The sequence below is a fragment of the Streptomyces sp. NPDC020362 genome, assembly GCF_040642095.1.
In the GTDB taxonomy this organism is placed as follows: domain Bacteria; phylum Actinomycetota; class Actinomycetes; order Streptomycetales; family Streptomycetaceae; genus Streptomyces.
The window spans coordinates 1-54,812 of record NZ_JBFAET010000024.1 but is presented as its reverse complement, the minus strand read 5'-3'; the positions used below and the strand labels follow the sequence as shown (position 1 = coordinate 54,812).

At 71.6% G+C, this 54,812-nt stretch carries 54 protein-coding genes and 6 pseudogenes (1 of these 60 running past the window's edge); 34 read left to right on the top strand and 26 right to left on the bottom strand.

Annotated elements, in window-relative coordinates:
* Positions 1-29, bottom strand: a pseudogene (locus tag AB0H32_RS12870) (hypothetical protein); its annotated part reaches 155 nt to the left of the window's first position; the annotation flags it as partial.
* 90 nt (positions 30-119) lie between these two features.
* On the opposite strand from AB0H32_RS12870, the pseudogene AB0H32_RS12865 reads away from it, so the two are divergent.
* Positions 120-308, top strand: a pseudogene (locus AB0H32_RS12865) (helix-turn-helix domain-containing protein); the annotation flags it as partial.
* Positions 309-318: 10 nt separating this feature from the next.
* On the opposite strand, the gene AB0H32_RS12860 reads toward AB0H32_RS12865, so the two are convergent.
* Positions 319-714 carry a helix-turn-helix transcriptional regulator gene (locus AB0H32_RS12860; protein ID WP_067312120.1) on the bottom strand — a complete coding sequence of 132 codons (396 nt, stop codon included), beginning with the start codon at positions 712-714 and terminating at the stop codon, positions 319-321.
* Between the two features lie 123 nt (positions 715-837).
* Here AB0H32_RS12860 and AB0H32_RS12855 point away from each other — a divergent pair, with 123 nt between their 5' ends.
* A complete protein-coding gene (locus AB0H32_RS12855) occupies positions 838-1,437 on the top strand; it encodes a DUF1707 domain-containing protein (protein ID WP_361118652.1) in 600 nt (199 codons plus the stop codon).
* Positions 1,438-1,484: 47 nt separating this feature from the next.
* Here AB0H32_RS12855 and AB0H32_RS12850 read toward each other — a convergent pair whose 3' ends face one another.
* Positions 1,485-3,437 (bottom strand): APC family permease, encoded by a 1,953-nt coding sequence (locus AB0H32_RS12850; RefSeq protein WP_361118649.1) that lies wholly within the window; start codon positions 3,435-3,437, stop codon positions 1,485-1,487.
* A gap of 623 nt (positions 3,438-4,060) precedes the next feature.
* Positions 4,061-4,591 carry a universal stress protein gene (locus AB0H32_RS12845; protein WP_361118646.1) on the bottom strand — a complete coding sequence of 177 codons (531 nt, stop codon included), beginning with the start codon at positions 4,589-4,591 and terminating at the stop codon, positions 4,061-4,063.
* 318 nt (positions 4,592-4,909) lie between these two features.
* Here AB0H32_RS12845 and AB0H32_RS12840 point away from each other — a divergent pair, with 318 nt between their 5' ends.
* Together AB0H32_RS12840 and lysA are read left to right on the top strand one after the other, a co-directional pair.
* Entirely contained in the window at positions 4,910-5,260 is a 351-nt protein-coding gene (locus AB0H32_RS12840; RefSeq protein WP_361118643.1) for an SAV_915 family protein, read from the top strand.
* On the top strand, positions 5,257-6,597 hold the full coding sequence (gene lysA, locus AB0H32_RS12835) for a diaminopimelate decarboxylase (RefSeq protein WP_361118640.1): 1,341 nt from the start codon (positions 5,257-5,259) through the stop codon (positions 6,595-6,597). The genes AB0H32_RS12840 and lysA overlap by 4 nt, the downstream gene beginning before the upstream one ends.
* 378 nt (positions 6,598-6,975) lie before the next feature.
* Here lysA and AB0H32_RS12830 read toward each other — a convergent pair whose 3' ends face one another.
* Together AB0H32_RS12830 and AB0H32_RS12825 are read right to left on the bottom strand one after the other, a co-directional pair.
* Entirely contained in the window at positions 6,976-7,182 is a 207-nt protein-coding gene (locus AB0H32_RS12830) for a DUF5999 family protein (protein WP_116152356.1), read from the bottom strand.
* Between the two features lie 354 nt (positions 7,183-7,536).
* On the bottom strand, positions 7,537-8,121 hold the full coding sequence (locus AB0H32_RS12825) for a hypothetical protein (protein ID WP_361118637.1): 585 nt from the start codon (positions 8,119-8,121) through the stop codon (positions 7,537-7,539).
* A gap of 567 nt (positions 8,122-8,688) precedes the next feature.
* Here AB0H32_RS12825 and AB0H32_RS12820 point away from each other — a divergent pair.
* Both AB0H32_RS12820 and AB0H32_RS12815 read left to right on the top strand, forming a co-directional pair.
* Positions 8,689-10,206, top strand: coding sequence for a glutamate--cysteine ligase (locus AB0H32_RS12820; protein WP_361118634.1), 1,518 nt, complete (start codon positions 8,689-8,691; stop codon positions 10,204-10,206).
* Between the two features lie 177 nt (positions 10,207-10,383).
* Positions 10,384-11,163: a type II CAAX endopeptidase family protein gene (locus AB0H32_RS12815; RefSeq protein WP_361118631.1), complete on the top strand. Its 780-nt coding sequence runs from the start codon at positions 10,384-10,386 to the stop codon at positions 11,161-11,163.
* A 17-nt stretch (positions 11,164-11,180) separates the two neighbouring features.
* On the opposite strand, the gene AB0H32_RS12810 is transcribed toward AB0H32_RS12815, so the two are convergent.
* A complete protein-coding gene (locus AB0H32_RS12810; RefSeq protein ID WP_361118628.1) occupies positions 11,181-11,993 on the bottom strand; it encodes a PhzF family phenazine biosynthesis protein in 813 nt (270 codons plus the stop codon).
* Between the two features lie 215 nt (positions 11,994-12,208).
* Here AB0H32_RS12810 and AB0H32_RS12805 point away from each other — a divergent pair, with 215 nt between their 5' ends.
* Both AB0H32_RS12805 and AB0H32_RS12800 read left to right on the top strand, forming a co-directional pair.
* A complete protein-coding gene (locus AB0H32_RS12805; RefSeq protein WP_361118625.1) occupies positions 12,209-12,682 on the top strand; it encodes a GNAT family N-acetyltransferase in 474 nt (157 codons plus the stop codon).
* A gap of 428 nt (positions 12,683-13,110) precedes the next feature.
* Positions 13,111-13,746 (top strand): PadR family transcriptional regulator, encoded by a 636-nt coding sequence (locus AB0H32_RS12800; protein WP_361118622.1) that lies wholly within the window; start codon positions 13,111-13,113, stop codon positions 13,744-13,746.
* Positions 13,747-13,891: 145 nt separating this feature from the next.
* On the opposite strand, the gene AB0H32_RS12795 is transcribed toward AB0H32_RS12800, so the two are convergent.
* On the bottom strand, positions 13,892-14,320 hold the full coding sequence (locus AB0H32_RS12795; RefSeq protein ID WP_361118619.1) for an SRPBCC family protein: 429 nt from the start codon (positions 14,318-14,320) through the stop codon (positions 13,892-13,894).
* Between the two features lie 317 nt (positions 14,321-14,637).
* On the opposite strand from AB0H32_RS12795, the gene AB0H32_RS12790 reads away from it, so the two are divergent.
* Both AB0H32_RS12790 and AB0H32_RS12785 read left to right on the top strand, forming a co-directional pair.
* Positions 14,638-15,264, top strand: coding sequence for a Clp protease N-terminal domain-containing protein (locus AB0H32_RS12790; protein WP_361118616.1), 627 nt, complete (start codon positions 14,638-14,640; stop codon positions 15,262-15,264).
* 84 nt (positions 15,265-15,348) lie between these two features.
* Complete coding sequence (locus tag AB0H32_RS12785) at positions 15,349-16,359, top strand: EamA family transporter (protein WP_361118700.1); 1,011 nt, start codon at positions 15,349-15,351, stop codon at positions 16,357-16,359.
* A gap of 113 nt (positions 16,360-16,472) precedes the next feature.
* Here the strand turns inward: AB0H32_RS12785 and AB0H32_RS12780 are convergent, their stop codons facing one another.
* Positions 16,473-17,153, bottom strand: coding sequence for a pyridoxamine 5'-phosphate oxidase family protein (locus AB0H32_RS12780; protein ID WP_361118614.1), 681 nt, complete (start codon positions 17,151-17,153; stop codon positions 16,473-16,475).
* Positions 17,154-17,188: 35 nt separating this feature from the next.
* On the opposite strand from AB0H32_RS12780, the gene AB0H32_RS12775 reads away from it, so the two are divergent.
* Positions 17,189-18,520, top strand: coding sequence for an aminotransferase class I/II-fold pyridoxal phosphate-dependent enzyme (locus AB0H32_RS12775; RefSeq protein ID WP_361118611.1), 1,332 nt, complete (start codon positions 17,189-17,191; stop codon positions 18,518-18,520).
* A gap of 93 nt (positions 18,521-18,613) precedes the next feature.
* Here the strand turns inward: AB0H32_RS12775 and AB0H32_RS12770 are convergent, their stop codons facing one another.
* Positions 18,614-19,549, bottom strand: coding sequence for a DMT family transporter (locus tag AB0H32_RS12770; RefSeq protein WP_361118608.1), 936 nt, complete (start codon positions 19,547-19,549; stop codon positions 18,614-18,616).
* 74 nt (positions 19,550-19,623) lie between these two features.
* Here AB0H32_RS12770 and AB0H32_RS12765 point away from each other — a divergent pair, with 74 nt between their 5' ends.
* Entirely contained in the window at positions 19,624-20,526 is a 903-nt protein-coding gene (locus AB0H32_RS12765; protein WP_361118605.1) for a LysR family transcriptional regulator, read from the top strand.
* Positions 20,527-20,529: 3 nt separating this feature from the next.
* Here AB0H32_RS12765 and AB0H32_RS12760 read toward each other — a convergent pair whose 3' ends face one another.
* Positions 20,530-20,997, bottom strand: a complete 468-nt coding sequence (locus AB0H32_RS12760) for a pyridoxamine 5'-phosphate oxidase family protein (protein ID WP_361118602.1) — start codon at positions 20,995-20,997, stop codon at positions 20,530-20,532.
* Between the two features lie 192 nt (positions 20,998-21,189).
* On the opposite strand from AB0H32_RS12760, the gene AB0H32_RS12755 reads away from it, so the two are divergent.
* A complete protein-coding gene (locus tag AB0H32_RS12755) occupies positions 21,190-21,834 on the top strand; it encodes a cysteine hydrolase (RefSeq protein ID WP_361118599.1) in 645 nt (214 codons plus the stop codon).
* A gap of 6 nt (positions 21,835-21,840) precedes the next feature.
* Here the strand turns inward: AB0H32_RS12755 and AB0H32_RS12750 are convergent, their stop codons facing one another.
* Complete coding sequence (locus AB0H32_RS12750; protein WP_361118596.1) at positions 21,841-22,368, bottom strand: Rieske (2Fe-2S) protein; 528 nt, start codon at positions 22,366-22,368, stop codon at positions 21,841-21,843.
* A 195-nt stretch (positions 22,369-22,563) separates the two neighbouring features.
* Between AB0H32_RS12750 and AB0H32_RS12745 the strand changes: the two genes are divergently transcribed.
* The 7 genes from AB0H32_RS12745 (at position 22,564) to AB0H32_RS12715 (ending at position 28,674) form a co-directional block, all read left to right on the top strand.
* Entirely contained in the window at positions 22,564-23,328 is a 765-nt protein-coding gene (locus tag AB0H32_RS12745; protein WP_361118593.1) for a HipA family kinase, read from the top strand.
* On the top strand, positions 23,325-23,774 hold the full coding sequence (locus tag AB0H32_RS12740) for a DUF3037 domain-containing protein (protein WP_361118590.1): 450 nt from the start codon (positions 23,325-23,327) through the stop codon (positions 23,772-23,774). The genes AB0H32_RS12745 and AB0H32_RS12740 overlap by 4 nt, the downstream gene beginning before the upstream one ends.
* Positions 23,775-23,898: 124 nt before the next feature.
* Positions 23,899-24,660, top strand: coding sequence for a 3-oxoacyl-ACP reductase FabG (fabG, locus tag AB0H32_RS12735; protein ID WP_361118588.1), 762 nt, complete (start codon positions 23,899-23,901; stop codon positions 24,658-24,660).
* 28 nt (positions 24,661-24,688) lie between these two features.
* Positions 24,689-25,453: an SDR family oxidoreductase gene (locus tag AB0H32_RS12730; RefSeq protein ID WP_361118585.1), complete on the top strand. Its 765-nt coding sequence runs from the start codon at positions 24,689-24,691 to the stop codon at positions 25,451-25,453.
* Between the two features lie 202 nt (positions 25,454-25,655).
* A complete protein-coding gene (locus tag AB0H32_RS12725; protein ID WP_361118582.1) occupies positions 25,656-27,233 on the top strand; it encodes an ABC transporter substrate-binding protein in 1,578 nt (525 codons plus the stop codon).
* A gap of 81 nt (positions 27,234-27,314) precedes the next feature.
* Entirely contained in the window at positions 27,315-27,998 is a 684-nt protein-coding gene (locus tag AB0H32_RS12720; RefSeq protein WP_361118579.1) for a uracil-DNA glycosylase, read from the top strand.
* 154 nt (positions 27,999-28,152) lie between these two features.
* On the top strand, positions 28,153-28,674 hold the full coding sequence (locus AB0H32_RS12715) for a hypothetical protein (protein ID WP_361118576.1): 522 nt from the start codon (positions 28,153-28,155) through the stop codon (positions 28,672-28,674).
* Positions 28,675-28,720: 46 nt separating this feature from the next.
* Here the strand turns inward: AB0H32_RS12715 and AB0H32_RS12710 are convergent, their stop codons facing one another.
* From AB0H32_RS12710 to AB0H32_RS12700, 3 genes are all read right to left on the bottom strand, one after another.
* On the bottom strand, positions 28,721-29,221 hold the full coding sequence (locus AB0H32_RS12710; RefSeq protein WP_361118573.1) for a hypothetical protein: 501 nt from the start codon (positions 29,219-29,221) through the stop codon (positions 28,721-28,723).
* A gap of 115 nt (positions 29,222-29,336) precedes the next feature.
* Complete coding sequence (locus AB0H32_RS12705) at positions 29,337-29,852, bottom strand: DinB family protein (protein ID WP_361118570.1); 516 nt, start codon at positions 29,850-29,852, stop codon at positions 29,337-29,339.
* A gap of 44 nt (positions 29,853-29,896) precedes the next feature.
* Positions 29,897-30,523 carry a TetR/AcrR family transcriptional regulator gene (locus AB0H32_RS12700; protein ID WP_361118567.1) on the bottom strand — a complete coding sequence of 209 codons (627 nt, stop codon included), beginning with the start codon at positions 30,521-30,523 and terminating at the stop codon, positions 29,897-29,899.
* Positions 30,524-30,606: 83 nt separating this feature from the next.
* Between AB0H32_RS12700 and AB0H32_RS12695 the strand changes: the two genes are divergently transcribed.
* Positions 30,607-31,818 (top strand): FAD-dependent monooxygenase, encoded by a 1,212-nt coding sequence (locus AB0H32_RS12695; protein ID WP_361118564.1) that lies wholly within the window; start codon positions 30,607-30,609, stop codon positions 31,816-31,818.
* A gap of 10 nt (positions 31,819-31,828) precedes the next feature.
* The gene (locus AB0H32_RS12690; protein ID WP_361118561.1) at positions 31,829-32,734 is read left to right on the top strand and encodes a Gfo/Idh/MocA family oxidoreductase; all 906 of its coding nucleotides are present in this window, start codon (positions 31,829-31,831) and stop codon (positions 32,732-32,734) included.
* On the opposite strand, the gene lnt is transcribed toward AB0H32_RS12690, so the two are convergent.
* The 4 genes from lnt to AB0H32_RS12670 form a co-directional block, all read right to left on the bottom strand.
* Complete coding sequence (gene lnt, locus AB0H32_RS12685) at positions 32,658-34,226, bottom strand: apolipoprotein N-acyltransferase (RefSeq protein WP_361118558.1); 1,569 nt, start codon at positions 34,224-34,226, stop codon at positions 32,658-32,660. The two genes, AB0H32_RS12690 and lnt, sit on opposite strands and share 77 nt — an antisense overlap.
* Before the next feature lie 83 nt (positions 34,227-34,309).
* Positions 34,310-34,792 carry a nuclear transport factor 2 family protein gene (locus AB0H32_RS12680; protein WP_361118555.1) on the bottom strand — a complete coding sequence of 161 codons (483 nt, stop codon included), beginning with the start codon at positions 34,790-34,792 and terminating at the stop codon, positions 34,310-34,312.
* 231 nt (positions 34,793-35,023) lie between these two features.
* Positions 35,024-36,499, bottom strand: a complete 1,476-nt coding sequence (locus AB0H32_RS12675) for an oxidoreductase (RefSeq protein WP_361118552.1) — start codon at positions 36,497-36,499, stop codon at positions 35,024-35,026.
* A 176-nt stretch (positions 36,500-36,675) separates the two neighbouring features.
* Positions 36,676-38,736, bottom strand: coding sequence for a restriction endonuclease (locus tag AB0H32_RS12670; RefSeq protein ID WP_361118549.1), 2,061 nt, complete (start codon positions 38,734-38,736; stop codon positions 36,676-36,678).
* A 248-nt stretch (positions 38,737-38,984) separates the two neighbouring features.
* Between AB0H32_RS12670 and AB0H32_RS12665 the strand changes: the two genes are divergently transcribed.
* Positions 38,985-40,223: a PP2C family protein-serine/threonine phosphatase gene (locus AB0H32_RS12665; RefSeq protein ID WP_361118546.1), complete on the top strand. Its 1,239-nt coding sequence runs from the start codon at positions 38,985-38,987 to the stop codon at positions 40,221-40,223.
* A 503-nt stretch (positions 40,224-40,726) separates the two neighbouring features.
* Positions 40,727-41,506, top strand: coding sequence for a VTT domain-containing protein (locus AB0H32_RS12660; RefSeq protein ID WP_361118543.1), 780 nt, complete (start codon positions 40,727-40,729; stop codon positions 41,504-41,506).
* Between the two features lie 140 nt (positions 41,507-41,646).
* On the opposite strand, the gene AB0H32_RS12655 is transcribed toward AB0H32_RS12660, so the two are convergent.
* Complete coding sequence (locus tag AB0H32_RS12655; RefSeq protein WP_361118540.1) at positions 41,647-42,816, bottom strand: thiolase family protein; 1,170 nt, start codon at positions 42,814-42,816, stop codon at positions 41,647-41,649.
* A gap of 261 nt (positions 42,817-43,077) precedes the next feature.
* Here AB0H32_RS12655 and AB0H32_RS12650 point away from each other — a divergent pair, with 261 nt between their 5' ends.
* Positions 43,078-43,548 (top strand): helix-turn-helix domain-containing protein, encoded by a 471-nt coding sequence (locus AB0H32_RS12650; RefSeq protein ID WP_361118537.1) that lies wholly within the window; start codon positions 43,078-43,080, stop codon positions 43,546-43,548.
* A 129-nt stretch (positions 43,549-43,677) separates the two neighbouring features.
* Here AB0H32_RS12650 and AB0H32_RS12645 read toward each other — a convergent pair whose 3' ends face one another.
* Entirely contained in the window at positions 43,678-44,334 is a 657-nt protein-coding gene (locus tag AB0H32_RS12645) for a helix-turn-helix domain-containing protein (RefSeq protein WP_361118535.1), read from the bottom strand.
* A gap of 113 nt (positions 44,335-44,447) precedes the next feature.
* On the opposite strand from AB0H32_RS12645, the gene AB0H32_RS12640 reads away from it, so the two are divergent.
* Both AB0H32_RS12640 and AB0H32_RS12635 read left to right on the top strand, forming a co-directional pair.
* Positions 44,448-44,927 carry a cupin domain-containing protein gene (locus AB0H32_RS12640; RefSeq protein WP_361118532.1) on the top strand — a complete coding sequence of 160 codons (480 nt, stop codon included), beginning with the start codon at positions 44,448-44,450 and terminating at the stop codon, positions 44,925-44,927.
* A 52-nt stretch (positions 44,928-44,979) separates the two neighbouring features.
* Positions 44,980-45,179: pseudogene (locus AB0H32_RS12635) on the top strand (transposase); the annotation flags it as partial.
* 4 nt (positions 45,180-45,183) lie between these two features.
* On the opposite strand, the gene AB0H32_RS12630 reads toward AB0H32_RS12635, so the two are convergent.
* On the bottom strand, positions 45,184-45,570 hold the full coding sequence (locus AB0H32_RS12630; protein ID WP_361118529.1) for a hypothetical protein: 387 nt from the start codon (positions 45,568-45,570) through the stop codon (positions 45,184-45,186).
* A 126-nt stretch (positions 45,571-45,696) separates the two neighbouring features.
* Here AB0H32_RS12630 and sigJ point away from each other — a divergent pair, with 126 nt between their 5' ends.
* The 6 genes from sigJ to AB0H32_RS12600 all read left to right on the top strand — a co-directional run bounded on the left by sigJ (position 45,697) and on the right by AB0H32_RS12600 (position 51,671).
* Complete coding sequence (gene sigJ, locus AB0H32_RS12625; RefSeq protein ID WP_361118527.1) at positions 45,697-46,596, top strand: RNA polymerase sigma factor SigJ; 900 nt, start codon at positions 45,697-45,699, stop codon at positions 46,594-46,596.
* Between the two features lie 366 nt (positions 46,597-46,962).
* Complete coding sequence (locus AB0H32_RS12620; RefSeq protein WP_361118524.1) at positions 46,963-47,838, top strand: undecaprenyl-diphosphate phosphatase; 876 nt, start codon at positions 46,963-46,965, stop codon at positions 47,836-47,838.
* A gap of 383 nt (positions 47,839-48,221) precedes the next feature.
* The gene (locus AB0H32_RS12615; protein ID WP_361118521.1) at positions 48,222-48,401 is read left to right on the top strand and encodes a hypothetical protein; all 180 of its coding nucleotides are present in this window, start codon (positions 48,222-48,224) and stop codon (positions 48,399-48,401) included.
* A gap of 124 nt (positions 48,402-48,525) precedes the next feature.
* Positions 48,526-49,248, top strand: coding sequence for a DNA alkylation repair protein (locus AB0H32_RS12610; RefSeq protein WP_361118518.1), 723 nt, complete (start codon positions 48,526-48,528; stop codon positions 49,246-49,248).
* A 269-nt stretch (positions 49,249-49,517) separates the two neighbouring features.
* Positions 49,518-50,699 carry an elongation factor Tu gene (gene tuf, locus AB0H32_RS12605; RefSeq protein WP_361118515.1) on the top strand — a complete coding sequence of 394 codons (1,182 nt, stop codon included), beginning with the start codon at positions 49,518-49,520 and terminating at the stop codon, positions 50,697-50,699.
* A gap of 126 nt (positions 50,700-50,825) precedes the next feature.
* Positions 50,826-51,671: a fused MFS/spermidine synthase gene (locus AB0H32_RS12600; protein WP_361118512.1), complete on the top strand. Its 846-nt coding sequence runs from the start codon at positions 50,826-50,828 to the stop codon at positions 51,669-51,671.
* Here the strand turns inward: AB0H32_RS12600 and AB0H32_RS12595 are convergent.
* From AB0H32_RS12595 to AB0H32_RS12580, 4 genes and pseudogenes are all read right to left on the bottom strand, one after another.
* Positions 51,633-51,917 (bottom strand): annotated as a pseudogene (locus AB0H32_RS12595) (MFS transporter); the annotation flags it as partial. The gene AB0H32_RS12600 and the pseudogene AB0H32_RS12595 overlap by 39 nt on opposite strands.
* Positions 51,918-52,168: 251 nt before the next feature.
* Entirely contained in the window at positions 52,169-52,978 is an 810-nt protein-coding gene (gene snpA / locus AB0H32_RS12590) for a snapalysin (protein WP_361118509.1), read from the bottom strand.
* 506 nt (positions 52,979-53,484) lie between these two features.
* Positions 53,485-53,592: pseudogene (locus tag AB0H32_RS12585) on the bottom strand (polyphosphate kinase 2); the annotation flags it as partial.
* 310 nt (positions 53,593-53,902) lie between these two features.
* Positions 53,903-54,310 (bottom strand): annotated as a pseudogene (locus AB0H32_RS12580) (MFS transporter); the annotation flags it as partial.
* Positions 54,311-54,442: 132 nt separating this feature from the next.
* Between AB0H32_RS12580 and AB0H32_RS12575 the strand changes: the two are divergent.
* On the top strand, positions 54,443-54,748 hold the full coding sequence (locus AB0H32_RS12575) for a hypothetical protein (RefSeq protein WP_361118506.1): 306 nt from the start codon (positions 54,443-54,445) through the stop codon (positions 54,746-54,748).
* The last annotated feature ends 64 nt before the right edge of the window (positions 54,749-54,812 follow it).

The following is a 54,812-nucleotide window of genomic DNA, read 5'->3' as shown; positions in this document are numbered from 1 at the left end:
CTCATCGACTTCGCGCCCGGCGGCCCGACCCCCTGCTCACGGGCGCGCCGGCCGACGTCCGCGTCGCCTGCGGCCGCACCGTCCTCGGCCCGCTGCTGGACGCCGGCCGCGCAGGCGTCGCGGTACTCCTGGGCACGCTGGAGACGTTCCTCGCCTGCGACGGATCCGGGGCGCGCACCGCACAGGCCCTGCATCTGCACGTCAACACCGTGCACCACCGGATCCAGCGCATCGAGTACTTCACCGGGCGGGACCTGTCCCGGCTGAGCGACCGGCTCGACCTGTGGGCGGCGCTGCTGTGCCGGTGAGGGCGCGGGGTCAGACGCGGTCGATGTGCACGTTCGTGGACTTCACGCGCGCGGTGGCCTCCATGCCGACCTCCAGGCCCAGTTCCTCGACGGCCTCCCGGGTCAGCAGCGAGACCAGCCGGTGCGGGCCCGCCTGGATCTCCACCTGGGCGGCGACGTCACCGAGCTTGATGGCGGTGACGATGCCCGGGAAGGCGTTGCGGACCGAGGTGTAGGAGGCGTCCTCCTCGCCGCTGCCTCCCTTGGCCAGTTCGACCGAGAACGCGGCGAGGTCCTTGCCGTCGATGAGCCGTCGGCCGGCCTCGTCGCGGTGGGTGGCCATCCGGCCCGCGTCGGCCCAGCGACGGGCGGTGTCCGGGCTCACGCCGAGGAGCCGCGCGGCCTGGCCGATCGTGTAGGACTGCATGCCGGTCACGATAGGGCCACGACGAAGGAACCGTGGACACGGGGTTGGCCGATGGGTATAACGCGATATAGCGTTAGTGCGTGATGGAGGGTCCCGGAGGGGCGTCGAGATCGGGGTGAGGGCATGTCGGCCGAGCAGGTGCATACGTCGTTGCCGTCCGGGCTGCGGGCCTCGGACGCGGACCGGGACCGGGTACTGGACATGCTGACCGGTGCAGTGGGAGACGGCCGGCTGACCGCAGGGGAACACGAGGAGCGGGTGGCGGACGCCCTGTCTGCGCGCACGCTCGGCGACCTGGAGGTGCTGACGGCCGACCTGCCGGCCGGGACGCCCGGGCCGGCCCCGGTCAAGGGCGCCGTCCGTATCGAGCAGCAGTACTCCTCGACCGTGCGCCGCGACGAGTGGTCGGTGCCGCGCCGGATGGACATCCGGTCAGCCTGGGGCGATGTGACCCTCGACTTCACCCGGGCGGTGATCGGCCACGACAGCCTCCGCATCGACCTGGACCTGCGGGGTGGCACCCTGCGGCTGATCACCCGACCCGGCATGGTCGTGGACGGCGATTCCCTCGCGATCGAATACGGCAGGACAAAGGTGCGGCCGGCCGGGAAGCCCGGGACGCCCGTGGTGCTGCGCGTGGAGATACGCGGGCGGCTGAGCCTGGGGCGGCTGGAGGCACGGCCGCCGCGGCGGCCGTTCGGCAGGAGGACGGCGACGGCCTGAAGGCCCGTGCCGTCCTCCGGTCCGACTGGCTGGTGCCGGTCAGCCGGTCAGCCGGTATGGACGCGTGGGCGCCGGTCGCGGTTCGGCTCCGCCTCGCGGAGTACCTCGCGGGTGACCGGGGCGACCTCGCCCTGCCCGAAGAGGAAGAAGCGCAGGAAGTTGGCGAACGGGTTGCCCTCGGTCCACTCGAAGTAGATGTGGGGGGTGCAGCTCGTCATGTCCCGGACGTGGAGGAGGAGCGCGGCGAGCGCGTTCGGGATGGAGGAGGACTCCACGGTCAGCACGCGGTAGCGGTTGTGCAGGACCTCGCCGTGCACGGTCAGGCCCGCCTCGAACTCCGAGGGGTCGGTCACCGTGACCTCGACGAAGACGAAGTCCTCCTGCTCGGGCATCTCGTTGTCGGCCCGGATCTGCTCGACCTTGTCGCGGTACTCGGCCTTGTCGCGCCGGTCGGGCTCGTTGGCGATGAAGCGCATCTTGCGGCTGGCCATATCCCTGACGAATCGTTCCGCCATCGGGTCCATGGCCACGTGGGTCACGCGCAGCTCGAAGGCGCGGGCCAGCCGGGACAGCAGCGAGACCAGGATGATGCCCGCGATGAAGCAGGCACCGATCTTCACACCGTCCGGGCGCTCGATGACGTTGACGACGGTCGTGTAGAGGAACACCACCGAGATGATCGCGAACGTGACGGTCCAGCCGTGCTGGCCCGCCTTGCGGGCGGCGATGGTCACCGCGATGGCCGCGGAGCTGATCAGCACCAGCACACCGGTGGCGTAGGCGCCGCCCTGCGCGTCGACGTTGGCGTCGAAGATCCAGGTGACCAGGAAGGCCACCAGCGTGAAGACGATGACCATCGGCCGGACGGCCCGCGCCCAGTGCGGGGCCATGCCGTAGCGGGGCAGGTAGCGCGGCATCAGGTTGAGCAGACCGGCCATGGCGGAGGCGCCGGCGAACCACAGGATGGCGATGGTCGAGGCGTCGTAGACCGTGCCGAAGGCGTTGCCGAGGTACTCGTGCGCGAGGTAGGCGAGCGCGCGGCCGTTGGCCTGGCCGCCGGGCTTGAACTCGTCCGCCGGGATCAGCAGCGTGGTGATGAAGCTGGTGGTGATCAGGAAGACGCTCATGATCAGGGCGGCGGTGGTCAGCAGCTTCTTGGTGTCCCGGATCCGTCCGGTCGGACGCTCCTCGGTGTCGTCCGGGTCGCCCTTGACGTGCGGCATGACGGCGACGCCGGTCTCGAAACCGGACAGACCGAGCGCGAGCTTCGGGAAGACGATCAGGGCCACGCCGACCATGACGAACACGTTGCCGTGTTCCGCGGTCAGGGCGGTGGTCCAGTCGGTGATCACGTGCCCGGCGGTGATCACGTGCCACAGGCCGACGATCACGACGACGACGTTGAGCGCGAGGTAGATGCCGACCAGGGCGACGGCGACGCCGATGGCCTCCAGGAAGCCCTTGAGGAACACCGCGCCGAGCAGGGCCACCAGGAAGAGCGTGATCACCATCTGGTGGCTGTGGAGCGTGCTGTTGAGGTGCGGGTTCTCCACCAGGTGGGTGGAGGCGTCGGCGGCGGAGAGGGTGATGGTGATCAGGAAGTCGGTGGCCGCGAAGCCCAGCAGGGTCAGCACGAACAACTTGCCCTGCCAGAAGGAGAGCAGCCGCTCCAGCATGGCGATGGAACCCTCGCCGTGCGGGCTCTCATCGGCGACCCGGCGGTACACCGGAAGGGCGCCCGCCAGGGTGACTATGACGAGCACGATGGTCGCGATGGGCGACAGCAGACCGGCCGCCAGGGCCGCGATGCCCGGCTGATAGCCGAGGGTCGAGAAGTAGTCGACACCGGTCAGGCACATCACGCGCCACCAGCGCTGAACCGAGTGACCGGTCTCCGGCTGGGCTTCGGAACCGTTGTGGCCGCCGTGCTTGCCCATGTCGGACAGCCCCTCCAGCATCCAGGCGCGCAGGCGACTGGGGGGGTGCTCGGTCGTGACCATCGGCGTGCTCCTGGTGTGTGGCTCAGTCGTTTCCGGCCATCACGCGGACGGCGGCACCAGCGTATGCAGAGAGTTACGCCAGGGCCCACGGATCAGGTGTCCGGGGGCGTCAATCTTGCGTTAAGAATGACCCGACGGGAGAAGGCGACGCATCAAAAAACGGAGTCCCGCGAGTTCACGCGGCACTTTGGGCTGTATGGAGAAGTGTCCGGGGGAGAAACGGCCCCGGACCCGAGATCGGACACCGTGCGTCATCTCGCACGACGTCTCCATGCTGCCCCGGCCGCAGAGGATCCGCAGCCGCAGCGACACGCTCCGCGCCCGCTGCTCCGGGCGGTCGGCAGCTCGGTGGCGCAGGGCCGCGCCGCGCCTTGATCGGTGGTGCCGGGTCGGGCCGCACCTTGCTCGATGGCAGACGGCCGTGCCGCACCTTCATCGGTGGACTCCGCCGCGCCGCCCCTTGCCGGGCGGAACTCGGCCGCGGGCACCTTGGGAGGGGACCCGGCGACTTGAAGGTGTCCTGGCGTCTTGAGGATGTCCTGGCGTCCTGAGGGTGTGCGACCGACATCGCCCCGTCGACGACCCGCAGGGGCCCGGGCGCGTTCAGGCCGGCGGCGCAGCCGTCACAGTCCCCGGGTGTCCATGCGCAGATGCCATGCGTTGCGCCGGTGGACCGACACGAGGTCGGACTCCAGCGGCGACGGCGGCACCGCGAGGACCGGGCAGACGGCGTGGGCGAGACAGTGCCGGGAGACGCGGCTCGAGAAGGCGCGCTGCAGCCCGCGCCGGCCGGCGCCCACGACGAGGACGTCGTCCTCGCGGTCCGCGGTCGCCACCAGCGCCCTGCCCGGGGTGCCGCACACGATGAGGGCGTGCAGCGGCACGCCCGGGCCCTCCTCGCCGAAGATCTCGTCGAGCACGGACACCAGCCGCTGCTTGGCGAGCCGCTGCCACTCCTCGAGCAGCAGGCCGGCGGCGGGCGAACGGCGGGCGGCGGGATCGCCCCCGGGCGGCTCCCAGGCCAGCACCGGCCATAGCTCGGCTCCCAGGCGTCGCGCCAGCGCGGTGGCCCGGCGCAGGGCCCTGACGCTGCCCAGGGAGCCACTCACGCCCACCACCACACGGGCGGCCGCGGAGGCGTCGTAACCGGACATGACTTCACCGTTTCCCCGCGGGTGCCCGCGGGTCCTTCCCGCGGACGGTCCCGCGTGCGGGGCCTTTCTCTCATCCCACCCCCGTGCGAGCCGTTCGACCAGCCGGGGGACCGTATCCCTGCCAGATTTCCGACGTGCTCGGACCGCCTGGTCACGGGCTCCTGTCAGCAGCGCGTCAGCGTCGCGCCCGCTCACGTCAACATCGCGTCAGGAGGCGTCGGCGGGTCGGCCGGGGCGGGCATAGCGTCGAGGCAGCCCCGGTCCGCCTCCCCGCGTCCGGGGCACCAAGGCCCAGCCCATCCGCCCAGGAGGCGACCCATGCCCGAACTCCTCTGCGACGACGACCCGGAGCCTTCCGAACGCACCCCGGCCGGACCGCTGTACGTGCCCGTCCGGCCGGGACCCACCGGATGCGCGACGCGCCTGTTCCGCACCCCCCTGGGAGGCCGCACGGCCGTCGCCTTCACCTCCGTACGCCGACTGGCCGGCACGCTCGGCCCCGATCAGCAGTGGATCCGCCTCTCCGAGCCCGCGCTGCGTGCGCTGACGGCGCCGCTCGGCGTCACCGCCCTCACGGTCGACCCCACGTTGTCGGCCCCGGCACCCGTACCCGCCGCACGAGCGATCCCGCTTCCGGCGCTCCGCGCCACGGAGGGGAGCACCCGATGACCACCCTGCACGAAGCCACCGCCCCCGTCACCGCCGCCACCCCCGCCGACCTCTCCGTCTGGCCCGCCTCCGCCACCGAACCGAGCCCGGGCGATCCGGCCGTCGCCGGCGTGCCGCTGACCGAGATCGCGGACCGCTTCGGCACCCCTGTCTACGTCCTCGACGAGGGCGAGGTGCGCGAGCGCTGCCGCGCCTACCGGCAGGCCTTTCCCGATGCCGAAGTCCTGTACGCGGCCAAGGCGTTCCTGTGCCGGGCCATGGTCCGCTGGACGGCCGAGGAGGGCCTGGGCCTGGACGTCTGCTCGGCCGGTGAGCTGGAACTGGCGGTCACCGCCGGGTTCCCGCCCGAGCGGATCGTGCTGCACGGCAACGCCAAGTCGCCGCACGACCTGGAGACCGCGCTGCGCCTGGGCGTGGGCCGGATCGTGATCGACAGTCCCTCGGAGATCGCCCGGCTGGCCGCCGCCCTCGGGCCCGACGGCCGCCAGCGGGTGATGGTCCGGGTGGTGCCCGGGGTCGGCGCCGGCGCTCACCAGAAGATCCGCACCGGAACCGAGGACCAGAAGTTCGGCCTGTCCGTCTCCGACGGCCATGCCCAGCACGCCATCGCCCGCATACTCGACCAGCCGCAGCTCGAACTCACCGGCCTGCACTGCCACCTGGGCTCGCAGATCACCGGCGTGAAGCCGTACGTCACCGCCGTGCGCCGCATGGTCGGCCTCCTGGCCCGGCTGCGTGACCAGCACGGGCTCGCGCTGCCCGAACTCGACCTCGGCGGCGGCCACGGCATCGCCTACCGCCCCGGCGAGCCCGCCCTGGACCCGGTCGCCCTGGCCCGCAGGGTCCACGCCGAGCTCTCCGCGGCCTGCGCGGCCGCCGAACTCCCGGTGCCCCGCCTGATCATCGAACCCGGCCGGGCGATCGCCGGGCCGGCGGGTGTGGCCGTCTACCACGTGCTGGCCGTCAAACGCACCGGCGCCCGCACCTTCGTGGCCGTCGACGGCGGCATGAGCGACAACCCACGGCCCGCCCTGTACGGCGTCCGGTACGCGCCGCGCCTCATCGGCCGGCCCGCCACCGAGCCCCTGACCCCGGTGACCGTCGTGGGCCGGCACTGCGAGGCCGGTGACGTCCTCGCCGAGGCCGAACTTCCCGCCGACGTACGCCCGGGCGACCTGCTCGCCGTCCCGGTGGCCGGGGCCTACCAGCTCTCCATGGCCTCCGCCTACAACCTGGTCGGCCGCCCGCCGGTGGTCGCCGTGCACGACGGCAGGGCCCGGCTGCTGGTCCGCCGGGAGTCGCTGGCCGACCTGCGCAGCCGGGACGTGGGCGTCTGACGCTCCGTCGCACCCCGACTCCCGGGCGGGCCGGTCCTCCCTCCCTCGCCGGCCGACCCGCCCGGGCTCTGTCCCCGTTCACCCGCCCCGCTGGTTCAGCACCCGCCGGGTCCACCACGGAGCACCGCCGGGAGTCGCCGTCAGGCGCGAAACGTCCCGCAGGCGGCCGTCGACTTCCTGAGGTTCCTCGCCTCCGGGACCACCGACCGGGGGCTGGTCGAGAAGAACGGCGTCCTGCCCCGTGCGAGGCACTGCGGCAGCGTGTGACTACGGGCCGTGACCGACCCCGGACACGCGTCGGGGCCGGTGCGCACCATGGGTGTGCGGCCGGCCCCTCGGATCACCGGGCGGTGCGGCGGACCGCCCGGGTGTGACGGCTCAGGCGGCGGTCATCACATGGTCCGCACCGAGCGGACGGTGCGGGGCGATGACCCGGCCGTCGGGCAGAAGCTCACCGGTGTCCTCGAAGAGCAGAACGCCGTTGCACAGCAGACTCCATCCCTGCTCCGGGTGGTGCGCCACGAGACGGGCGGACTCCCGGTCGGCGGACTCTGCTGGCGGACACGGCGGCTGGTGCTGGCACATGGGTGGGATCTCTCGCTCTGTTGTGGTCATGTCCGTCCCCCGTGGTGATTGGTCGGTCGGAACCAGTGTTGCCCTCTGGGCGTCATTCCGCAGGGATTTCGCAGCACCGCTTCTCACAGGTTCATGACGCGTCACCCGGGCGGACGGTTCATTCCAACTGCACTGTCCCTTTGGGTGGTTCGGGGTGGCCGGATAGGGCTAGTCCGAGCGGGAGAGATCCTTTATCGGCTCGTAAGAGCAGGGAATTGCTCGTACGAGCGCATTCCCTCGAGAAAGTCGTTGCACGGGAAACGGTCGTAAGGAAAAAAGGTCGTACCCCGCTCCCTTCCGGGCAGCGGGGTACGCGGGCGTCGGTCAGGCGGGCGAGCCGAGCAGTCTGATGGGAGTCGCCCGGTGCGTCAGCACCGGCAGCAGCTCGGCGACCCGGTACGGCCGGTGGGCCGAGATGCCCGGCGGGGCCGGGGCCAGCGGGACGAGCAGGTCGGTGGCGACCGGATGGCCCTCGGCGCCGTCGGCGGCGGTGTCGCCGTGCAGCCACAGGGTGAGCATGTACAGGCCGGGCACCGACAGCAGTCGCGGCTGGTACGGCTGCGGCAGCGCCTCGGCCTGCTGCAGGGCGCGCTCGGTGGAGCCGATGTAGGGGCCCTCGAAGAAGTGCGAGAACGCCCATCCGTCCGGGGTGAGCATGGTGTCGGCCGCGGCCGCCGCGCGATCCCCGCAGCGGATCAAGAAGCGCCAGCCGGCCAGCCGGGTCGCGGACAGGCCCTGCGCGGTGATCCGGTCCAGCACGTGTACCGGAAGCGGGAGTTCGGGTATCGCGGGTCCCTGGGCGACGCGCAGGGACGGGGTTCGGGCCTCGCGGACCGCGGTGGGGGAACCGAGGGCCGTGAGGACGGAGCGCAGTGCGGGCGCAGGGGCAGGGGGCACGTGCAGCGGCATGGTGGGTCGCCTCTCGTTCGACAGGCGCGGCGGCGCGAGAAGGGTGGGGCGGACGACGCTGTCTGCTCACGGGGGTGGCCAGAGGGGAGGGGGCCCGGCGGGGTGAACGAGCGGCCGAGGCCTGCCGCCCGTCACCTTGACGGCAGGAACACGGCAGGAACCAAGACTGCGGGCGCCAACCTTCTGCCTTGTGAGCGAAGTTTATACGACGCGTGTTCAGGCCTTGTTTCGTCTATCGGTTTCCGGTGACCCGGTCAAGGCGCCATTCAGCCGCTGATTCGCGGTAAACATCCCGATTTCCCGGCCGGGCGGGCGTCGCTGACCTCGCAATACGTCGCCGCCGCGGTCGGCCGAATGTCGTCGGCGTTTTTCACGAGATGCTCGGGGCATATGAACGTGCGTGGTGCGACATGCCCCGTGAATGTGCCGCGGGGAACATTACGACAGGCTAGCGTGTGTCGGGTCCGCGCGGGACGTTATCGATCGCTTTCCCTGGGCATCATCCCACCTGACCCGGGACCCCGGCGGCCGGACATGCGGTGCGCCCATCCGAGGAGGGACACTTCGATGGGGGAAAAGGTCGTGGCAGGGCGGCTCGATCTGTCCGATCGCCAGCACTACCGCGAAAAGCTCCAGAAGTGCCTGGCGGGACTGGAGCGACTGCTGGCGGAGAAGCGCTTCGATCGCCCGAAGAACCTCATGGGAGTGGAGATCGAACTGAATCTCGCCGGTCCCGACGGCATGCCGAAAATGCTGAACGGGCAGGTGCTGGAGCGCATCGCGAGCCGCGATTTCCAGACAGAACTCGCCATGTTCAACCTGGAAGTGAACATCGCCCCGCACCGGTTGGGCGGCCGGGTATTCGACCGGCTCGCCGAAGAACTGCGCACCTCCCTGGCGTATGCCGACCGTAAAGCCGGCGAGGTGGACGCCGGGATCGTGATGATCGGCATTCTGCCCACGCTCGACCGCGACGACCTGGTCTCCGCCAACCTCTCCGATGCCGACCGCTACACCCTGCTCAACGACCAGATCGTGGCCGCCCGCGGCGAGGACTTCCGCCTCGACATCGAGGGGGTGGAGCACCTCGTCTGCACATCGAAGTCGATCGTCCCCGAAGCCGCGTGCACCTCCGTGCAGCTGCACCTCCAGGTCACCCCGGCCCGCTTCGCCGACGTGTGGAACGCGGCGCAGGTGGCGTGCGCCGCACAGATCGCCGTCGGTGCCAACTCGCCGTTCCTGTTCGGGCACGAGCTGTGGCGCGAGTCCCGGCCGCCGCTGTTCCTGCAGGCCACGGACACCCGCCCACCGGAGCTCCAGGCCCAGGGGGTGCGGCCGCGCATCTGGTTCGGTGAGCGCTGGATCTCCTCCGCGTACGACCTGTTCGAGGAGAACCTGCGGTTCTTCCCGCCCCTGCTGCCGATCTGTGACGAGGAGGATCCGCTGGCGGTCCTCGATGCCGGAGGCATACCGAGGCTCGCCGAACTCGTCCTGCACAACGGCACGGTGTACCGCTGGAACCGGCCCGTCTACGACATCGCGGACGGCGTCCCGCACCTGCGCGTGGAGAACCGGGTGCTGCCGGCCGGGCCGACCATCATCGACGTGATCGCCAACGCGGCCTTCTACTACGGCCTGGTGCGTGCCCTCGCCGAGGAGGCGCGCCCGGTGTGGACCCGGCTGCCCTTCGCCGCGGCCGAGGGCAACTTCGACGCGGCCTGCCGGTACGGCATCGACGCGCGGTTCGCCTGGCCGCGGCGGGGGCGCTACGGCGGCACCGGCGAGGTCGACGCGGTCACCCTGGTCCGCGACGAGCTGCTGCCCCTTGCCTCCGCGGGCCTGGACGCGTGGGGCGTGGAGGCCGCCGACCGGGACCTCTACCTGGGCGTCATCGAGGAGCGGTGCCGACGCCGGGTCAACGGGGCGTCCTGGCAGGCGGCCACCTTCCACCGGGCCCGGGAACAGGGCCTGAGCCGCACGGCGGCCCTCGCGGCTACGACCCGGCGCTATGCCGAGCTGATGCACATGGGGGAGCCGGTGCACACGTGGCCGGTGGGCCTGCCGGAGCCGGTACCGCTCGGCTGACACCCGCCGACGGCGGGCCGAACAGGGCGCCGAAGGGGCGGCCGGGGGATTCGGAGCCGGTCTCCGGGCGGCCCGGTGCGTGGTGGTCCGTGGGGCTTCTGCGATCCTTGCGGGACGAAGGTACGCAGGGGGCCGGTGAGCTGCCTGTCGGTCGGAGCGCAGGTGGAGGCTGACCCGGTGGCCGATGCTTTTCCGCAGGAGCGGTTCTCGCGGCGGATCTACCGGGACGAGACATTGCTCGTCCTGGCACTCTCGCTCGGGGCGAGCGGGGTGTCCGCGCTGATCAGCTTCATCGGGTCGGTCACCAAACCCGGTGGGCTCAAGGACCAGGCGGCCACCCTCAACGCCTCGGCCGCGCCCGGCCGCCCCTGGCTCGACCTCGCCTGGCAGCTGTTCGGTATCGCCTCCGCGCTGGTCCCGGTGGCCCTGGTCGCCCACCTGCTGCTGCGTGAGGGCGAGAGCCTGCGGACGATCGGCTTCGACCGCACCCGCCCCTGGCCCGACCTCGGCCGGGGCGCAGGGATCGCGGCCGTGATCGGCAGCACCGGCATCGCCTTCTACCTGGCCGCCCGCGGCCTCGGCTTCAACCTCACGGTGGTGCCCGAGGCGCTGCCCGACGTGTGGTGGAAGTACCCCGTGCTGATCCTGTCCGCGCTGCAGAACGCGATCCTCGAAGAGGTCATCGTCGTCGGCTATCTCCTGCGCAGGCTGGGACAGTTGGGCTGGACCCCGGGGACCGCGCTGGTGGCCAGCGCGGTCCTGCGCGGCTCGTACCACCTCTACCAGGGCGTCGGCGGCTTCCTCGGCAACATGGTCATGGGCGTGGTCTTCGTCTGGCTCTACCGCCGCTGGGGCCGGGTCGGCCCCCTGGTCGTCGCGCACTCCCTCCTCGACATCGGCGCGTTCGTCGGCTACGCCCTGCTTGCGGGCAAGGTGGGCTGGCTGCCGACGGCCTGAGGGCCGGGCCCGCCGGCTCAGGCGAGCAGCTCGCCGTCGATCACGGTGACCGCGCGGCCGGTGAGCAGCGTGCGCCCGCCGCGAAGTCCCGTGCGCACCAGCCCGCTGCGGCGGGAGGCCTGCAGACCGGTGAGGTCGTCCCGGCCGATCCGCGCCGACCAGTGCGGGGCGAGCGCGGTGTGGGCGCTGCCGGTGACCGGGTCCTCGTCGATGCCGACGTTCGGGAAGAAGCACCGGGAGACGAAGTCGTAGCCGAGCGACGGGTCGTCGGCGCGGGCGGTGGCGATGACGCCGCGCGCGGAGTGGGCGCCGAGCGCCTTGTGGTCGGGGGCGAGCCCGAGCACCGTCCGCTCGTCGGCCAGCTCCACCAGCAGGTCGCCGACCTGGGGGCCCGTGTCGTACGCGACGACCGGTTCGGCGCCCAGTGCCTCGGCGAGCCCGGCCGGGACCTCGGCCTCGGTGAGCGGTGCGGTCGGGAAGTCCAGGGTGATCCAGCCGTCGGCGCCGGGCGTGGCGACGAGCACACCGCTGCGGGTGGCGAACCGCACCGGCCCCTCGTGGGCACCGGTGGTGTGCAGGACATGGGCCGTGGCCAGTGTGGCGTGCCCGCACATCGCGACCTCGGCGACGGGCGTGAACCAGCGCAGCGCCCAGTCCGCCTCGCCGTCCTCGGGCAGGCGGTGCGCGAACGCCGTCTCGGCGTGGTTGACCTCCAGGGCGACGTTCTGGAGCCGGTCGTCGTCCGGGAAGACGTCGTCCAGGAGCAGGACTCCGGCGGGGTTGCCGGCGAAGGGGCGGTCGGTGAAGGCGTCGACGATTCGGATACGCATGGCGCCGACGCTAGGACTGCAGGAAGCCACGGGCCAAGGCCAATTCACGAGCCCTGGACCGATTTCGCCCCGGTGGCGCGGCCGGCTGCTGCGGCCGGCCGACATGGCCGCCGGGTCTCCGCCGTCGTGCCCGGCTCGCCGCCGTAGCGCCCGGTCGGCCGCCTCCGCGCTCGGCTCACCAGCGTCGTGCCCGGCCCGACGGCTAGGCTCACGGTATGGACGTCCGCGTGGAGATCGTCAGGGAAGCGAGCCAGGAACTCGTCGACGCCTTCGGCCGGTTGCTGCCGCAGCTGTCCTCGACGGCAAAGCCCCTCGACCACGAAGCGGTCGACCGGATGGTGACGTGTGACGCCACCACGGTGCTCGTCGCCCGGACGCCCAAGGCGATCGTCGGGACCCTGACTCTGGTGATGCTCCCCTTGCCGTCCGGATTGCGGGCCCGCGTCGAAGACGTGGTCGTCGACCGCGGGGCGCGAGGTCAGGGAGTGGCCGGCCTGCTCACCCGGGAGGCCCTGCGGATGGCCCGGGATGCGGGCGCCCGGACGGTGGATCTGACCTCCCGGCCGGATCGTGCGGCAGCGAACCGGCTCTATGAGCAGCTCGGCTTCCGGACGAGGCAGTCGACCGTCTATCGCTTCCAGCTCGACGGACTCGAGGGACTCGAGGGACTCGAGGAACTCGGCGGATAGGAGGCTCCGCCTCCGCCGAGCGGCCGGTCCTCGCGGACGTCCGTCGGCACCGTCGACCACCCGCGCGCCGATCGAAGCAGGCAGGGGTCGTGCCGACGGTCTCGCTCGCCGTCATGCCGGCGGAGCGGGAAGACCCTGAGTCACTCCCTGCCACGCCCGGGCCGAAGTTTCACCGGCGGCAGTCGGTCCCGCTCCGGCCGTGACGCGGAGCCGACGTGCCGCCCCGTTGTCGCAGCCCGGTACCGGCCCCGGAAGTGTCGCTCACCGTGCGAGCGGCGACACGGCCGCGGCGACCCATCGAGTGAGCCGGGACAGGCGACCTTCTCGGAAAGGGCTTGGCATGCGATCGGTTCCGATATATCGTTGAGGCATCGCGTAAGGAACGCGATTGATACGTGACAGATCAACGATGGAATGGAGTGATCGCGATGCGCACCCACGGATTCGAGCGTGGACATCGTGAGGGCGGCCCGGGCCGGCGCGGCCGGGGCGGCTTCGGCGGGTTCGAGGCGCGGCGGGCCGCCTTCGGGCCTTTCGGTCCGGGTGGTCCCGGCTTCGGGCCCGGCGGGCCCGGTTTCGGACCTGGGCCCTGGGGGCCGCGAGGACGTGGAGGCCCTAGGGGACGGGCGCGGCGCGGCGATGTACGCGCCTCGATCCTCGCCCTGCTCAAGGACCGGCCGATGCACGGCTACGAGATGATCCAGGAGATCGCCGAGCGCAGCGGCGGCGCGTGGAAGCCCAGCCCCGGCTCGGTCTACCCCACGCTCCAACTGCTGGAGGACGAGGGCCTGATCGCCAATGAGAGCGAGGGCGGCAAGAAGCTGTTCTCCCTGACCGAGAGCGGTCGCAGTGCTGCCGAGGAAGGACCGGACGCTCCCTGGGAGGAGGCCTCGCGCGGGGTCGACTGGGAGGCGCTCGGCGAGATCCGCCAGGCCGGCTTCGGTCTGATGGAGGCCTTCGGACAGGTCTGGAAGACCGGCACGAAGGAGCAGCGCGAGAAGGCGCTGACCGTCATCAACGACGCCCGTAAGAAGCTGTACCTCATCCTGGCCGACGAGCACTGACGAACGGCGGGACCGGTACGACGGTCGAGGCGCCCTGCGGAGTTCTCCGCAGGGCGCCTTTCCGTGTCCGTGCCGGTGCCGGTGCCGGCGTTGGCGTCCGTGTCCCTGTCGGTGGCTGTGCGCGTACCTGTTTCCGTGGTCGGGTTCAGGTCACCAGGCCGCCCAGCTTGCGCAGCGACTCGTTCAGGGCCGCCGTCGCCGAGTCCTTGAGCTTGCCTGCCATCAGCGACACCGCGGCCCCCGTGAACTCGCCGTCGATGCGGACCGTCGTCGCGTCCCCGTCGGGGGTGAGCGTGTAGCGGGTGGCGACGGTCACCGCCATCGGGCCCTTGCCGCGGATGGCGAGCGTCCGGGCCGGTTCCAGCTCCTCGATGGTCCAGTCGACCTCCGCCGGGAAGCCCATCAGCTTCATGTTCTCCTGGAACGTCCCGCCCACCGCCAGGGTCTCGGGCCCGCCCTTGGGAAAACTGGTGTGGGTCGCGTTCCACTCGCCGTACGCCGACCAGTCGGTGAGCTGGGTCCACACCTTCTCGGCCGGCGCCTGGATGCGTGCCTCCGCGCTGACTTCGGCCATGCGACCACCCCTTCGTATGCGGCTACGCTGGCGCGGAACGTAGCCGCAGGGGCTCGAACATTCAATACTGATGAACCGTCAGAAGGTGTGATGACAGCCGCCCCGGTCGTCGTCCGGCATGCGCGGCCGTCGTCCGCGGTCGCCTCAGGGGTACGTGGCAAGACGACGCGCGTGTTGTGGCTGAAATCGGCCTGATCTCCTCCGTAAGGATGAGATGTCGGCGGGCGGCGTCCACTCTGCGTGGGACGCACACATGGTTCCCCTCGTGGATGACGCGGCGCCGTGAGGCTGATGGGGTAGAGGGTGTGCAACGCCGTATGACCCGCCAGCCCGCCCATGACCTGGGCGGTCCGCGCCCGCACGACGCTGCCGGGCTCGGTGCCGAGCTGGCGGCGGTGGTCGCCGGTGCCCGCCGCAGGGCGGTGCGGGACGGGGACCGCCAGATCGACACCGCCCACCTGCTCCACTCGCTCCTGGAATCCGACCCCGAGGTCCGTGCCGCCGTCGGGGACACCCCGCAGCTCGCGCGGCTGCTCGGCTACCTCGTGCAGCGCAGCATCGGTTACGGGCTGCGCTGGCAGAGCACCGTGGAGGACTCCGGCGCCATCGCCGTCGTACCCGATCCCTCCCTGTACGCAGGGGAGTCCAAGGACGCCGGGCGCTGGTCGCCGGCCGCGGCCGCCGCCATGGAGGACGCCCGCCGACGCGCCCGCGCCCGTGAGGAGACCGGTGCCCGTGAGGAGACCGGTGCCGACGACGAGACCGGTGCCCGTTTGTGGGACGAGACCCACGCCCGCGGCACCGACCTGCTCGTCGCGCTCGTCGTGGACCCGCGTTCCCGGGCCGTCGAGGTCCTCGGGCGCGCCGGCATCTCCGTCCAGGAACTGCGCGCCCGGATCGAGGCCCGCGAAGGGGAGCACGCCGACGGTGGGTCGGCCTGCTGAAACCGGGTGCCGCGGGACCGTGCCGTTCCATCCCGTGAGACAGGTGTCATGGGGGATGACGCTCATGTCGTCCCCTGTCATCATGTGCCGGTGCATACGTCTGAGAGCAGTCAGGGCAGCCATGGCAAGGGCGTCGGGCTCGGTCTCGCGCTCGCTTCGGCGCTGGCCTTCGGCGGGTCCGGAGTGGCCGCCAAGCCGCTGATCGAGGCGGGACTGGACCCGCTCCACGTGGTGTGGCTGCGAGTGGCGGGCGCAGCCCTGGTCATGCTGCCGCTCGCCGTGCGGCACCGCGCCCTGCTGCGCCGCCGGCCCGCGCTGCTCGCCGGGTTCGGTCTGCTTGCCGTCGCAGGCGTCCAGGCCTGCTACTTCGCCGCGCTCTCGCGCATCCCGGTCGGTGTGGCGCTGCTCGTCGAGTACCTCGCGCCCGCGCTCGTGCTCGGCTGGGTGCGGTTCGTGCAGCGGCGCCCGGTGACGCGCGCGGCCGCGCTCGGGGTGGTGCTCGCGGCCGGGGGTCTCGCCTGTGTGGTGGAGGTGTGGGCAGGGCTGAGCTTCGACGCGCTCGGTCTGCTGTTCGCGCTCGGCGCCGCCTTCTGCCAGGTCGGCTATTTCGTCCTGGCCGACCAGGGCAGCGAGGCGGGCGACCGGGCGCCGGACCCCCTCGGCGTCATCGCCTACGGCCTGCTCGTCGGCGCCGCCGTGCTCACCGCCGTGGCCCGCCCCTGGACCATGCACTGGTCGGTGCTGACCGGCTCCGTGCGCATGAACGGCACCGCCGTCCCGGCCGTCGCCCTGCTCGCCTGGATCGTGCTCGTCGCCACGGTGATCGCGTACGTCACCGGTGTGTCGTCCGTGCGGCGGCTGTCCCCGCAGGTCGCGGGTGTCGTCGCCTGCCTCGAGGCGGTCATCGCGACCGTGCTGGCGTGGGTGCTGCTCGGCGAACACCTGTCGGCGCCGCAGGTGCTGGGCGGCGTGGTCGTCCTGGTCGGCGCGTTCATCGCCCAGTCCTCGACACCCGCCAAGGGCTCCGCCGAGCCGGTGGCCGCGGGGGGCGTGGAGAGGGCAGCGCCCGCAGAAGAGGCCCACGCCCCCGGCTGAGGCGCCGTGCCCGCCCGCCCCCCGCCCTCAGCACCGTCAGACAGTCCGCACCATCAGGCAGTCCGCACCATCAGGCAGTCCACACCGTCCGACACTCCACACCGTCGGACGGTTCACGCCGTCAGGTAGTCCGGGAGTCCGACGCCGGGCGCCAGGTCGGCGTTGGCGACGGGGGTGTCGTAGCCCTTGCGGAGCGGGACGACGCCGGCCCAGTGCGGCAGGGACAGGTCCTCGGGCTCGTCGTTCGCGCCGCCGGTGCGCACCTTGGCGGAGACCTCGTCGAGGTCGAGGCGGATGACCGCGGTGGCGGCCAGCTCCTTCTTGTTCGCGGGCCGGGAGTCGGCGGCCCGGCCCGGCACGACATGGTCCACCAGCGCGTCCAGGGCCAGCCGCCGCTCCTCGGGGTCGGTGACCTCGTGCGCGATGCCGTGCACCACCACGGAGCGGTAGTTGATCGAGTGGTGGAAGGCGGACCGGGCGAGCACCAGCCCGTCGACATGGGTGACCGTCAGGCACACCGCAAGGCCCGGGTCCGCCTCACCGGTCATCCGCAGCGGGCGCGAGCCGGTCGACCCGTGGACGTAGAGCCGCTCGCCGACCCGGCCGTACAGCGTCGGCAGCACCACCGGGGCGCCGTCGCGGACGAAGCCCAGGTGGCAGACGTAGCCCTCGTCGAGTATCGCGTGCACCAGCTCCTGGTCGTACGACGCCCGGTTGGCGGACCGTGTGGGCACGGTGCGGTCGGTCGGGGTGTAGGCGGCGGTCTGCGGCGATGTCTCCCGGGTCCCCTGCATGGCGTTCTCCATTGCACTAGTGCATAATTGGTTTTGTGCTAGGAGAGTATCCGATTCAGGGCAGTGGCGCAGCCGAGATTGCGGCCAGCGTCGAGCGTGCCGTCGGCGCCGGGGAGCTGGCGCCGGGCCAATCGCTGCCTCCCATGCGGGAGTTGGCCGTGCGGCTCGGGGTGAACCCGAACACGGTCGCGGCCGCCTACCGCACCCTGCGCGAGCGCGGGGTGATCGAGACCGCCGGGCGCCGGGGCAGCCGGGTGCGGCCCAAGCCGGCCACGACGGGGCGCGAGAAGATCCGCGTGGACGTACCGGAGGGCGTGCGCAACGTGGCCGACGGCAATCCGGACCCCGCGCTGCTGCCGCGCCTGGCCGAGGCGTTCGCGGCGGCCGCAGTGCAGGGCGACCGGGAACCCGTGCTGTACGGGGACGACCCGGTGGAGCCGGAGCTGGCGCGCATCGCCCGCGCCGCGCTGGACGCCGACGGAGTGCCGGACGGGCCCATCGCCGTGGCCTCCGGCTCCCTCGACGCCGTCGAGCGGGTCCTTGCGGCACATCTCAAGCCGGGTGATCAGGTGGCGGTGGAGGATCCGGGCTGGGGCAGTCTGCTGGACCTGGTCCCGGCGCTCGGGCTGCGCACGATTCCCGTCGGCGTCGACGACGAAGGGCCGTGCCCCGAGGACGTCCGCCGCGCGCTGGAGTCCGGGGCGCGTGCCGTGATCGTCACGGACCGTGCGCAGAACCCGACCGGCGCCGCGGTCGGCGCCGCGCGCGCACGTGCACTGCGGTCGGTGCTCCGGCAGCACCCGGGGGCGTTGCTGATCGAGGACGACCACGGCCACGGCATCGTCGACGTGCCGCTGCACCCCCTCGCGGGCGCCACCCGTCACTGGGTGTTCGTGCGCTCCGCCGCCAAGGCCTGGGGTCCCGACCTGCGGCTGGCGGTGTTCACCGGGGACGCCGTCACCGTCGACCGGGTGCGGGGGCGCCAGCGCCTGGGCCCCGGCTGGGTCAGCCGGATCCTCCAGCGGGCCGTGGTGCGGCTGTGGAGCGACGGGGCGGTGAACACGCACGAGGTGGCTGCCTCGTACGGAGCCCGCCGGGACGCCCTGATCAGTGCGCTGGCCGAGCGCGGGGTGGCGGCGCACGGTCGCAGCGGCATGAACGTCTGGGTGCCGGTCCCGGACGAGACGGGTGCGGTGGCCCGCCTCCTGCACGCGGGCTGGGCGGTCGCTCCGGGAGCCCGCTTCCGCCTGAACGCGCCGCCGGGGATCCGCGTCACGGTGTCGACCCTGACCGCGGAGGAGGCCGGCCCGCTGGCGGAGGCGGTGGCGGCGGCGGTGGGCCCGGCGCCGGTCAGGACCTATGTGTAGGGCGGGTGCGCGGGGCACGCCGGCCTCGAGGGGCGAGGGGAGCTGCGCGAGCAGCCGCACTGCACCCACGCATGGACCTCGCCCTCCCGGTTCTCAGGCGCTCCGCCGCACCTGGGTGAGCGCCGCCCCCGCGAGGACGATCACCGCCCCCACCGGGGTGGTCCACCGAAGCGACTCCCCGAGAATCGCCACTCCCGCAGCCGTGGCGATGACCGGAATGAAGTAGGTGACCATCTGTGCCGTGGTGGGCCCCACTTCGGCGACCAGCCCGTACTGGACGAGCACGGCCAGCCCCGTCCCCAGGGCTCCCAGCGCGGCGATCGCCAGCAACGGCACCCACGACACATGCGTCGGGAAGCCGCTGAACAGCGGTGTCACAACCGCCAGTTGGGCCGTGGCCAGGAGCAGCTGCGCACCGGTCATCGCCAGGTGCGAGTTCCCCGTCCCCGCCAGCGTCCGCCGCACATAGATCCACCCGATCGGATAGCTCAGGGAGGCCAGCAGCGCCATGGCCGTACCCGTGGCGTCAAGCCCGTGGAAGCCCTGCCACGCGCCGAGCACCGTCAGTACCCCGAGAAACCCCAGGCCGAGTCCGGCGAAGCGCACCCGTGTCGGCCGGTCCTCGGAGAGTGCGACCAGGGACAGGGCCATGCCCCACAGCGGAGAGGTGGCGTTGCAGATGCCGGCCAGGGTGGACGGGACGGTCAGCTCCGCGTAGGCGAACAGGGAGAACGGCAGGGCGTTCAGGAAGAACGCGGCCACTGCCATATGACCCCACACGCGCGCACCGCGCGGCAGCCGCTCCCGCTTCACGGCCATCGCCGCCGCCAGCACCGCCGTTCCGAAGACCAGACGGCCGAGGGTGACCTGGAAGGGTGCGTACCCCTCCGTGCCGACCTTGATCAACAGGAAGCTGAAGCCCCAGATCAACGAGAGGGCGCCGAAGCGCAGCCGCCAGTCGAGGCGGGGGCGAGGAGGGGCTTGAGTGGGGGAGGGGGACCGGGTTCCGGGTGCGGCGACCGTGCTCATGACGTCAACGATGCCGAAAGCAACCTCGTAGCACAATCGAGAATTGTCACGCGATACCTCTTAGAATCACTTACATGTTGAACCTCGAGCGCCTGCGCACCCTGGACGCCCTGGCCCGGCACGGCTCGGTCAGTGCCGCCGCCGACGCGCTGCACGTCACCACGTCCGCGGTCTCCCAGCAGCTGGGCAAGCTGGAGCGGGAGGTGGGCCAGCAGCTGCTGGCCAAGAACGGGCGGGGTGTGCGTCTCACGGACGCCGGGCGGCTGCTGTCCGAGCATGCGTCCCGGATCCTCTCGCAGGTCGAACTCGCCCAGTCGGACCTGGAGGCGCACCGTGGGCAGGTCGTCGGCGAACTGAGGCTGTCGGCGTTCCCGACCGCCGCCCGCGGTCTGTTCCCGACGGCGCTCGCCGCGCTGCGCGCCCGGCACCAGGGGCTCCGCGTGCGCTCCAGCGAGCTGGAGCCCGAGCAGGGCATCGCCGCGGTCGTCCGCGGCGACCTCGATCTCGCGGTCGTCCTCGACTGGTACAACAAGCCGATGCCCGTGCCCGACGGCCTGGTCAAGGCTCCGCTGCTGGACGATCCGGCCGAGGTCGCACTGCCCGCCGGGCACCGGCTCGCGGGCCGGGACGAGGTGGACCTCGCCGAGTTCGCCGAGGACGAGTGGATCACCTGGGGCGAGGGCGAGTTCTGCCACGAGTGGCTGATGTTCACGCTGCGCTCGAAGGGCATCGAACCGATCGTCGGCCACCGTGCCGGCGAGACCCACACGCAACTCGGCCTGGTGGCCGCCGGGTTGGGTGTCTGCATCGCGCCGCTGCTGGGCCGTCACCCGGTGCCGCCGGGCATCGTCATGATCCCGCTCAGACAGCGGGTGCGCCGGCACGTGTACGTCGTCTGGCGGGCGGACGCCGACCGCAGGCCCTCGATCCGCGCGGCGGTCGAGGCGCTGCGGGCGGCGGCCCGGCAGCTCGGCTGACCGCTACCCCCCGAGCTTGCGGAAGTCCCAGGAGACGATCTTCTCCGGGGTCAGCCGGGCCCAGGCGTGCCGGCCGTCGTGCGGCATCTCGTCCAGGCCGAAGTTCTTGCGCGCGAACAGCGTTTCGGCCGTGTCGAGTTCGGCGCACAGCTCCCCGGTCCGCGGCACCTCGCCCACGAACTCCACCCGCCCGGTCAGCTCGACACCGCGCAACTGGTCGTACTCCTCGCCCGAGTCGACCACGACCGCCACCCGTGGATCGCGGCACAGCTGGGTCCAGCGCCTGCTGCGCACCACCGAGTACAGCCACAGCGAGATGCCGTCCCAGGCGAACCACAGCGCGCTCACATGCGGTGTGCCGTCCGCCGAGACGGTCGCGACCCGGCAGGTGCGCTGGCTGGTCAGGAACTCGTCCAGCTCGCCGGGTGTCATCATGATCTTCCGGCCCCGGCGTTGCTGAGTGACGGTCATACGGCCCCCTCTTCTCCCACGTCGTGCCAGAGGAACTTCCCTGCTCCGCTGATCCTCTGACATCACGTCAGAAAAGGGAATGGCCCGTCCCGGCCCGTCCCGCCTCCTGCCGGCCCGTCCGCCTGCTCGTCTTCCGCTCGCGCCCCGGGGTGGTTACTCTCACCGCCCCGCACCTCGGCGAACGGAGGCGGCATGCCGTCGTACGAAGAGCTCGGCGACCTGCTCGACCCGGCGAGCACCGTCCTGCTGACCGTGGAGTGCCAGCAGGGCGTGGTCGGCCCGGACGGCGCGCTGCCCGAACTCGCCCGCGAGGCCCGCTCCTCCGGCGCGCTGCACAACGTGGCCCGGCTGGTCGGCGCCGCGCACGCCACCGGGGTACAGGTGATCCATGCCGTCGCCGAGCGCCGCCCCGACGGCCGCGGCGCCAGCCGCAACGCCCGCCTCTTCCGCGCCGCCGAGCGGCTCCCCGTCCAGCAGCTGACCGGCACCACCGCGGTGCGCGTCGCACCCCCGATCGAGGTCACCGAGGAGGACTTCGTCGTACGGCGGCTGCACGGCCTGTCCCCGATCCAGGGCACCGGTGTCGACGCCCTGCTGCGCAACCTCGGCTGCCGCACCCTGATCGTCACCGGCGTCTCCGCCAACGTGGCCGTCCCCAACGCGGTGTTCGACGCCGTCAACCGCGGCTACACCGCCGTCGTACCCGCCGACGCCATCGCGGGCGTGCCCGCCGACTACACGCCCGCGATGATCCGCAACACCCTTGCGCTCGTCGCGACCGTCACGACCACGGACGAGGTGATCGGCTGCCTCGCCCGGCCGCACCGGCGCACATGACGCGGCTCAGGCCAGCTTGATCTCGTCGCCGGAGACGGTGATCTTCGCGGTGGCCAGCGGCTGGGTCGCGGGACCCTGCTTCACGCTGCCGTCCTCCGCGGAGAAGTGGCTGTTGTGGCACGGGCAGACGATGACGCCGTTCGCGACGCTGCCCACCGCGCAGCCCTGGTGGGTGCACTTCGAGGAGAACGCCTTGTAGGTGCCCGCCGCCGGCTGGGTGACCACCACACCGTGGTCCTTGAAGATCTTGCCGCCGCCCTGCGGGATGTCCGAGGTCTTGGCGAGGGCCGTGCCGCCGGCCGACCCGCCCGAGGCCGAGGAACCGGTGTCCTGCGAGGACCCGGTGGACCCGGCCGACCCGGTTCCGGTGGAGCCGGTCGTGCCGGAGGAGCCGGAGCCGGCGTTGACGGTGTCGGACGAGTTGTCCCCGGAACCGCAGGCGGTCAGCGCGGCGGCGAGCCCGGCCGCTCCGGCCGCCGCCATGACGGTACGACGGGCCGGTCCTGCTTCGGGCTGGGGCGATGCGCTGGTCATGTATGCGTTCCCTTCCGCAAAGCTGTTCGTTGATCCGCCCAGGGGTACGGCCCCGGGGCACCACCTGTTCAGACGGCAACCAGATCCTTGCGTCCCGGACACGAGACGGCCGTGAGCCACGCCTGTCGGCGAGCCGTCGGCCGGGCGGTCCGCTGCCCCGCCGGTCTCCCGGCCGCTCCCCAGTAACCTGGGTCGATGCTCAAGGAAGTCACCGCGACCCGCTACATCACGCCCCTGCGGGAGGGCGGCTCGCTGCCGGGGCTCGTCGAGGCCGACGACTTCGGGACCTATGTCATGAAGTTCACCGGCGCCGGACAGGGCCGCAAGACCCTCGTCGCCGAGGTCGTCTGCGGCGAACTCGCCCGTCGGCTCGGATTCCGGATGCCCCGCCTGGTCACCCTCCGGCTGGACTCGGTCCTCGGGCTCGGCGAGCCCGAGCAGCAGGTCCAGGAGCTGCTGCGCTCCAGCGGCGGCGCCAATCTCGGCATGGACTTCCTCTCCGGAGCCCTCGGCTACGACCCGCTCGCCTTCCCGGTGAGCCCGGAGGAGGCAGGGCGCATCGTCTGGTTCGACGCACTGATCAACAACGTGGACCGCTCCTGGCGCAACCCCAACCTCCTCGTGCACCGCGGCGAGCTGTGGCTCATCGACCACGGCGCCACGATGATCTGGCACCACAACTGGCCCTCGGCCGACGCCTCCGCGGCCCGCCCCTACGACGCCTCGGACCACGCCCTCGCCCGGTTCGCCCCGGACGTGGCCGCCGCCGCGGCCGCGCTCGCGCCCCGGGTCACGGAGGACCTGCTCGCCGAGGTCGCCGCCGAGATCCCCGACGCCTGGCTGGCCGACGAGCCAGGCTTCGACACCCCGGACGATCTGCGCAGGGCCTACGCGCGGCCGCTGCTCGCCCGGGCGGCCGTCATCGCCGAGCGCATCACCGGCATCGAGGAGGGCAAGTGAGCGAGACCCACATCCACATGGCCGGCCATGTGGTCGAGCGCCACATCACCCGGGCGGGCCAGGGCGGCGACCGGGACGTGTTCGAGTACGCCCTGCTGCGGGTCGTGCCCCGTGTCGAGCGCGGCGAGTGCATCAATGCGGGCGTGGTCGTCTACTGCCGCGCCCAGGGCTACGTCGGCGCCCGCACCCACCTCGACGAGGCCCGGCTGCTCGCGCTCGACCCGGACGCCGACGTGGCCGGGGTGCGGGCCGCGCTCGGCGCGATCGAGCGCCACTGCGCGGGCGGGGAGGAGGCCGGACAGGCCGCCCGCGACGACGCCGGCCGGCGCTTCCGCTGGCTGATCGCGCCCCGTTCCACGGTCGTGCAGCCCGGGCCGGTGCACACGGGACTCACCGCCGATCCGGCGGCCGAAACGAACCGCCTGCTGGACCTCCTGGTGAGGTAATGGATCACACGGGCCCGGTGTCCCGTTGACACCGGGTGCCAGTGCTTCTAGCGTCACGTGTGCTGAAGGTACTAAGCGGTCGCTCACCGCACCACAGATTCTCTCAAGGGCGAGGAGAAGCAGCATGTCCACCACTGAACAGCGGGTCGCGGTCGTCACCGGCGCGGCGCGCGGCATCGGCGCCGCCACCGCCGTACGACTGGCCGCCGAGGGCCGCGCGGTCGCCGTGATCGACCTGGACGAGGCCGCCTGCAAGGACACCGTCGAGAAGATCACCGCGGCCGGCGGCAAGGCCATCGCCGTCGGGGCGGACGTCTCCGACGAGGCCCAGGTCGAGGCGGCCGTCGCCCGGATCGTGGCCGAGCTGGGCGCCCCGACGATCCTGGTCAACAACGCGGGCGTGCTGCGCGACAACCTGCTGTTCAAGATGAGCGTCTCGGACTGGGACACCGTCCTGAGCGTCCACCTGCGCGGCTCGTTCCTGATGACCAAGGCCGTCCAGAAGCACATGGTCGACGCGGGCTTCGGCCGGGTCGTCAACCTGTCCTCCTCCTCGGCCCTCGGCAACCGCGGCCAGGCCAACTACTCCGCCGCCAAGGCGGGCCTGCAGGGCTTCACCAAGACCCTCGCGATCGAGCTGGGCAAGTTCGGCATCACCGCCAACGCCGTCGCCCCCGGCTTCATCGCCACCGAGATGACCAAGGCCACCGCCGACCGCGTCGGCATGGGCTTCGACGACTTCAAGAAGGCCGCCGCCACGCAGATCCCGGTGCAGCGCGTCGGCGAGCCCGAGGACATCGCCAACGCCATCGCCTTCTTCACAGGCGAGGCGGCCGGCTTCGTCTCCGGCCAGGTCCTGTACGTCGCCGGCGGACCGCTGAACTAGGAACTCGGGGACATTGGGGAACACGGACATGACTGAACTTCCGGAGCTGTCCGGCAAGGTCGCACTGGTGACCGGCGCGAGCCGCGGCATCGGCTACGGCGTCGCCGAGGCACTCGTCGCCCGCGGCGACCGCGTCTGCATCACCGGCCGGGGCGAGGACGCCCTGAAGGAGGCCGTCGAGAAGCTCGGCGCCGAGCGCGTCATCGGCGTCGCCGGCAAGGCCCACGACCTCGACCACCAGACCGAGGTCGTCGAGCGCACCATGGCGGCCTTCGGCCGCGTCGACTTCCTGATCAACAACGCCGGCACCAACCCGGTCTTCGGGCCCATCGCCGACCTGGACCTGAACATCGCGCGCAAGGTGTTCGAGACGAACGTGATCTCGGCGCTCGGCTTCGCCCAGAAGACCTGGCACGCCTGGCAGAAGGAGAACGGCGGCGCGATCGTCAACATCGCCTCGATCGCGGGCCTCGCGCCCTCGCCGTTCATCGGCGCCTACGGCGTCAGCAAGGCCGCGATGATCAACCTGACCCAGCAGTTGGCGCACGAGTTCGCGCCCCGGGTCCGGGTCAACGCGATCGCCCCGGCCGTCGTGAAGACCAAGTTCGCCCAGGCCCTGTACGAGGGCCGGGAGGAGGAGGCGGCCGCCGCCTACCCGCTCGCCCGGCTCGGGGTGCCCTCCGACATCGGCGGGGCGGCTGCGTTCCTCACCTCCGAGCAGTCCGACTGGGTCACCGGCCAGACGCTCGTCGTGGACGGAGGCATCTTCCTCAACGCCGGCGTGGGCGCCTGACCACCCTGCTTTCAGGTCGTCTCTTTCGGGCGCCGTTTCCCAGCGGAACGGCGCCCGAAACGCATGACGCGGTCCGCATAGTGGAATGACAACGTCGTCATAGCACAATCGATCAAGAACGCCTGCTCCGGGGTGGTTCAGGGACCCCGACGCTGCGGTATGGTCTGCCGACCCTTGGTATGGCAGATCGAGGAGCGTGCGCGTGTTCAAGCGGAACCGATTCCTGCGGAAAGTCGCGGCGATCGCGTCCATATCCCTGGTGGCCGGCTGCGGTCTGCTGTCCGACGGCGACTCCGGCGGCAAGGGGCCGATCGTCGTGGGCACCACCAGCGCGCCGAGCACGTTGGACCCGGCCGGCGCCTGGGACGGCTCCTGGGAGCTGTTCCGCAACATCTACCAGACGCTCCTCGCCTACCCCAACGGTGCCACCACGCCCCAGCCCGACGCCGCCAAGAGCTGCTCCTTCACCGACTCCGCCAGCCGCACCTACCGCTGCAAGCTGCGCGCGGGCATGAAGTTCGCCGACGGTGACCCGCTCAACGCCAAGGCCGTCCAGTACTCCATCGACCGCATCCGGACCATCAACGCCCCCAGCGGGCCCGCCGGCCTGCTCGGCAGCCTGGACAGGGTGGACGCGGTCGGCGACAGCGAGGTGGTCTTCCACCTCAACCAGTCCGACGCCACCTTCCCGTTCGTGCTGGCCACCCCGGCCATGTCGATCGTCGACCCCGACGACTACCCGGCCAAATCCCTGCGCAAGGACGACCAGGTCTTCGGCTCCGGGCCGTACAAGCTGCAGTCCTACCAGGAGGACAAGGAAGCTGTCCTGGTCCGCAACGACCACTACGAGGGCTTCGCCCAGCGCCAGAACGACGCGGTGACCATCCGCTACTTCCAGGACTCGGCCAGCATGGTCAAGGAACTGCGGGACAAGAAGATCGACGTCACCTACCGCGGCCTGGCCGCCGACGACATTCTCGCCCTGCAGCGGCACGGCAACACGGACCTGCAGCTGGTGGACGGCGCGGGCACGGACATCAGCTACCTGGTGTTCAACCCCAAGGACCCGTGGGCCAAGCAGCCCGCCGTCCGCAAGGCCATCGCCCAGATCGTGGACCGGGGCGCGATCGCGCACAAGGTCTACAAGGACACCGTGGACCCGCTGTACTCCATGGTCCCCAAGGGCCTCACCGGCCACACCACCTCGTTCTTCGACGACTTCGGCGACCCGAGCGTCGCCAAGGCCCGCAAGATCCTCACGGACGCGGGCATCACCAAGCGCATCCCGCTCACCTTCTGGTACACCACCGACCGCTACGGCTCCGAGACGGCCCTGATGTTCCGGGAGCTGAAGCAGGAGCTGGACAGCTCCGGCCTGTTCTCGATCACCCTCAAGAGCCGCCCCTGGAAGACCTATGTGGTCGGCTACCAGAAGGGCGAGTACCCGGTGTTCGGCCGCGGCTGGTTCCCGGACTTCCCCGACGCGGACAACTTCATCGCGCCGTTCGTCGGCGAGAAGAACGCGCTCGGTACGCCGTACCCGTCCAAGGAGATCACCACGGTGCTGCTGCCCCGCTCGCGTGCCCAGAGCGACCGCGCCAAGGTGGTCAAGGACCTGGAGTCGGCCCAGCAGATCCTGGTGAACGACGCCCGGCTGCTCCCGCTGTGGCAGGGCCGGCAGTACGTGGCGGCCAGCGACGACATCTCGGGCGGCGAGCAGGCCCTCGACCCGTCGACGATCATGATGATGTGGGAGCTGCACCGCAAGACCAGTTGGTGAACGGGATCGCGGCACCGGTTGTCAGTGGTCGCCTGTAGGTTCTGAGATCTGCAAGTGACCGCACATCGTGAGGACGTTGACGTGACCGACATCGCCATGCTGCCCGAGTCCTGGCGCGGGGTTCTGGGCGACGAGCTGCAGCAGCCCTACTTCAAGGAGCTGACCGAGTTCGTCGAGGAGGAGCGGGCGAAGGGTCCCGTCTATCCGCCGCGCGAGGAGGTCTTCGCCGCCCTGGACGCGACGCCGTACGAGAAGGTCAAGGTCCTCGTCCTCGGCCAGGACCCCTATCACGGCGAGGGCCAGGGCCACGGCCTGTGCTTCTCCGTCCGCCCGGGCGTGAAGACCCCGCCCTCCCTGAGGAACATCTACAAGGAGATGCAGGAGGAGCTGGGCCTGCCCGTGCCGGACAACGGCTATCTGATGCCGTGGGCCGAGCAGGGCGTGCTGCTGCTGAACGCGGTCCTCACCGTCCGGTCCGGCGAGGCCAACTCGCACAAGGGCAAGGGCTGGGAGAAGTTCACCGACGCCGTCATCCGCGCGGTGGCGTCCAGGCCCGACCCGGCGGTCTTCGTGCTGTGGGGGAACTACGCCCAGAAGAAGCTCCCGCTGATCGACGAGAGCCGGCATGTCGTCGTCAAGGGCGCCCACCCCTCGCCGCTGTCCGCCAAGAAGTTCTTCGGCTCCCGCCCGTTCACGCAGATCAACGAGGCGATCGCCCGCCAGGGCCATGAGGCCGTCGACTGGCGGATCCCCAACCTGGGCTGATCCGGGAGCGTCCCCGGGACGCACGGCCGAATCGGCGGATCGGGTCCGCGCGCCCCCGTGTCGTACGGGGCCGCCTGCCCGGGATTGCCGGTGCGTGCGGCTAGCGTCGGGGCAGACGGCTGACGAGCAAGCCGACGACGGCCCGGAGGACGCGGTGGCGGAGCGACAGGAGCAGGCGGTGCCGGATGCCGTGCTGACGCGGATCGGGCAGGTCGTGATGCTGCATCACGGCGGTGACCGCGAGGAGGCCCGGCGCCGCTTCCTGGAGCTGTGGACCGAGATGGGCGAGGCGGGAGACCCGCTGCACCGCTGCACGCTGGCGCACTACCTGGCCGACACCCAGGACGACCCGGCGGACGAACTGGCCTGGGATCTCAGGGCGTTGTCGGCGGCGGAGGAGCTGGCGGCCGGGAGAGCCGGGGCGGACCCGTCGGCCGTCCACGGCTTCTACCCCTCCCTGCATCTCAATCTCGCCGCCGACTATCTGAAGCTGGGCCGCTCCGAGGCCGCCCGCATCCATCTGACCCGGGCCCGCCGCGCGGCCGGCGCCCTCGCCGACGACGGGTACGGCGCGGGGGTGCGGGCGGCGATCGGCCGCCTGGAGCTGCAGCTGGGGGATCAGGGGGCCGCGGACGGCGACGGGTGGGGACCGCCGCGGCAGCGGCCCACCCCGTAGCGGGCATGCGCTCCGCCCCGTAGCGGGCATGCGCTGCGCGGTCCGGTCAGTGGCCGTACGTCCGCTCGCAGATCATCGCCTCGGGGCTGCCCTTGCGCCAGCCGCCGTACGTCCTGCCGAGGGCGCACACGTCCGAGCCCTTCGCAGCCGGCGGTGACGTGCGCGCGGGCGGTACGTCGGCGCGCGGCCGCCGGGGGCGTTCCGGGGGCGGATGGGAGTGTTGGGGGACTGCGGCGGGCGGGGGCGGCGGGCGGTGCGTGGCCGGTGCGTCCGGCGGCCCCGGAGCCGCCGGAGTCGACTGGTGCGGGGCGGACGGTGCGGTGTGTCCGGGGCGCCGGGACGGGCCGACCATCTCCAGTGCCTCCTGGGCCGGGGCCTGCACCACCCGCGGCCGGGCACTGCCGTCCGGCCGGGGTGCCGTCGGCTTCGAGGCGGCGCTGTCCGGCGGGGGGCCGGAAGCCGGCGGGCGCTGTACCGTCACACAGCCTGCGAGGGCCGAGACGGCCACGGTGACCAGAAGCGCTGCGGTGGTCGTCGTTCGATACACCCGGGCAACTCTGCTGGGTCGGCAGCCGCCTTGGCACCGTACGCCGGAGACCGATGCCCCCGCACGGGTGATCTCGCGCCCCGTAAGGAGGGACTTTAGGTGCCGAAGGTGACGTTCAGTCGCCGGTGGCGCCGTCGATCCGCTCCCGGACGAGGTCGGCGTGGCCGTTGTGCCGGGCGTACTCCTCGATCATGTGGGTGTAGATCCAGCGGAGGCTGAACGGTTCCTCGGTGAACCGGCTGGTGCCCCGGGAGAGGTCGTCGAGTGCGAAGCCGGCCGCGTTGCGCCGGGCGGTCCCGATCTCCGCCTGCCAGGTGCCGTACGCCTCCTCCCAGGTGTCCGACCCGGTGAGGTGGAACTCGCCGTCCCGGTCCTCTTCGGAGGAGTAGATCGGCCCGGGGTCGTCGCCCGTCAGGACCTTGCGGAACCAGCCCCGCTCCACCTCGGCCATGTGCCGCACCAGCCCCATGAGGGACAGCTCGGAGGGCGGCACCGACGCGGTCCGCAGCTGCTCGTCGGTCAGGCCCTCGCACTTCCGGGCCAGCGTCCGGCGGTGGTAGTCCAACCAGCCCTCCAGCATGGCGCGTTCACCGGCGTTCGGGGCGGGCTCTCGGCGTTCGGTCGTCGTCATGTCCGTATCCTCGCAACACCGTGCGCGATGTCACCAGGAGGTTTTCAGGTGCCCAGCATCCCGGTCAGCAGCTCCCGCAGACCCCTGCGCACCTCCTCCAGGCTCGGCACCTCGGCGCTGAAGGAACCGGCCGCGCAGGAGAACATCAGCCCGTCCGCCCAGGCGACCAGCGACAGCACGTGCCGGGCCGGGTCCGGCGAGCCGACGGCGGTGAGCAGCGCCGCGAGCTGCTCCTTGAAGACGGTGCCGGTCGCGTCGTAGAAGGCCCGCAGCTCGGGGCGGCGGGTGGCCTCCAGGGCCAGCTCGTAGCGGGCGATCAGCAGGTCGTGCCCCCGGGTCAGGGAGCGGTGGACCGCGAGGGCCAGTCCCTCGGCCAGCGCATCGACACCGCCGTGCGCGTCGGGCATCTCCGCGGGCGCGAGCACCCGCGCCTCCCGCTCGGCGTGCCGCCGTACCGCGAGTTCCAGCAGCGCCTGCCGCGTGCGCGCCAGATTCGACGTCGAGCCCTGGGGCAGCCCGGCCGCCTCGTCCACCGCCCGGTGGGTCAGGCCGCGCATGCCGCGCTCGGCGAGCAGGGCGAGGGCGGTGTCGGCCACGAGATCGGCACGGGACGTGCCGGGCGTGCCGGGTGCGTTGGGCGTGCCGGGTGTGCCGGGCGTGCGTTCGGGCATGAACCGACCCTACCCGTCGCACTACGGCTGTAGTAATGTCGTCCGCACTACAGATGTAGTCCCGGGGGACTCCAGGAGGAGAGATGGCACAGTCGGCACGCGCGATCGTCATCGGCGGCGGGATCGGAGGCCTGACTGCGGCCGCGGCTCTGCACCAGGCCGGCTGGGACGTCACCGTCCACGAGCGGGCCCCCTCGCTGGAGCCGGTGGGCGCGGCCATCTCGCTCGCCCCGAACGCCCTGCGCGCCCTGGACGTCCTGGGCCTCGGCGACGAGATCCGCGACCTGGCCGCCTGGCAGGGGGACGGGGGCCTGCGCACCCCCGGAGGGCGCTGGCTGTCCCGCTCGAACGCCGAGGCCGCAGTCGCCCGCTTCGGCGGCCCGCTCGTCCTGCTGCCCCGCGCCACCCTCGTCGACCGCCTCGCCGCCCTGCTCCCGCCCGGCGCGATCCGCACGGCGGCCGCCGCGGCCCTCGCCGACCCCGGGGACGCCACCCGACCGGCCCGGGTGATCTGCGGCGCCGAGGAACTGGAGGCCGATCTGGTGGTCGGCGCGGACGGCGTCAACTCCCGCGTCCGCCGCGTGCTGTTCCCCGCCCACCCGGGTCCGGTCTACGCCGGATTCACCACCTGGCGGGTCCAGATCCCGGTGCCCGGTGCGCAGTTCGCCTCGCACGAGACCTGGGGCCGGGGCCGCATCTGGGGCACGCATCCGCTCGAGGACGGCCGGGTCTACGCCTACGCGGCCGCCATGACTCCGGCCGGGGAGCACGCCCCCGACGACGAGAAGGCCGAACTGCTGCGCCGGTTCGGAGACTGGCACGACCCGGTCCCCGCCGTCATCGCCGCCGCCCGCCCCGAGGACGTCCTGCGCCACGACGTCCACCACCTCGCCGAGCCGCTGCCCGCGTACCACGCCGGCCGGGTCGCCCTCCTCGGCGACGCCGCCCACGCCATGCCGCCGACCCTGGGCCAGGGCGGCAACCAGGCGATCGAGGACGCCGTCGTCCTCGCCCTCTCCCACGCTCGGCCGCGCTCGCGCGGAGGGAGTCCCGTCGCCGACGACCTCGCGGCCTACACCGCCGCCCGGCTTCCCCGGACGACCGCGATCGCCCGCCGGGCCGTCAGGGTGGCCCGCCTCAACATGGCCGGCAGCCGCACCGCCGTCGCCGTGCGCAACACCGCGGTCGCCGTGCTGTCCAAGGCCGGACCCGCGCTGTTCCTGCGGAGCTTCGACGGCATCGCCGACTGGCAGCCCCCGTATGCTTCCGGGAAGGCACCCGCAGAGAACCGGTAGGGGAGAGCACGTGAAGGTCGGCTGCATCGGACTCGGGGACATCGCGCAGAAGGCGTACCTGCCGGTCCTGGGTACGCAGCCGGAGGTCGAGCTCCACCTCCAGACCCGCACTCCCGAGACCCTCGCCCGGGTCGCGGACACGCTCCACCTGCCGGCGGAGCGGCGGCACACGAGCCTGGAATCCCTGCTCGACGCGGGACTCGACGCGGCCTTCGTGCACGCGCCCACCGCCGCCCACCCGGAGATCGTCACCCGGCTGCTCGAAGCGGGCGTCCCCACGTACGTCGACAAGCCGCTCGCCTACCGGCTCCCCGACTCCGAACGCCTCGTGGACCTCGCCGAGCGGCGCGACGTCTCGCTCTTCGTCGGCTTCAACCGGCGCTACGCCCCCTCGTACACGCAGTGCCTGGACCATCCGCGCGAGCTGATCCTCATGCAGAAGAACCGGATCGGGCTGCCCGAGGAGCCGCGCTCGATGATCCTCGACGACTTCATCCACGTCGTCGACACCCTGCGGTTCCTGGTGCCGGGCCCGGTCGAGGACGTGACCGTGCGCGCCCGCAGCGAGGGCGGGCTGCTCCATCACGTCGTGCTCCAGCTCGCCGGGGACGGCTTCACCGCGCTCGGCGTGATGAACCGGCTCAGCGGCTCGGCGGAGGAGATCCTGGAGGTCTCCGGTCAGGACACCAAGCGTCAGGTGCTCAATCTGTCCGAGGTGATCGACCACAAGGGGCAGCCGACGCTGCGCCGGCGCGGCGACTGGGTGCCGGTGGCCCGGCAGCGCGGCATCGAGCAGGCGGTCCTCGCCTTCCTCGGCGCCGTGCGCGCGGGCAAGGTGCTCAGCGCCCGGGACGCACTGGCGACCCATGAACTGTGCGAGCGGGTGGTACGAGGGGTTGCGTCCGGCGCGGCCTGATCGCCCGCACGCCCTCGGTCACCCCGAGCGCGGCCAGCACCAGCAGGGCGCCGTGCACCGGCCAGTCGCCGTAGCGGACGTACGGGGTGATGCCGTGCGCCAGCGGCACGTCGTACACGTGGGCGGTGCTCGCGCCGGTGCCCAGCCACGGGCCGAGGCGCTGCCCGCCCGGGCCGTAGACGGCGGAGACGCCGGTCAGGGTCGCGTGCACCATCGGGCGGCCGGTCTCGGCGGCGCGCAGCGCGGCCAGCGAGGCGTGCTGCTCCGGGGCCCAGCTGTGCTGGAACGTCGAGGTGGAGGACTGGCCCAGCAGCACGTCCGCGCCGTCCGCGGCGAGATGGCGGCTCATGTCGGGGAACGCGGTCTCGAAGCACACCAGCGGGCCGACGCGCAGCCCGTGCCCGACGTTCATCACGACCTGCCCCGTGCCGCGCCGCCGGTCCTCGCCGGCCGCCTTGCCGACCGAGGTGGCCCAGCCCAGCAGGGAGCGGGCCGGGATGTACTCGCCGAAGGGGATGAGCCGCATCTTGTCGTAGCGCTCGCCGGTCGGGCCGTTCGGCCCGATGAGCACCGAACTCTTGTAGATGCCCGGCCGGTCGGAGCGGTGGGCGTCCACGTTGACCAGCACGTCGGCACCGGTCTGCCGGGACAGTGCGGCGACCCGGCGGGCCAGGTCGGGCCGGTCGTTCAGGTCGAAGCCGACGCTGGACTCGCCCCACACGACCAGGTCGACGTCCTGCCCGGCGAGCTGTCGGGTCAGCTGTTCCTCGCGGTCGAACCGCCTGTCGGGGCTGTCGTGCCCGTCCACGATGCCCGGCTGGACGACGGCGATCCGTGCCCGGCCGTCGACGTCCGGGCGGGGCGCCCACGCCCAGGCCGCCGAGGTCGCCGCGGCCGTGGCGAGCAGCGAGGCCAGGGCCGGCACCCGGGCCTCGCGCACGGATATCAGCACCGCGGCGGCCACGTTGACGGCCACCACCAGGAAGCTGAGCAGCCACACCCCGCCCACCGACGCCAGCCGCAGCGCCGGGACGACCTGCCACTGGCTGGATCCGAGCATGCCCCAGGGGCCGCCGAGGCCCTGCCAGGAGCGGACCAGTTCCACCGCCAGCCACGCCGAGGGCAGCACCAGCAGCGCGGCCACGCCCCGCCCCGGCGAGGGCACTCCGCCCAGGAACCGGCGGGCCAGCCAGCCCCAGGGCGCCCAGAGCAGGCCCAGCAGCCCGGCTATCAGGAAGATGAACACATGCAGGCTGGGGAGCAGCCAGTGGTGCACCGCCACGATGAACCCGAAGCCGCCGCACCAGCCGTCGTACGCGGCCCTACGACCGGTCGGCGCCGAACGGGCCAGCAGGATCCACGGCACCAGCGCGACATAGGCGAACCACCACAGCGAGGGCGCCGGGAACGCGAGCACGGGCAGGGCGCCCGCAACGGCGACGACGCAGGAGCGCCGCCAGGTCGAGGTCAGCCAGCGGTCGATCATCCTCATACGGAGTCTCCCTACCCGGGGCTGACTCCAGTGTGCGCGCCGGAAGCGATCTCCGACAGAGGGCATCGGGCTGCCCCGCCGGGTCAGTCGGGCACGGCCGCCGGGCTGCGATCGGGCATCCGCCGCCACTTCTCGTGCACGACGACCGCGCGCAACCGCCAGCCCTCCGGCGTGCGCAGCAGCCCGAAGTCGTACCGGCCGCCGCACACCAGGTCCGGGGCACCGCGGTCGCCGGCGCCCGCGAACCGCATCGGGTTGATGTAGTCGGCCCGCACCCGGGCGGTGTCCCCGGCGTCGTGCTCCAGGGTCCCGAAACGCAGCCGTCGGTTGACGATCAGATGCTGCCGCATCGCGAACAACTCCATGCTCTCGGCGAGCCACCCGGCCACCCGGCCGGCGTCGCCCTCGATGCCGCCGGCGGAACGGTAGTCGGCCCGCCCGTCCGCCGTGAACAGCCCCCTGTACGCCGTCCAGTCACCGTCGTCCACCGCCCCGGCGTACTCGGTGACCAGCTCGTCCACGGCCAGCCGGTCCATTACGGTCGCGAGCTCCACACGCTGCGTCATCGGCACAGTGTTGGACACCGGGGGCCGGGTGCCAAGAGGCACGCCGGATATTCGGTGATGCGCGAGGTGCCGGGCTGCCGAACCCCCCGTGAACGATCAACCAGTCGGATCCGCGCGTGCCATCGAGCCGAGGTTCCGTGTCCGGGCCCGCCACAGCGAGTCCGAAGCCGTGCACGCCTCGAACAGCTCACCGGAGGCCTCGTAAGCCCGCCCAACGCGTGAGGTACGTGATCAGTTCTTGTTCAGCGTTCGCGACACTCCGGCGAGCACGGCCGTCGTCAACAGCCATCCGGCCGCGATGAATGCGTAGGCCAGCCATGCTGTCGTTCCTGTCCAGTACCAAGCGCTGCGCTGACCGAGCCCACCGACCGGGATCAAGAGGTCGAGGGTGTAGACGAAGGCGTGGAACGGGGGTGTCTGACCGGGCTGAGTCGGTCGCGGTGTACTTGCGCTGAAGACCACGGTCCCGACCACGGCCAGCGCCGCAAGCCACACGCCGGCAAGCCACGGCCGGTATCCGTAACCGACAGTGGCGTCCAGGACGTGACCCCACATGCGGGCCGGGCCGCTCAGAGTCCTCCTGCGGTGGCGTTGCCTGGCAAGCAGCACTCGCCGGGCATCGTCGTCATGGCCGATCTGCCGATACCAGGTCGCCAGTTGCTCGTACGGCTGCGAGGCGTATCCACGATCCCGGCATATCCAGGCCACCCTGTCTTTGACGGAGTTCTGCCGAGAGTCGTCCTCTTCGGTCAGGGCACCGTAGGTGAACCCTTGCAACCGCACAGTCCCCGGCCAGGCCCCCAGACGGTCGCGGACGGTCACGACCTGGGCTCCGCGCAGGTCGATCAAGCCCGACGGCGAGTCGGCCGGGGTGAAGACGAAGACCCCGGCACGCATCCGCGTGCAGTCCAGCGTGGTACCGACGGAGTCAAGGTGGGCACCGTCGAAGGTCAGTTGGTCCGATACCTGCGTGCCGCGCAGACTTATCGCCCCATGAACAGTGAATCCCTGCGACAACGCCAACGTCGTCACAACAGCGTTGTCAGCGATGAGTGCGACGGCGCCAGGACGGCCAACCCGCGCTCCTTCCATGTGGAGTCCACCGGACAGCTGCGCGCCGAGGAGCCGCATCCCCCCGTCCACAGTGGCTCCCCGGCAGAAGAGTCCCCCCTCCACGAAGAGCCCGCCGGCGAACAGAGCCCAGTCATCGGGGTGGGCAAGGGTGGCTCCGCTGAGAACCAGCTCGCCGGCTACCCGAGCGTTCAGGAGCGACAACCTGCCGCGCACAACGGTGCCCCGCAGTGAGACCCGGCCCTCGACACGAGCTGTGGTCAGGTCGACCCCGGGGATATGGCTCCCGTCCATCGAAATCGATCGGGTCGCGGCCCCGTGGAGACTCACGCCGTGCTCGAACCAGCACTCCGTGAACCACAGCCCATGCCCGATCTCGAGGTCGCCGAGATCAAGAGCTCCACTGATACGTGCCCCCCTGAGCCGCAAAGCCGGCGAAGTACCCGGTTGCCCAGGACGTGCACCGCGCAGGAGAGCGGCCACGACCGTGGCGCGGATCGTCCGGTCGGCACCCCAGCCTTCCCCGCCTTCGGGGTCGTCCTCCGATGCACCCGCTCGGAAGTCCAAAAGACGACCAGTGGGGTAGGCGTCCCACAACTGCCGCTCTGCCGTGCTCAGTTCCTCATACGAATGCACTGGGGAAGATTAACGGCTGTACGACGAACGCCAGGCCGGTGCTGTCGCGGCCCCAGTCGGCAGGTCGTCCGCGGCAACCCAGGGCTCCGACTGCAGAGCATCCGGATCGACGGATCGACGGATCGACGGGGAGACCGCGGTCTGGTGCCAAGCGTGCTGACTCACGTGCGGACGATCTACTCCACTTCCACGCCGTAGTCCATGACGAGTTCTTCCAGGCCGCCCGTGTAGCCCCTGCCGCCGAGGACGAAGTCCCAGTCGCCGTTGGACCTTCGGCGGAAGGAGCCGAGCACCAAGGCGGTCTCGCGGGGCCGGCCGTCGGAGACGTCGAGTCGTCCCAGTTCGGTCATCCCCGGGTCGAGAAGCCGGATACACGCGTCCGTGAAGCCGGAGAGGTCCGCGTCGGGGTCGGTCTCCGGGTCCGTGGCGGCCACGAGCACGAACCGGTCGGCAGCCTCTGGCAGCTCGTCGAAGGCCACACATATCGCGGCCTTGTCGGGCGCGGTCGGAGGAAGAACCCGCACGCTGCCGTCGGGCGTCCGGTGGTTGTTGAAGAAGACGAAGTGATCGTCGCTGAGGACGCGGTTGCCCCGGCAGACGAGAGCGCACACGTCCAACGCGACGCTTCCGGTCCATGACATGCCCAGAATGTTGTAGTCGGCGGGCAGCCGGGTGTCCGGACCCGACGGTGCCGTGTGCGCCGCGGTGGGGCGGCCGCCGTCGCCCAGTCGCCCACGCAGCCCATGGCGATGCAGAAGGTCGACGAGCTCCGCTCCCGAGATCAGTTCCAGGGGCTTGCCGTTGGCGAAGGTGCGTGAGCCGGAGCCGAACCCTGACGTCGTCACGAGGACGCCCTTGTTGGCGCCGGCGTCCTGCACCGTCCCGTACAGGTCGCGCACAGCGGTGGGCGGCACCGTGTTGCGGTAGCGCTTCACCTGCACGACGATCTTGCCGCCACGAATCGGTGCCGGGTCCAGTGCGTCGACGTCCACACCGCCGTCGTTGGAGCGCTGGGTGGTCACTGCCTGCATCCCCATGGCCCGGAAGAGGTCGGCCACGAGGTTCTCGAACGCGATCGGATCCATGGCGTACAGGTCCGGCTCGTCGTCGCTGCCGTGAGCGACGACGCGGTTGCCGACGTCGTGTGGCCGGCGGCTCGGTCGCACGGGGGCGAGCTGGTCCGGCCGTGCCGAAAGCTGCCCCCGGAGTCCGTCGGTCAGGCAGGTGACGGGGTCCACCTGCGCCAGGTGAAGATCACGGAACGTCGACCGCGAAGCCATGACGGTCGTGAGGAAGAGGTGGCCGCGTCGGCCGGTCGTGGGGTCGTGTTCATCCACGAACCCGTTGAAGGTCACGGACTCGAGTGCGCCCGCGTCGTCCGCGGCGAAGAGTTCGTGCACGACGAGCAGCACGGACTGCGCGATGACCTCTCTGTACAAGGCCCGACGCCGGCCCACCGGGCGAGGGGATTCCCTGTCCTGGTCGAGGGAGGACACGTACCGCACGGACTTCGCTTCGGGGACCACGCCGTACCCGGGGAGTTCCCAGTCGAGGACCAGCTGCCGCGCTGCCGGGTCGTACGCGGCAGAGATCTGCCGAGGGAAGTTCTCGGGCCATGCGGTCGACGAGTAGAGAGCGGCGGAGAAGTACTCGACCACCGATTCCGGGTCTCCGCGCCGGACTCCCTCGATGACCTCGCGTATGCCGGTGTTGTGCCGGCGAACCTCCGCCAGCCGGGCACCGGCCCACCGCTCGTACTCCCTCTGCGCAGCAGCGAGCTGCTGTCGGCGCTGGGCCTCCGCCGCCTGTGCGGCCTGCCGGTCCCGCTCGAGACGCGCCCGCGCTTCGGCCTCGGCCTGCGCGCGGCGGCTCGCGGTCCAGCCACCCTGCGCCCGGTACAGATCCGGGTTCGGCATGGGCACGGGGTGGGCCAATGCTCCTGGTGAAAAGGGCTGGACCTCCTCGGTCCGCATCAGCGCGGCCGCCCTGAAGGCCGGTGCCTGGCTGCCGGCACTGAGAAGGCCCTGGAGGGCCGCCACCTCGGCGTCCAGTTCCTCCGTACGACGCTGCGCCTCCGCCTGACGGTATTCGCGGTGGCTCTGGGCGGCTCGGCGCTGGAAGGCCCGCGCCTGCTGCTCCTCTTGTCTCCGCCGTCTGGCCTCGGCCTCCAGCCGGCGCTGCTGCTCGCGTTGCATCTCGGCCCAGACACCGACAAGACCAGTAGAGCGACGACTCATGTGCTGCAGGCCCTCCCCCGGACATGGGCAGCCGAAAGGCGCTTTGGTTGTCCCCGCAACCAGCTGTGACGAGACGACTCTATCCAGCAATGGCCGCCTCGCACATCCACTCGGCAAAGGCAGCCTGCTTGGACCATCCCCGCAGGTCAGCGCGATCGAAAGGTGGCTGTCCCGTCCCGCACGACATTGCCTCCGACCCACCGGTCGTCGCCGCGGGCATGCCTGACGTGAGGGAGGGCGGGATCGGTGTGAGACTGGGCACGGAAGGGGTGATCGCCGTGTCGGACCCACCACGCGCGTCCTCCGGTCCCGACACCGCCGTCGACGAGAATCGGCTGGAAGAGCTGGTCATCGAGGCGCAGACCGCCCTGCCGTTCGAACTGCCCGCCCTGGCGAACCGGTGCGCCTCGTCCCTCGGCCTGGACACCGCGCTGATCTACCTCGTCGACCTGCAACAGCGGCTGCTCATCCCACTCGACGAGGCCATGGAACCGCTGCCGGTGGACCACTCGTCGGCCGGCTGGGCGTACCGCACGGTCTCCCCGCGGGTGGCCGAGGCCGACGACGGCCTGATCCTCTGGATGCCGCTGGTCGACGGTGCGGAGCGGCTGGGCGTGCTGGCGTTGCGGACCAGCTTCCTCGACGGGGTGCGGATGCGCCGCAGCCGGATGCTGGCCCATCTGTTCGCCATGCTGATCACCTCCAAGCGCGCCTACAGCGACTGGCTCGCCGCCCGCACCCGCACTGCGACCATGCAGCTGCCCGCCGAGATGCTGCGGGCCTTCCTGCCACCCCACACCGTCGGCAGCAGCAGATGCGTGTCGACCGCGGTCCTGGAACCGGCGTACGACATCGCCGGTGACGCCTTCGACCACTCGGTGGTCAAGAACCTGCTGCACACCATGATCCTCGACGGCATGGGTCACGATTTGACCGCCGGACTGACCACGTCGGTCGCCATGGCGGCGGCGCGCAACGCCCGCCGCAGCGGTGGCGACCCGGCCGACGTCATCGGCTCCGTCGACCAGGCGCTCGCCCAGTGGCTGCCCGACCACTTCTGCACCGGCGTGCTGTGCCGGCTCGACGCCGAGACCGGGGTGCTGCGCTGGGTCAATTGCGGTCACCCCCCACCGCTGCTGATCCGTGCCGAGCGGGTGCTCGCCCAGGCGCTGGACAGCCCCCCACAGCCGCCGATCGGGCTGGCCGGTTTACTCGCCCCGGCAACCCGGCAGATCCACGAGACGACCCTGGAACCGGGCGACTGCGTCCTGCTCTACACCGACGGTGTCGTGGAGGCTCGCGACGCGGACGGTGCGGAGTTCGGCCTCGACCGGTTCACCGACTTCATCATCCGCTCCTCCGCCGCCGGACAGCGCCCGGCCGAGGTGCTGCGGCTGCTCATCCACGCCATCCTCGACTACCAGCGCAACCAGCTGCGGGACGACGTGACCATCCTGCTCTTCGAATGGCGCCCGCAGCACCGGTGACGCGGTATCGCCAACACCGTCGAGGAAGACGGCGAGGCGTCCTCGTCCCGACCGGAGCGCGGCTTGACGTGGGTGGTCAAGCCAGTCCGGAGAGGGCGACGTACTCGTGTACCGACCGGCCGATGCGCTCGGGTACCGGCACCACCTCCCAGGCGTGCTCGGTGTCGCCTTAGCGCCCGTCGACCCGGCCCCGGTCGGCCGTCTTCCGCGCGGCGAAGATCCGACTGCCGACACAGGTCAGGCGAATGTGAACCGTCGTGCCAAGCGTGGGGCAGTGGTGAAGACGGTCGGCGGTACGGCGAAGCCACTCAGGTGGGCCGTCTTCTGCCGGCGTCGGCGCGGGACGCCTGCGTCGTCCAGCCTGTGGAGGACGAGGTGCTCGCACACCTGCGGGGGTGGTGGACCCATGGTCGGGCATCGGGGTGCGCAAGGCGCTGTCGCCCCTGACGGCCATGAGGCGGATCATACGGCGATCACACATGTCGGTCGGCTAAGGTCGCCGGATGCTCGATGCCAACCGCTCTGGCACCGCCACGGCCCCTCCCCGGGTCGCCGCCACGGAGCTGACCGCCCCCGCGGCCGTACGGATTCCGTCCCCGCCTCGCGCAGGCCTCGCCGCTCGCTGCAGGCGCGCGGTGCTGTCGCCGTACGCCCGGCTCTCGCTGTTGCTCGCGCTTCTCGCGGGCGCGGCGACCTGTGTGCTGCTCTTCGAGCCGCAGCGGCTGCTGACGCACGGCTGGCCGCCGCAGCTCGGCGGGGCCGCGGCGGCGGTCGTGTTCGCTGTGGCGTACGGGCTGTGCACGGTGGCGTTCGTGCCGCGCCCGCTGCTGAACCTGGCGGCCGGCGCGCTGTTCGGCTCCCAGCTGGGGCTGGGGACGGCACTGGCGGGCACGGTGATCGGGGCCGCGGTGGCCTTCGGTCTCGGCCGGGTGCTCGGGCAGGACGCGTTGCGCCCGCTGCTGCGCGGGCGCTGGCTGAAGGCGGCCGACGGGCAGCTGAGCCGGCACGGGTTCCGTTCGATGCTGGTGGCCCGGCTCTTCCCGGGGGTGCCGTTCTGGGCGGCGAACTACTGCGCCGCCGTCTCCCGCATGGGCTGGCTGCCGTTCCTGCTGGCCACGGCGGTCGGCTCCATCCCGAACACGGCCGCCTACGCGGTCGCCGGCGCCCGTGCCTCGGCGCCGACCTCGCCCGCCTTCCTGATCGCGATGGCCGTCATCGCCGTACCCGCGCTGGCGGGCACGGTGGTGGCCTGGCGCAAGCGGCACCACCTGCGCGCCCGGTGACCGGCCCATCGGCCTGACCGGTCCCACCGGCCTGGCTGGCCTGACGGGCCCGATCGGTCTGACCGGTCCCATCGGTCTGACCGGCTTGATCAGCCCGATCAGCCCGATCAGCCCGATCAGCCCGATCGGGCGGTGATCCGTCAGACGCCCTCGAGGATCATCGCGTTGGCGAGCCCGCCCGCCTCGCACATGGTCTGCAGGGCGTAGCGGGCGCCGCGCTCGCGCATCGCGTGGACGAGGGTGGTGGTCAGGCGGGTGCCGCTGGCGCCCAGCGGGTGGCCGAGGGCGATGGCGCCGCCGTGCACGTTGACCTTGGAGAGATCGGCGCCGGTCTCCTGCTGCCAGGCGAGGACCACGCTGGAGAAGGCCTCGTTGATCTCGAACAGATCGATGTCGTCGAGGGCCAGTCCCGCCCGGCGCAGGACCTTCTCCGTCGCCGGGATCACGCCGGTGAGCATCAGCAGCGGGTCGGAGCCGGTGACGGCGAAGCTGTGCAGGCGGGCGAGCGGGCGCAGGCCGAGCCGGGCCGCGGTCTCGCTGGAAGTGATCAGCACGGCGGAGGCGCCGTCGTTGATCGGGCTGGCGTTGCCCGCGGTGATGTTCCACTCGATCTGCGGGAAGCGCTCGGCGAAGGCGGGGTCGTAGTAGGCGGGCTTGAGGCCGGCGAGGATCTCTGGGGTGCTGCCGGGCCGTACGCACTCGTCGCGTGCGACGCCGTCCAGCGGTGCGACCTCGGCGTCGAAGAGGCCCGCCTGCCAGGCGGCGGCGGCCTTGTGGTGCGAGGAGACGGCGAACTCGTCCATCCCCGCCCGGGTGAGGGACCACTTGGCGGCGATGAGTTCCGCGCTGATGCCCTGGGGAGTCAGGCCGTCCGGGTAGCGCTCGGCGACTCCCGGGCCGAACGGGTCCTTCCCGGCGGGCACGTTGGACCACATCGGCACCCGGCTCATCGACTCCACCCCGCAGGCGACGACCAGGTCGTACGCGCCCGAGATCACGCCCTGCGCGGCGAAGTGCACGGCCTGCTGGGAGGAGCCGCACTGGCGGTCCACCGTGGTCGCCGGGACCGTCTCGGGCAGGCCGGCCGCGAGAACGGCGTAGCGGGTGGTGTTCATGGCCTGCTCGCCGACCTGGTCGACGGTGCCGCCGATGACGTCGTCGATCAGCTCCGGGTCGACGCCCGAGCGCTCGACCAGGGTGCGCAGGGTGTGGGCGAGGAGCTGTACAGGGTGGACGTGGGCGAGGGAGCCGTTCGGCTTGCCCTTGCCGATGGGGGTGCGTACGGCTTCGACGATGACTGCGTCGCGCATGGTGCGGGCCTCCTTGGCCGCCTGGCTACCCGCGCACAGGAAGAGAGAAGTACGCAGCGAGCGGGAGCTACCAGTGAGTAGGAATTCCAAACCCACGATAACTCGGCGAGTTGGAAAATCAAACCTACTCTGGTCTCCGCCCGCACCGATCCTCGGTCCGGCCCTCGGTCCGCCCCTGGTTCCGGCCCTCGATCCGGCCCGCGATGCGCCCCACGATCCGACCCTCAACGTGCCCTCGACCCGGCCCCTAAACTGGCCGTCATGGCCGCCACGAAAGACCCGCGCCCCTGCTCCATCGCCGACGCCCTCGCCCTGGTCGGCGAGAAGTACTCCCTGCTCGTCCTGCGGGAGGTGTGCCTGGGAAACGGCCGCTTCGACCAGCTGGTGCGCAACATCGGCGCCCCGCGTGACGTCCTGGCCACCCGGCTGCGCCGGCTCGTGGACGCCGGGATCCTCGCCAAGCACGTCTACAGCGAACGCCCGCAGCGCTTCGAGTACCGGCCTACACCGGCGGGGCTGGAGCTGGAGCCGGTCCTGATGACCCTCAAGGACTGGGGCGACCGCCACCTCCGCAAGGGCGCCGACCTCCCCATGGTCATCGAGCACAGCTGCGGCAACGAACTGGTCCCGCAGGTCACCTGCCGGGCCTGCGGCGAGCCCGTCCGCCACGAGGACCTGACGGCCCACCCGCAGGCCCCGGGCTGGACGGTCGCGGGCCCGACGGCCGCATAGCCTCCGTCCGGAGGGTCCGGGTCCGCCGAGGGCCTTTCTTCTGGACCTTGTGGATCTTGCCCGGGAAAGTCGGCCTGATCCCGAAGAAAGGCCCCGGCCCGAACTCTGCCGGTACCGGGCGGCTCCGGGTCAGGGCGTTCGTCCCGGCTCGGGCCGCTCCATGGCGACGGGGCGGCCGAAGTCGCCCGGGGCGGGTGCGGGCGCGGGCAGGGGGCGGGCACCTTCGGGGCGCAGACCGTGCAGGTAGACGGCCACGTGCCGGTGGGCGAGGGCCGCGCTCACGTCGTCCGGCAGATGGGGCATGGGGCGGCAGGCCATCGCGGCTGCAGTGATCAGGTCCTCGGCCGTGACGTCGTCCCGCACGATGCCGGCCGACCGGGCGTTCGCGAGGATGTCCGCCACTGTGTCGCGGATGGCGAGCTGGAGTTCCTGGACCCGGGGGTCGCGCACCACGGGACCGCCGATCAGCGGGAGCACGAGGCGCTCGCGCTGATCGAGCACCCTCCGGAAGAGCCGCTCCAGCGCGGCGGCCGGATCGGCCGCTTCTGCGCGGGCCGCTTCCACCGCGGCCAGACAGATCTCGAAGCCGTCGACGATGACCTGCCGGATCAGCGCGTCGCGGTCGGGGAACCGGCGGTACAGGGTGCCGGCGCCCACTCCGGCACGGCGTGCGACGTCGTCGAGGGCGACCGCGGTGCCCCGCTCCCGGAAGAGCTCGCGGGCGGCGGCGAGGATCCTCTCGCGGTTGCGCAGGGCGTCGGCCCGCAGGGGCGGCTCACTGGTCACCCGACGATCGTAGACGGGAACCTGCGGGCATTAACCGGAGAATTTTCTCCACTTGAGGCGTAGGGTGGGAGCCGCGAATCGGCACCATGCGGCCGACGAGAGGGGAATCACCCATGTCCGCAGACCGCTTCATCCTGCTCCAGCCCGGAGAGTCCCGGCAGACCCGCGTTCCGCTGCCGCCCGGCTTCGGCGTCAAGGTCGCCACCGACGACAGCGAGGGCCGGCTGGCCGTCCTGGAGAACAGCCTCGACGTCGACATCCCGCCCCATGTGCACGAGCTGATGGACGAGTTCGTCTACGTACTGGAGGGCGAGATGGAGATCGACTTCCAGGGCAGGACGCACCGCTTGACGCCGGGCATGTGCGCGCTCCTGCCCCACGGCATCCCGCACGCCATGCGCAACGCCTCCCAACCCCCGGCCCGCGCGCTCCAGATCTCCACACCGGGAGGCTGGGACCAGTTCATGGAGGACCTCTTCGCCGCCGGCCCCGCCGTCCGAACCGCCGGGGGCGCCATGGACCTGGAGAAGGTGAACGTCATCGGCGAGCGGTACGGCATGCGTTACACCGAGGGCACGATGACTCTCGACTAGGCAGTTCTGTTCGGATGGGGCGTTCGTCGGCCCGGACGTGTGATCAACAGACGTGCAGTGGGCGCGGATCGAGCCGTTGCTCCCGGACCGGACACCGAAGCGGGGTGGTCGTCGGCGGGATCACCGTGAGGTGATCGAGGCGATCGCCTCCAAGTTCCAGACCGGAACGCAGTGGGTGCACCTGAACCGGCCGACCACGCCGTCGGCCGGTCCCGCGGCGGACTGGCCACGAGGATCCACCTCGCTGCCGATGCCCCTAGGCGCGCGTCGCTTCCGTGCCCTGGCGGGCCAGTGCCAGCACGCTCAGGCCGAACATCATGACGCCCAGGGGGACATGGAGCGACGGGACGGCCGCGATGCCGAGCACGACCTGGACCGAGGCCAGGGCGAGAAACCCGGACGCGTGGAGGACGGGCCGCGGCGAGCCGCCCCCAGGCCGCCACGCCAGCACCGCGGCGAGCACGTACAGCATCGACGCGCCGTACATCACCCGCGCCCCGACGCCGTGCACCACCTCGCCGTGCGACGAGGTCAGCAGCAGTCCGGCGGTGACCGCCTGGAAGAAGATGGCCAGGGTCTGCAGGGCGATCGTCACCCGCAGGAACGTGAAGCTGTGCTGTGCCGTCGTCGTCCGAATGGCCATGACGCGGTCCCCTCTCCTGCCCGGAGGCAGTAGATCGATAAGGTCTCACCCGTCCGACGACGTGGGCCCGCGAAATGTCAGGCGAGGCCGCGAACGCGGGCGCCAGGGGACCAAGGGGGAGCGGTCGTGAGCACGGGGACACCCGAGTCGGGCGCGGGCGAGCGGCGCCAACTGATCAATGTCGCCTATCGGTTGCTCGGTTCGCTGACGGAGGCCGAGGACGCCGTGCAGGAGGCCTACGCGCGCTTCTACGCGCTGCCACCGCGCCAGCAGGAGGCCATCGCGTCCCCCGGCGCGTGGCTCACGACGGTGGCCGGCCGTATCTGCCTGGACCTGCTCGGCTCGGCGCGGGCCCGGCGCGAGCGCTACGTCGGCGCGTGGCTGCCCGAGCCGATGCCCGACCGCACGGAGTGGGCCGACCTGCGCGCCGCCGACCCCGCCGACCAGATCACCCTGGACGAGTCGGTGACCATGGCCTTCCTCGTCGTTCTTGAGTCGATGACGCCCGCCGAGCGGGTGGCGTTCGTCCTGCACGACGTCTTCCGGTACCCCTTCGCCGAGATCGCCGGCATCGTCGGCCGGACCCCGGCGGCCTGCCGGCAACTGGCGTCCTCGGCCCGACGGCGGGTGGGCGCCGCGCAGGTCCCGGTGGCCCCGGCGACGGCCGGGCAGGCCGATGTGGTGCGGCACGTCAAGGAGGCGTGGGAGGCCAAGGACATCACGGCCCTCGTCGGCCTCCTCGACCCCGACGCCGTGATGACCGCCGACGGCGGCGGCCTGGTCGGCACCGTCCTGCGCCCGGTCGAGGGCGGCGCGCGCATCGCCCAGTACCTGGTCCACATCGCCGACAAGGCTCCGGGGCTGACGCTCCTGGAGCGTTCGGTCAACGGCATGCCCGGCCTCGTCGCCCAGCACGCCGACGTCACCGTGACGGTGGCCGCGTTCGGCGTCACCGGCGGCCGCGTCACCCGCATCTGGGCGGTCCGCAACCCGGAAAAGCTCCGTCCGTGGGCGCGGGACGACTAGCGCCTGTCCGGGGGATCGTCCTTCATGAGCGCGGAGTCGCCATGAGCGTGGAGTCGCCACGGATTCGGAGTCGCCATGGAATCGAGGGCATTGACTTCGCGCCGGACGGATCCCGCCGCCCCACGTGAAGCGGAGTGGGGCACGGGCGGGTTCAGCACTCCTCCGGGGACCGCAGCGGGCGCGGTGTGACGGGTGCAGAAGGTGCTTTCTCCTGCGCTGTAGCGCAGGCGCCGCACAGGGGCCGGTCAACACCCGGTGCCGGGGCGGGTGTCCGGCCCCTGCGCCCGGCCGGTCACCGGAGCCCGATACGCTGCACTCGTCACATGATCACCACGTATCCCATCAGCACTTGGACGCCGTACCTTCATGTCTTGGTTTGAATCGCTCGTCCTCGGACTCGTCCAGGGGCTGACCGAGTTCCTCCCCGTCTCCTCCAGCGCCCATCTGCGGCTGACCGCCGCCTTCTCGGGCTGGAAGGACCCCGGGGCGGCCTTCACCGCGATCACCCAGATCGGCACGGAGACGGCGGTGCTCATCTACTTCCGCAGGGACATCGGGCGGATCCTGACGGCCTGGTTCCGGTCCCTGTCCGACAAGGCGATGCGGCAGGACCGCGACGCCCGGATGGGCTGGCTGGTGATCGTCGGCTCGGTCCCGATCGGTGTGCTCGGTGTGACGCTCAAGGACCAGATCGAGGGGCCGTTCCGCGATCTGCGGATCACCGCCACGATGCTCGTCGTCGTCGGCCTGGTGATCGGCGTCGCGGACCGGCTCGCGGCCCGGGACGAGACCGGCGGCAGGCACCGCGCGCCCAAGCAGCGCAAGACACTCCAGAACCTCAGCGTGAAGGACGGCCTGATCTACGGCCTGTGCCAGGCCTGCGCCCTCGTCCCGGGCGTCTCGCGCTCCGGCGCCACCATCAGCGGCGGCCTGTTCATGGGCTACAAGCGGGAGGCCGCGGCCCGTTACTCGTTCCTGCTGGCCATTCCGGCGGTGCTGGCGTCCGGCGTGTTCGAGGTGAAGGACTCGGTGGGCAACGGCGACGTGGACTGGGGCCCGACCCTGTTCGCGACCGCGATCGCGTTCGCCTCGGGATACGCGGTGATCGCCTGGTTCATGAAGTGGATCTCCAACAAGAGCTTCATGCCGTTCGTCTGGTACCGCGTGGCCCTCGGCATCGTCATCATCGCACTGGTCACGGCGGGCGTCCTGAGCCCGCACGCGGCGGAATCGGCGAGCTGACCCGAGCGGGCCCCCGCCCCTCACCGGACGACCGTCGCCGGGAAGCCCGCCCGGTCCCCGGCTCCCGCCCCCCCCGCAGCCGTTTCGGACATCTCCCGTGCGCCGGACGCCCGGAGCTGGACGGAGTGCTCGCCGCACCGCCCGCGGACTGCGCCGAAGCGGCCGTGGCCTGCGGATTCGGTGGATCCTCGAGGCGTAACGGGCGTAATCTGCCCGGTACTTCACCGTCGGCCGCGCCTTCCTGCATCCAATTGCCCGCAGGGCATATGCACTCTGGTCTGGCCCGACCGGACACGCGACCGCCTCCGGCGGTGACCAACCCCATACGTTCTGAGTAGCCGTGCGGTAGCGCACTGTCAGTGCTTGCCCCTAGGCTGTTCGGCATGTCCCCCGAGTCCCTCCCCCCTGGTTCCGTGCGGTCTGCTGCCGAGGTGAACGAGCAGATCCGGGCGCTGTGGCTGCGTGCGGGCGGCACCCTGTCGGCCCAGGAGCGCGCGGAGTACGAGCTGTTGGTGGTCGAGTGGGCGGAGGCCATCCGCGGGACGGTCATCGAGGCTGCCTGAGAGCGCAGTTCGGCGTCCGGGCCGTGGGAGAAGCCGTGCCGCGCCCGGCGGTGGCCCCGTCCGACGGTGCGGTTCCGGTGACGTCGACGGGGCGATCGTGCGTGATCGCCTTATGGTTCGTCTCATGACCGTCACAGGTGCGGCTGCGCCGGACGTGCCGCGCAGCGCTCTCGCCGATGCCGTTCTCGAGCGGCTGACCTCCGTGTACGCAGCCGCGGCCGATCCGGAGCGTGCCGTCTCGATGCGGGCGTACATGAAGGACGTGGCGCCCTTCCTCGGCATCCCCACCCCGGACCGTCGCGTCCTGTCGCGCACGGTCCTGGCCGGCACGGCCCGCCCCGACGAGGCCGACTGCACCGCGATCGCCCTGCGCTGCTGGCGCCTGCCCCAGCGCGAGTACCACTACTTCGCGGTGGACTACCTGCGCCGACATGCGGCCCGCTGCTCCTCCGCGTTCCTGCCCGTCGTCCGGCACCTCGTCACCGCCGTGCCCTGGTGGGACACCGTCGACCTGCTTGCCGCGCACGTCGTCGGAGTGCTGGTCGCGGCAGACCCCGCGCTCACGGCCGACATGGACGCCTGGATCACGGACGACGACCTCTGGGTGGCGCGCACGGCTCTGCTGCACCAGCTCCGCTACAAGGAACGCACCGACACCGAGCGGCTGTTCGGCTACTGCCTGCTCCAGTCCGGGCACCCCGACTTCTTCATCCGCAAGGCCATCGGCTGGTCCCTGCGCGAGTACGCCAAGACCGATCCCGGGGCCGTGCGGGACTTCCTGGTGCGGGAGCGGGGCCGGTTCGCCCCGCTGACGGTCCGTGAGGCGCTGAAGAACATCGGCCCCTGACGGCCATCGCCGCACGTACCCCGAAAAACCATTCGACGCCGGACAAACGGTCGGCGATGATCGTCGACATGTTCCGGTACGCCTTCCTCCTCGCAGCATCCGCCGTCGCGGATGCCCCGAAGGCTGCCGTCCCGATCCTCGTGGCCGCTGTCGACGGCGCCCGAAGCTGACCCTCCCCGGATCGTCCGGCGGACCCCGCAGGGGGAGGGTCGGCCAGTCCTTGGGGTCCCGCATTCTCCTTCACGGCTGAGAGGCTTCGAGGTACAGCCATGTCCAAAACGGCATACGTGCGCACCAAGCCGCACCTGAACATCGGCACGATGGGGCACGTCGACCACGGCAAGACCACCCTGACCGCCGCGATCACCAAGGTCCTGGCCGAGCGCGGCACCGGCACCTTCGTCCCGTTCGACCGCATCGACCGGGCCCCGGAGGAGGCCGCCCGCGGCATCACCATCAACATCGCGCACGTCGAGTACGAGACCGACACCCGGCACTACGCCCATGTGGACATGCCGGGCCACGCCGACTACGTCAAGAACATGGTCACCGGCGCCGCGCAGCTCGACGGGGCGATCCTCGTCGTCTCCGCGCTCGACGGGATCATGCCGCAGACCGCCGAGCACGTGCTGCTCGCCCGGCAGGTGGGCGTCGACCACATCGTCGTCGCCCTCAACAAGGCCGACGCCGTCGACGACGGCGAGGACGCCGTGCTGACCGACCTGGTCGAGATGGAGGTCCGCGAGCTGCTCACCGCGCAGGGGTATGCGGGGGACGCCGTACCCGTCGTACGCGTCTCGGGGCTGAAGGCCCTGGAGGGCGACCCGCGCTGGACGGCGTCCATCGAGGCGCTGCTCGACGCGGTCGACACCTATGTGCCCATGCCCGAGCGGTACCTGGACGCGCCGTTCCTGCTGCCGGTGGAGAACGTGCTCACCATCACCGGGCGGGGGACGGTCGTCACCGGCGCCGTGGAGCGCGGGACGCTCCACGTGGGGGACCGGGTGGCGGTGCTCGGCGCCGACGTGGAGACCGTCGTCACCGGCCTCGAGACCTTCGGCAAGCCGATGCAGGAGGCGCAGGCCGGGGACAACGTGGCGGTCCTGCTGCGCGGGGTGCCGCGGGACGCGGTGCGGCGCGGGCACGTCGTGGCGGCGCCGGGGAGCGTGGCGCCCAGCCGGCGGTTCTCGGCGCGGGTGTATGTGCTGTCGGCGAGCGAGGGCGGTCGCACGACGCCGGTCTCGACCGGGTACCGGCCGCAGTTCTACATCCGCACGGCGGATGTGGTCGGGGACGTCGACCTCGGCGAGGCGGCGTTCGTCCGGCCCGGCCAGACGGTCGAGATGAATGTGGAGCTGGGGCGGGAGGTGCCGCTGGAGCCGGGGCTCGGGTTCGCCATCCGTGAGGGGGGCAGGACCGTGGGCGCCGGTACGGTCACCTCCGTCGGCTGAAGTTCCACGACCGCAGGGGACGGGGTGTGGGGGCTGCGGGCCGGTTGCGGCCGGTCGCGCAGCTCTCCGCGCCCCTTGGGGTACTCCCCGCGCCGGTGTTTGCGCGGTACCGGCGACAATGGTCCCGTGAATGAAGCCGTACCCGTCACCCGGACCGTCGATCACGGCACCGCCAAGCTGATGCCCGACGTCGATCGGGAACGGGCCTGGCTGCTCACCGTCGACGGGGCGCCGCAGTCGTACGTCGATCTGGACGAGCCCGAGCATCTGGAGTTCGAGTACGCCCGTCGCCTCGGGTACGTCCTGGACGCCGTCGCCGAGGAGGGACGGCCGCTGCAGGTGCTGCACCTCGGGGGAGGGGCGCTGACGTTGCCGCGGTACGTGGCCGCGACCCGGCCCGGCTCCCGGCAGGACGTGGTCGAGGCCGACCGTGCCCTGCTGGAGCTGGTCGTCGAGCAACTGCCGCTTCCGGCGGGCTCGGGTGTCGCGCTGCACGCGGCCGACGCCCGGGCCTGGCTGGAGGCCGCCCCGGACGACTCGGTCGACGTGCTGATCGCCGACGTGTTCGGCGGCTCACGCGTCCCGGCCCACCTCACCTCGCTCGCCTACGCCCGCGAGGCCGAGCGGGTGCTGCGACCCGACGGGGTCTATCTGGCCAACCTCGCCGACGCGGCGCCCTTCGCCTTCCTCCGCTCCCAACTGGCCAATCTCGCGGCCGTGTTCGAGGAGCCGGTGCTGATCGCCGAGCCGGGCGTGCTGCGCGGACGGCGGTTCGGCAACGCGGTGGTCATCGCCTCGCACCGGAGGGTCGACACGGCCGCGCTCGCCCGCCGCACCGCGGCCGACGCCTTCCCCGCCCGGGTCGAACACGGCGCCGCGCTCAGGGCCTTCATCGGCGCCGCCCGGCCGGTCGACGACAGCGACGCCGTGCCCTCACCCGAGCCCCCCGACGGGGCTTTCGGCATCGGCTGAGGGCAGACGGACGGTGGTCGTGCGCCCGCTGCGGCGGGTCAGGGTGCGCACGTCCGGGACCAGCAGGACCAGGGCGGTGACCAGCACGACCGGGCCGGCACAGCCCTACAGGGCGGACGTGCGGCCGACGGCGGTCTCGACGGGGCCCGCCAGGGCCGTGGCCAGCGGCAGGAGCGAGACCGAGCCGAACCGGTCGTACGCCGAGACCCGGGAGGGCTTGTCCTCGGGGATCTCCCGGCGCAGTGCCATGGGCCTGAAGACGCCTACGGAGCTGTCTGATGAGGACCGCTGCGTTCTGGGTCAGGGGCGCAGAACAGCCAGGCCTACGTCTGTCACGACTGAGGCGGCGTGGTGTGCCCTGGTGGCAAGATGGATGCCTCGTTCAGCATGACGGAGCATCAGGTGAGCCGTGCGTCACGGTGGTTGTCGGTCGTGGCAGGCTCCTTGGCAGTGTTCGGGCTGTGCGTACTGCTGGGGAATCTGCTGTTGCCGTGGGATCAGGCAATACGGATCAGGACGGGTGCGGGTGCCGGCGCGGTGATCGCGGGCGTGCTGGGGGTCTGGGGATCGTCCCTGCTCGGTTCCTCGCCCGCACCGGGGACACCGCCTGCGAGCGGGCCGGTGGTTTCGGGTGATCGTGCCGTGCCCGGGGCCTGGGCGAGTCCGGTGGCCCACAGCTGGTCGACACGCGAGCGCTCGGTGACGTCCGGGTAGCGGTTGGTGCAGGACGGGCCGGCGCTGCCGCCCGACATCAGCTCACTGCACGGCCCGCCGTAGTCGTCCGGCAGGCCCAGCACGTGCCCGGTCTCGTGGGTGACGACGCGGACCGAGTCGTACTGCCGGTTCTGGGTGTAGTCGAGGAAGACGTATCCCTTTCCGTGGCCGTTGGTGGAGGTGTAGGACCCGCGCGGGTCGTTGCCCTCCTGGTAGGAGAAGTCGGCACCACCGCTCGACGCCTCCTGGAGCTTGACGTTGGACTCGGAGCTGTTCCAGATCGCGGCCGCGCTCGATATCTGCGAACGGAAGCTCGGTGCCTGGGAGGTGTTGTAGTAGACAGTCACCGCCTGCGCGTTCGGCTGGGCGGCGCGCTTCTCGGCGACGGACTTGAGTACGGCCTCGAAGAACGCCTTGTTGTTCGCGGCCTCCTGGACCGACCCTGCGTACTGTGCCACGGAGGTACCGGTGGCAGCGGACGGGGTGTCGGCCGTCCGGGCGCCGGCCGGCACCGCCGCGCCCAGCGCGCTGGAGGCCAGACCCAGGCCGAGAGCGAGGGCGAGGAGTCTCGCGGATGTTCGGGACGAGTTCATGTGGGGGGCTCCTACTCACTCGGTGACGCCGAGCGCCCGGTGCGCGGTCGAATCTGCGTGAACACCGGTTCCGAACTGCGGCGACGTCCTGTGGGTCGTCATTCTTAGAACGGCTCGACAGGGAGCGCAAAGGGTCCCCGCCACTACGTCGCCTCGTAGGTCCCTGGATCTCGCCGGGGCAGCGTGCGGGTCTCCGGTCCGCACATGGCGGCAGGAGGGGAAGCTGTCGTGGCGTCAGAAGCCTTACGTCACCGGGCAACGGGAGTGCGGGCCGGCCGGGGGAATTCCGGGACACGCGACGGGATCCGCATCTGTGCCAAGACGGACAAATCCTCAGATGTCTGCCATGCCGCGTCTACTAAGTGTGCCGGTTTGTTGGCGGGGCGCTGTGACCGACGTCATAGAACATGAGCTTCCGTTTCTTTCGCGTCCCACCGGCCCCGGGGCGCCCCCAGGGAGTCACCCTCGGCGCTGGGCGGCATCCCTCACCGCTGAGCCGCCGCCGCTCAGTCCTGATCAGGATGGAGGCCGGGACCGCCGTGCAGCCCGGCGAGCGGCGCGGGGGACAGGCCGGTGGGTTCCTCGCCCGCCTTCAGCAGCGTGCCGGCCGGGCCTGGTGGCTTCGGGACTGTGCGGGCCGGGCTGTCGTCAGCCGCGCGAACGAGGTGCGTGCCCGGTCGTAGGGTGCCGGGCTGGGCAGCTCATCAGCAGATCGTTCCTGCTGGTCTCGGCAGGACGGCCCCCAGTCCGTCTCGAACGGGTCGCCTGGCTCGACACCGGTCCCTCCTGTACCGCAGTACCCGTTCCGGTTCTGGCACCCGAAAGTTGCTGCTGGTGGTAGTGCTCGGCCGGGCAGCGGGGGCGCATCCGTCAGGAAAGGGCTCCGGGTTCGGATGCCGAAAAGTTACCTTCACCAGGGTGTTGCGCGGTCATCCAGGAGACGCCGAACACCTCCACCGTCGTACCCGCGACGAACATGACCGCGTAGAGGACGCCCACCGGCACCGGCACGGCCAGGGCGGCGGAGGGCAGGGACAGCGGGAAGACGCCCAGGGTGCCGGCGAGGAGCAGACGGCGGGGTTTCCGGCGGGTCATCCGCAGGGCGCCGGTCACCGCGCCCGCGCCGAACGCGCCCAGCGCCAGGCCCCAGGGGCCCGGCGCGCCCAGGCTGTCGCGGGCGACGAGCGGGCCGTAGACGGCGTCGGCCGCGCCGGCCACCGCGTTGGCGATCGAGAACTGCACGACGGTGCCCCACGGCCAGGGTCGGCCGACGAACTCCCGCCAGCCCTCCCGGAGATCGGCCGGCATGCCCTCGCCCGGCTCGCGCGGGGGTTCGTCGGTCCTCCCGGAAGAGACGGACGTGCACCGGCCAAGTTGCTGGGTGGCGGGGCCAGTTACTGGCGGGTTCCAGAGGCTTGTAAGATCCATTCCGAACGACTCAGGCCCTATTTGGGGGAACAACTCATGACCAAGCGCTTTTCCGCACTGGCCGTCTCCGTGGCCGTCGCCGGAGGCTTCCTCATCACGTCGGTGCCCGCTCACGCCGCCACGACGGCCCGCCCGGCCGTGGTTTCGAAGGCCGCCGTCACGTGCAACGAGGGCCAGATGCGCCAGCAGATAGCCAACCTCAAGAGCAAGGCCGCGAAGCTCAAGCAGCTGGGGGAGAACGCGGCGGCCAGGAAGGCGCTCAACGACGCGGCCGCGATCCAGAAGCGGCTCGACCAGTGCCTCGAGGCCGATCGGGACGCCAGCAAGCCGTTCCCCGGCTAAACATCCGGTTCGATGTGTGGCGGCGGCCGCCCCCGGGCGCCGGGGGGGGGGGGCGACCACCCGG

Bases quoted from the DNA above. Each gene is read 5' to 3' on its own strand.
- AB0H32_RS12805 (WP_361118625.1), top strand. From the start codon at position 12,209: ATGGACGTCCGCGTGGAGATCGTCAGGGAAGCGAGCCAGGAACTCGTC.
- AB0H32_RS12755 (WP_361118599.1), top strand. From the start codon at position 21,190: ATGCCGTCGTACGAAGAGCTCGGCGACCTGCTCGACCCGGCGAGCACC.
- AB0H32_RS12655 (WP_361118540.1), bottom strand. From the start codon at position 42,816: ATGCGCGACGCAGTCATCGTCGAAGCCGTACGCACCCCCATCGGCAAG.
- snpA (WP_361118509.1), bottom strand. From the start codon at position 52,978: ATGAACTCGTCCCGAACATCCGCGAGACTCCTCGCCCTCGCTCTCGGC.
- AB0H32_RS12795 (WP_361118619.1), bottom strand. From the start codon at position 14,320: ATGGCCGAAGTCAGCGCGGAGGCACGCATCCAGGCGCCGGCCGAGAAG.
- AB0H32_RS12630 (WP_361118529.1), bottom strand. From the start codon at position 45,570: ATGGCCATTCGGACGACGACGGCACAGCACAGCTTCACGTTCCTGCGG.
- AB0H32_RS12765 (WP_361118605.1), top strand. From the start codon at position 19,624: ATGTTGAACCTCGAGCGCCTGCGCACCCTGGACGCCCTGGCCCGGCAC.
- AB0H32_RS12830 (WP_116152356.1), bottom strand. From the start codon at position 7,182: ATGTGCCAGCACCAGCCGCCGTGTCCGCCAGCAGAGTCCGCCGACCGG.
- AB0H32_RS12825 (WP_361118637.1), bottom strand. From the start codon at position 8,121: ATGCCGCTGCACGTGCCCCCTGCCCCTGCGCCCGCACTGCGCTCCGTC.
- AB0H32_RS12750 (WP_361118596.1), bottom strand. From the start codon at position 22,368: ATGACCAGCGCATCGCCCCAGCCCGAAGCAGGACCGGCCCGTCGTACC.
- AB0H32_RS12670 (WP_361118549.1), bottom strand. From the start codon at position 38,736: ATGAGTCGTCGCTCTACTGGTCTTGTCGGTGTCTGGGCCGAGATGCAA.
- AB0H32_RS12770 (WP_361118608.1), bottom strand. From the start codon at position 19,549: ATGAGCACGGTCGCCGCACCCGGAACCCGGTCCCCCTCCCCCACTCAA.
- AB0H32_RS12640 (WP_361118532.1), top strand. From the start codon at position 44,448: ATGTCCGCAGACCGCTTCATCCTGCTCCAGCCCGGAGAGTCCCGGCAG.
- AB0H32_RS12620 (WP_361118524.1), top strand. From the start codon at position 46,963: ATGTCTTGGTTTGAATCGCTCGTCCTCGGACTCGTCCAGGGGCTGACC.
- fabG (WP_361118588.1), top strand. From the start codon at position 23,899: ATGTCCACCACTGAACAGCGGGTCGCGGTCGTCACCGGCGCGGCGCGC.
- lysA (WP_361118640.1), top strand. From the start codon at position 5,257: ATGACCACCCTGCACGAAGCCACCGCCCCCGTCACCGCCGCCACCCCC.
- AB0H32_RS12780 (WP_361118614.1), bottom strand. From the start codon at position 17,153: ATGCAGGGGACCCGGGAGACATCGCCGCAGACCGCCGCCTACACCCCG.
- AB0H32_RS12850 (WP_361118649.1), bottom strand. From the start codon at position 3,437: ATGGTCACGACCGAGCACCCCCCCAGTCGCCTGCGCGCCTGGATGCTG.
- AB0H32_RS12660 (WP_361118543.1), top strand. From the start codon at position 40,727: ATGCTCGATGCCAACCGCTCTGGCACCGCCACGGCCCCTCCCCGGGTC.
- AB0H32_RS12855 (WP_361118652.1), top strand. From the start codon at position 838: ATGTCGGCCGAGCAGGTGCATACGTCGTTGCCGTCCGGGCTGCGGGCC.
- AB0H32_RS12800 (WP_361118622.1), top strand. From the start codon at position 13,111: ATGCGCACCCACGGATTCGAGCGTGGACATCGTGAGGGCGGCCCGGGC.
- AB0H32_RS12680 (WP_361118555.1), bottom strand. From the start codon at position 34,792: ATGACGCAGCGTGTGGAGCTCGCGACCGTAATGGACCGGCTGGCCGTG.
- AB0H32_RS12695 (WP_361118564.1), top strand. From the start codon at position 30,607: ATGGCACAGTCGGCACGCGCGATCGTCATCGGCGGCGGGATCGGAGGC.
- tuf (WP_361118515.1), top strand. From the start codon at position 49,518: ATGTCCAAAACGGCATACGTGCGCACCAAGCCGCACCTGAACATCGGC.
- AB0H32_RS12705 (WP_361118570.1), bottom strand. From the start codon at position 29,852: ATGACGACGACCGAACGCCGAGAGCCCGCCCCGAACGCCGGTGAACGC.
- AB0H32_RS12700 (WP_361118567.1), bottom strand. From the start codon at position 30,523: ATGCCCGAACGCACGCCCGGCACACCCGGCACGCCCAACGCACCCGGC.
- lnt (WP_361118558.1), bottom strand. From the start codon at position 34,226: ATGAGGATGATCGACCGCTGGCTGACCTCGACCTGGCGGCGCTCCTGC.
- AB0H32_RS12745 (WP_361118593.1), top strand. From the start codon at position 22,564: ATGCTCAAGGAAGTCACCGCGACCCGCTACATCACGCCCCTGCGGGAG.
- AB0H32_RS12840 (WP_361118643.1), top strand. From the start codon at position 4,910: ATGCCCGAACTCCTCTGCGACGACGACCCGGAGCCTTCCGAACGCACC.
- AB0H32_RS12730 (WP_361118585.1), top strand. From the start codon at position 24,689: ATGACTGAACTTCCGGAGCTGTCCGGCAAGGTCGCACTGGTGACCGGC.
- AB0H32_RS12650 (WP_361118537.1), top strand. From the start codon at position 43,078: ATGGCCGCCACGAAAGACCCGCGCCCCTGCTCCATCGCCGACGCCCTC.
- AB0H32_RS12820 (WP_361118634.1), top strand. From the start codon at position 8,689: ATGGGGGAAAAGGTCGTGGCAGGGCGGCTCGATCTGTCCGATCGCCAG.
- AB0H32_RS12610 (WP_361118518.1), top strand. From the start codon at position 48,526: ATGACCGTCACAGGTGCGGCTGCGCCGGACGTGCCGCGCAGCGCTCTC.
- AB0H32_RS12860 (WP_067312120.1), bottom strand. From the start codon at position 714: ATGCAGTCCTACACGATCGGCCAGGCCGCGCGGCTCCTCGGCGTGAGC.
- AB0H32_RS12615 (WP_361118521.1), top strand. From the start codon at position 48,222: ATGTCCCCCGAGTCCCTCCCCCCTGGTTCCGTGCGGTCTGCTGCCGAG.
- AB0H32_RS12845 (WP_361118646.1), bottom strand. From the start codon at position 4,591: ATGTCCGGTTACGACGCCTCCGCGGCCGCCCGTGTGGTGGTGGGCGTG.
- AB0H32_RS12790 (WP_361118616.1), top strand. From the start codon at position 14,638: ATGACCCGCCAGCCCGCCCATGACCTGGGCGGTCCGCGCCCGCACGAC.
- AB0H32_RS12810 (WP_361118628.1), bottom strand. From the start codon at position 11,993: ATGCGTATCCGAATCGTCGACGCCTTCACCGACCGCCCCTTCGCCGGC.
- AB0H32_RS12575 (WP_361118506.1), top strand. From the start codon at position 54,443: ATGACCAAGCGCTTTTCCGCACTGGCCGTCTCCGTGGCCGTCGCCGGA.
- AB0H32_RS12760 (WP_361118602.1), bottom strand. From the start codon at position 20,997: ATGACCGTCACTCAGCAACGCCGGGGCCGGAAGATCATGATGACACCC.